62 protein-coding genes and 1 tRNA gene (1 of these 63 cut by a window edge) are annotated in these 54301 nt (G+C 65.7%); 40 read left to right on the forward strand and 23 right to left on the reverse strand.

Translation table 11 applies throughout. The annotated features are described in order from the left end of the window. Both KQ910_RS23380 and KQ910_RS23385 read left to right on the forward strand, forming a co-directional pair. Positions 1-1516 (forward strand): hypothetical protein (locus KQ910_RS23380; RefSeq protein WP_216965878.1); only part of this gene is annotated, 1516 nt, incomplete at its 5' end. Beyond that, complete coding sequence (locus KQ910_RS23385) at positions 1516-2310, forward strand: hypothetical protein (protein WP_216965879.1); 795 nt, start codon at positions 1516-1518, stop codon at positions 2308-2310. The genes KQ910_RS23380 and KQ910_RS23385, both read left to right, overlap by 1 nt. A gap of 248 nt (positions 2311-2558) precedes the next feature. Here KQ910_RS23385 and tyrS read toward each other — a convergent pair whose 3' ends face one another. After that, positions 2559-3812 (reverse strand): tyrosine--tRNA ligase, encoded by a 1254-nt coding sequence (tyrS, locus tag KQ910_RS23390; protein WP_216965880.1) that lies wholly within the window; start codon positions 3810-3812, stop codon positions 2559-2561. A 66-nt stretch (positions 3813-3878) separates the two neighbouring features. Here tyrS and KQ910_RS23395 point away from each other — a divergent pair, with 66 nt between their 5' ends. Further along, positions 3879-4961, forward strand: coding sequence for an anhydro-N-acetylmuramic acid kinase (locus KQ910_RS23395; RefSeq protein ID WP_216965881.1), 1083 nt, complete (start codon positions 3879-3881; stop codon positions 4959-4961). On the opposite strand, the gene KQ910_RS23400 is transcribed toward KQ910_RS23395, so the two are convergent. After that, on the reverse strand, positions 4962-5636 hold the full coding sequence (locus tag KQ910_RS23400) for an alpha/beta hydrolase (protein ID WP_216965882.1): 675 nt from the start codon (positions 5634-5636) through the stop codon (positions 4962-4964). Positions 5637-5876: 240 nt separating this feature from the next. On the opposite strand from KQ910_RS23400, the gene KQ910_RS23405 reads away from it, so the two are divergent. The 17 genes from KQ910_RS23405 to KQ910_RS23485 all read left to right on the forward strand — a co-directional run bounded on the left by KQ910_RS23405 (position 5877) and on the right by KQ910_RS23485 (position 19125). Beyond that, positions 5877-6350, forward strand: coding sequence for an Rrf2 family transcriptional regulator (locus KQ910_RS23405; RefSeq protein ID WP_369408433.1), 474 nt, complete (start codon positions 5877-5879; stop codon positions 6348-6350). Positions 6351-6369: 19 nt separating this feature from the next. Continuing rightward, positions 6370-7500: a cysteine desulfurase family protein gene (locus KQ910_RS23410; protein WP_216965883.1), complete on the forward strand. Its 1131-nt coding sequence runs from the start codon at positions 6370-6372 to the stop codon at positions 7498-7500. Between the two features lie 18 nt (positions 7501-7518). Continuing rightward, the gene (locus KQ910_RS23415; RefSeq protein WP_216965884.1) at positions 7519-8757 is read left to right on the forward strand and encodes an IscS subfamily cysteine desulfurase; all 1239 of its coding nucleotides are present in this window, start codon (positions 7519-7521) and stop codon (positions 8755-8757) included. Positions 8758-8788: 31 nt separating this feature from the next. Next, on the forward strand, positions 8789-9199 hold the full coding sequence (iscU, locus tag KQ910_RS23420; RefSeq protein ID WP_216965886.1) for a Fe-S cluster assembly scaffold IscU: 411 nt from the start codon (positions 8789-8791) through the stop codon (positions 9197-9199). A 19-nt stretch (positions 9200-9218) separates the two neighbouring features. Continuing rightward, positions 9219-9614: a HesB/IscA family protein gene (locus KQ910_RS23425; protein WP_216965888.1), complete on the forward strand. Its 396-nt coding sequence runs from the start codon at positions 9219-9221 to the stop codon at positions 9612-9614. A 9-nt stretch (positions 9615-9623) separates the two neighbouring features. Next, positions 9624-10136, forward strand: a complete 513-nt coding sequence (hscB, locus tag KQ910_RS23430) for a Fe-S protein assembly co-chaperone HscB (protein WP_216965889.1) — start codon at positions 9624-9626, stop codon at positions 10134-10136. After that, a complete protein-coding gene (hscA, locus tag KQ910_RS23435; protein WP_216965891.1) occupies positions 10133-12028 on the forward strand; it encodes a Fe-S protein assembly chaperone HscA in 1896 nt (631 codons plus the stop codon). Before hscB ends, hscA begins: the two co-directional genes overlap by 4 nt. Before the next feature lie 28 nt (positions 12029-12056). Continuing rightward, entirely contained in the window at positions 12057-12383 is a 327-nt protein-coding gene (locus KQ910_RS23440) for a ferredoxin family 2Fe-2S iron-sulfur cluster binding protein (protein WP_408015714.1), read from the forward strand. 9 nt (positions 12384-12392) lie between these two features. Continuing rightward, on the forward strand, positions 12393-12599 hold the full coding sequence (gene iscX / locus KQ910_RS23445) for a Fe-S cluster assembly protein IscX (RefSeq protein WP_216965895.1): 207 nt from the start codon (positions 12393-12395) through the stop codon (positions 12597-12599). Positions 12600-12674: 75 nt separating this feature from the next. Next, positions 12675-13238 (forward strand): hypothetical protein, encoded by a 564-nt coding sequence (locus tag KQ910_RS23450; RefSeq protein ID WP_216965897.1) that lies wholly within the window; start codon positions 12675-12677, stop codon positions 13236-13238. 46 nt (positions 13239-13284) lie between these two features. Further along, positions 13285-13800, forward strand: a complete 516-nt coding sequence (locus KQ910_RS23455) for a hypothetical protein (protein ID WP_216965899.1) — start codon at positions 13285-13287, stop codon at positions 13798-13800. 55 nt (positions 13801-13855) lie between these two features. Further along, positions 13856-14983, forward strand: coding sequence for a tRNA 2-thiouridine(34) synthase MnmA (gene mnmA / locus KQ910_RS23460; RefSeq protein WP_216965901.1), 1128 nt, complete (start codon positions 13856-13858; stop codon positions 14981-14983). A gap of 42 nt (positions 14984-15025) precedes the next feature. Beyond that, positions 15026-16018: a Bug family tripartite tricarboxylate transporter substrate binding protein gene (locus tag KQ910_RS23465; RefSeq protein WP_216965903.1), complete on the forward strand. Its 993-nt coding sequence runs from the start codon at positions 15026-15028 to the stop codon at positions 16016-16018. Between the two features lie 19 nt (positions 16019-16037). Beyond that, complete coding sequence (locus tag KQ910_RS23470) at positions 16038-17321, forward strand: alkaline phosphatase family protein (RefSeq protein WP_216965904.1); 1284 nt, start codon at positions 16038-16040, stop codon at positions 17319-17321. Between the two features lie 59 nt (positions 17322-17380). Then, positions 17381-17457: transfer RNA gene (locus KQ910_RS23475), tRNA-Met, on the forward strand. A gap of 267 nt (positions 17458-17724) precedes the next feature. After that, positions 17725-18021, forward strand: coding sequence for a c-type cytochrome (locus KQ910_RS23480; RefSeq protein ID WP_216965907.1), 297 nt, complete (start codon positions 17725-17727; stop codon positions 18019-18021). Positions 18022-18102: 81 nt separating this feature from the next. Further along, the gene (locus tag KQ910_RS23485) at positions 18103-19125 is read left to right on the forward strand and encodes an NAD(P)/FAD-dependent oxidoreductase (protein WP_216965908.1); all 1023 of its coding nucleotides are present in this window, start codon (positions 18103-18105) and stop codon (positions 19123-19125) included. 118 nt (positions 19126-19243) lie between these two features. On the opposite strand, the gene KQ910_RS23490 is transcribed toward KQ910_RS23485, so the two are convergent. The 6 genes from KQ910_RS23490 to KQ910_RS23515 form a co-directional block, all read right to left on the reverse strand. Next, positions 19244-20317 (reverse strand): ABC transporter ATP-binding protein, encoded by a 1074-nt coding sequence (locus tag KQ910_RS23490; protein WP_229600950.1) that lies wholly within the window; start codon positions 20315-20317, stop codon positions 19244-19246. Continuing rightward, positions 20314-21321 carry an ABC transporter ATP-binding protein gene (locus KQ910_RS23495; protein WP_216965910.1) on the reverse strand — a complete coding sequence of 336 codons (1008 nt, stop codon included), beginning with the start codon at positions 21319-21321 and terminating at the stop codon, positions 20314-20316. The genes KQ910_RS23490 and KQ910_RS23495 overlap by 4 nt, the downstream gene beginning before the upstream one ends. A gap of 133 nt (positions 21322-21454) precedes the next feature. Continuing rightward, on the reverse strand, positions 21455-22918 hold the full coding sequence (locus KQ910_RS23500; protein WP_216965912.1) for an amidohydrolase family protein: 1464 nt from the start codon (positions 22916-22918) through the stop codon (positions 21455-21457). Positions 22919-22948: 30 nt separating this feature from the next. Then, a complete protein-coding gene (locus KQ910_RS23505) occupies positions 22949-24526 on the reverse strand; it encodes an ABC transporter substrate-binding protein (RefSeq protein ID WP_216965914.1) in 1578 nt (525 codons plus the stop codon). A 24-nt stretch (positions 24527-24550) separates the two neighbouring features. Further along, positions 24551-25456: an ABC transporter permease gene (locus KQ910_RS23510; protein WP_216965917.1), complete on the reverse strand. Its 906-nt coding sequence runs from the start codon at positions 25454-25456 to the stop codon at positions 24551-24553. Continuing rightward, positions 25453-26391: an ABC transporter permease gene (locus KQ910_RS23515; RefSeq protein WP_216965918.1), complete on the reverse strand. Its 939-nt coding sequence runs from the start codon at positions 26389-26391 to the stop codon at positions 25453-25455. Before KQ910_RS23515 ends, KQ910_RS23510 begins: the two co-directional genes overlap by 4 nt. Positions 26392-26503: 112 nt before the next feature. Here KQ910_RS23515 and KQ910_RS23520 point away from each other — a divergent pair, with 112 nt between their 5' ends. From KQ910_RS23520 to KQ910_RS23535, 4 genes are read left to right on the forward strand one after another with little or no spacing between them, the layout of a single operon-like run. Then, entirely contained in the window at positions 26504-27460 is a 957-nt protein-coding gene (locus KQ910_RS23520; RefSeq protein ID WP_216965920.1) for a dihydrodipicolinate synthase family protein, read from the forward strand. Between the two features lie 5 nt (positions 27461-27465). Then, a complete protein-coding gene (gene hydA, locus KQ910_RS23525) occupies positions 27466-28935 on the forward strand; it encodes a dihydropyrimidinase (protein ID WP_216965922.1) in 1470 nt (489 codons plus the stop codon). 13 nt (positions 28936-28948) lie between these two features. Further along, positions 28949-29899, forward strand: a complete 951-nt coding sequence (locus KQ910_RS23530) for an N-carbamoyl-D-amino-acid hydrolase (RefSeq protein WP_216965924.1) — start codon at positions 28949-28951, stop codon at positions 29897-29899. An 11-nt stretch (positions 29900-29910) separates the two neighbouring features. Continuing rightward, a complete protein-coding gene (locus KQ910_RS23535) occupies positions 29911-30537 on the forward strand; it encodes a flavin reductase family protein (RefSeq protein WP_216965926.1) in 627 nt (208 codons plus the stop codon). An 81-nt stretch (positions 30538-30618) separates the two neighbouring features. Here the strand turns inward: KQ910_RS23535 and KQ910_RS23540 are convergent, their stop codons facing one another. Beyond that, complete coding sequence (locus KQ910_RS23540) at positions 30619-31281, reverse strand: aspartate/glutamate racemase family protein (protein WP_216965928.1); 663 nt, start codon at positions 31279-31281, stop codon at positions 30619-30621. 84 nt (positions 31282-31365) lie between these two features. Between KQ910_RS23540 and KQ910_RS23545 the strand changes: the two genes are divergently transcribed. From KQ910_RS23545 to KQ910_RS23560, 4 genes are all read left to right on the forward strand, one after another. Further along, positions 31366-32220: a transporter substrate-binding domain-containing protein gene (locus tag KQ910_RS23545; RefSeq protein ID WP_216965930.1), complete on the forward strand. Its 855-nt coding sequence runs from the start codon at positions 31366-31368 to the stop codon at positions 32218-32220. Positions 32221-32315: 95 nt separating this feature from the next. Then, positions 32316-33056, forward strand: a complete 741-nt coding sequence (locus KQ910_RS23550; RefSeq protein WP_369408434.1) for an amino acid ABC transporter ATP-binding protein — start codon at positions 32316-32318, stop codon at positions 33054-33056. A 12-nt stretch (positions 33057-33068) separates the two neighbouring features. Next, a complete protein-coding gene (locus KQ910_RS23555) occupies positions 33069-33749 on the forward strand; it encodes an amino acid ABC transporter permease (RefSeq protein WP_229600951.1) in 681 nt (226 codons plus the stop codon). After that, positions 33746-34411: an amino acid ABC transporter permease gene (locus KQ910_RS23560; RefSeq protein ID WP_216966726.1), complete on the forward strand. Its 666-nt coding sequence runs from the start codon at positions 33746-33748 to the stop codon at positions 34409-34411. Before KQ910_RS23555 ends, KQ910_RS23560 begins: the two co-directional genes overlap by 4 nt. 9 nt (positions 34412-34420) lie before the next feature. On the opposite strand, the gene KQ910_RS23565 is transcribed toward KQ910_RS23560, so the two are convergent. Together KQ910_RS23565 and KQ910_RS23570 are read right to left on the reverse strand one after the other, a co-directional pair. Further along, positions 34421-34810, reverse strand: a complete 390-nt coding sequence (locus tag KQ910_RS23565) for an MliC family protein (RefSeq protein WP_216965932.1) — start codon at positions 34808-34810, stop codon at positions 34421-34423. Positions 34811-34890: 80 nt separating this feature from the next. Further along, positions 34891-35292, reverse strand: a complete 402-nt coding sequence (locus tag KQ910_RS23570) for a helix-turn-helix domain-containing protein (RefSeq protein WP_369408435.1) — start codon at positions 35290-35292, stop codon at positions 34891-34893. 202 nt (positions 35293-35494) lie between these two features. On the opposite strand from KQ910_RS23570, the gene KQ910_RS23575 reads away from it, so the two are divergent. Then, positions 35495-36466 (forward strand): Bug family tripartite tricarboxylate transporter substrate binding protein, encoded by a 972-nt coding sequence (locus KQ910_RS23575; protein WP_216965937.1) that lies wholly within the window; start codon positions 35495-35497, stop codon positions 36464-36466. Positions 36467-36488: 22 nt separating this feature from the next. On the opposite strand, the gene KQ910_RS23580 is transcribed toward KQ910_RS23575, so the two are convergent. Continuing rightward, positions 36489-36830, reverse strand: coding sequence for a hypothetical protein (locus tag KQ910_RS23580; RefSeq protein WP_216965939.1), 342 nt, complete (start codon positions 36828-36830; stop codon positions 36489-36491). Positions 36831-36924: 94 nt separating this feature from the next. Here KQ910_RS23580 and KQ910_RS23585 point away from each other — a divergent pair, with 94 nt between their 5' ends. Next, positions 36925-38373, forward strand: a complete 1449-nt coding sequence (locus KQ910_RS23585; protein WP_216965940.1) for an amino acid permease — start codon at positions 36925-36927, stop codon at positions 38371-38373. Positions 38374-38376: 3 nt separating this feature from the next. Here the strand turns inward: KQ910_RS23585 and mdlC are convergent, their stop codons facing one another. Continuing rightward, positions 38377-39981: a benzoylformate decarboxylase gene (gene mdlC, locus KQ910_RS23590; protein WP_216965942.1), complete on the reverse strand. Its 1605-nt coding sequence runs from the start codon at positions 39979-39981 to the stop codon at positions 38377-38379. Positions 39982-40140: 159 nt separating this feature from the next. Beyond that, positions 40141-40470, reverse strand: a complete 330-nt coding sequence (locus KQ910_RS23595; protein ID WP_216965944.1) for a hypothetical protein — start codon at positions 40468-40470, stop codon at positions 40141-40143. 146 nt (positions 40471-40616) lie between these two features. On the opposite strand from KQ910_RS23595, the gene KQ910_RS23600 reads away from it, so the two are divergent. The 5 genes from KQ910_RS23600 (at position 40617) to KQ910_RS23620 (ending at position 45293) form a co-directional block, all read left to right on the forward strand. Further along, positions 40617-41072: a YqaA family protein gene (locus KQ910_RS23600; protein ID WP_216965946.1), complete on the forward strand. Its 456-nt coding sequence runs from the start codon at positions 40617-40619 to the stop codon at positions 41070-41072. 67 nt (positions 41073-41139) lie between these two features. Next, positions 41140-42138, forward strand: a complete 999-nt coding sequence (locus KQ910_RS23605; protein WP_216965948.1) for an ABC transporter substrate-binding protein — start codon at positions 41140-41142, stop codon at positions 42136-42138. Positions 42139-42149: 11 nt separating this feature from the next. Continuing rightward, on the forward strand, positions 42150-42932 hold the full coding sequence (locus tag KQ910_RS23610) for an ABC transporter ATP-binding protein (RefSeq protein ID WP_216965950.1): 783 nt from the start codon (positions 42150-42152) through the stop codon (positions 42930-42932). Next, on the forward strand, positions 42904-43734 hold the full coding sequence (locus KQ910_RS23615; RefSeq protein ID WP_216965952.1) for an ABC transporter permease: 831 nt from the start codon (positions 42904-42906) through the stop codon (positions 43732-43734). Before KQ910_RS23610 ends, KQ910_RS23615 begins: the two co-directional genes overlap by 29 nt. A gap of 26 nt (positions 43735-43760) precedes the next feature. Next, a complete protein-coding gene (locus KQ910_RS23620; RefSeq protein WP_216965954.1) occupies positions 43761-45293 on the forward strand; it encodes an amidohydrolase family protein in 1533 nt (510 codons plus the stop codon). On the opposite strand, the gene KQ910_RS23625 is transcribed toward KQ910_RS23620, so the two are convergent. From KQ910_RS23625 to bamE, 8 genes are all read right to left on the reverse strand, one after another. Beyond that, positions 45290-45637, reverse strand: coding sequence for a DUF2628 domain-containing protein (locus KQ910_RS23625; protein WP_216965956.1), 348 nt, complete (start codon positions 45635-45637; stop codon positions 45290-45292). The genes KQ910_RS23620 and KQ910_RS23625 overlap by 4 nt on opposite strands. Positions 45638-45720: 83 nt before the next feature. Next, on the reverse strand, positions 45721-46290 hold the full coding sequence (locus KQ910_RS23630) for an NnrU family protein (RefSeq protein ID WP_216965958.1): 570 nt from the start codon (positions 46288-46290) through the stop codon (positions 45721-45723). A 53-nt stretch (positions 46291-46343) separates the two neighbouring features. Next, positions 46344-46637, reverse strand: a complete 294-nt coding sequence (locus tag KQ910_RS23635; RefSeq protein ID WP_216965960.1) for a hypothetical protein — start codon at positions 46635-46637, stop codon at positions 46344-46346. Positions 46638-46716: 79 nt separating this feature from the next. Continuing rightward, entirely contained in the window at positions 46717-47106 is a 390-nt protein-coding gene (locus tag KQ910_RS23640) for a hypothetical protein (RefSeq protein ID WP_216965962.1), read from the reverse strand. A 49-nt stretch (positions 47107-47155) separates the two neighbouring features. Continuing rightward, complete coding sequence (locus tag KQ910_RS23645) at positions 47156-47689, reverse strand: chromate transporter (protein ID WP_216965964.1); 534 nt, start codon at positions 47687-47689, stop codon at positions 47156-47158. Next, on the reverse strand, positions 47686-48258 hold the full coding sequence (locus KQ910_RS23650; RefSeq protein ID WP_216965966.1) for a chromate transporter: 573 nt from the start codon (positions 48256-48258) through the stop codon (positions 47686-47688). The genes KQ910_RS23645 and KQ910_RS23650 overlap by 4 nt, the downstream gene beginning before the upstream one ends. After that, a complete protein-coding gene (locus KQ910_RS23655) occupies positions 48255-49205 on the reverse strand; it encodes a hypothetical protein (protein ID WP_216965967.1) in 951 nt (316 codons plus the stop codon). The genes KQ910_RS23650 and KQ910_RS23655 overlap by 4 nt, the downstream gene beginning before the upstream one ends. Before the next feature lie 30 nt (positions 49206-49235). After that, the gene (bamE, locus tag KQ910_RS23660; RefSeq protein ID WP_216965968.1) at positions 49236-49535 is read right to left on the reverse strand and encodes an outer membrane protein assembly factor BamE domain-containing protein; all 300 of its coding nucleotides are present in this window, start codon (positions 49533-49535) and stop codon (positions 49236-49238) included. A gap of 100 nt (positions 49536-49635) precedes the next feature. Here bamE and KQ910_RS23665 point away from each other — a divergent pair, with 100 nt between their 5' ends. From KQ910_RS23665 to KQ910_RS23680, 4 genes are all read left to right on the forward strand, one after another. Further along, entirely contained in the window at positions 49636-50847 is a 1212-nt protein-coding gene (locus tag KQ910_RS23665) for a pyridoxal phosphate-dependent aminotransferase (protein ID WP_216965969.1), read from the forward strand. 97 nt (positions 50848-50944) lie between these two features. Next, positions 50945-51718, forward strand: coding sequence for an ABC transporter ATP-binding protein (locus tag KQ910_RS23670; RefSeq protein ID WP_369408436.1), 774 nt, complete (start codon positions 50945-50947; stop codon positions 51716-51718). After that, on the forward strand, positions 51715-52512 hold the full coding sequence (locus KQ910_RS23675; protein WP_216965971.1) for an ABC transporter permease: 798 nt from the start codon (positions 51715-51717) through the stop codon (positions 52510-52512). The genes KQ910_RS23670 and KQ910_RS23675 overlap by 4 nt, the downstream gene beginning before the upstream one ends. A gap of 26 nt (positions 52513-52538) precedes the next feature. Next, on the forward strand, positions 52539-52934 hold the full coding sequence (locus KQ910_RS23680) for a hypothetical protein (RefSeq protein ID WP_216965972.1): 396 nt from the start codon (positions 52539-52541) through the stop codon (positions 52932-52934). A 4-nt stretch (positions 52935-52938) separates the two neighbouring features. Here the strand turns inward: KQ910_RS23680 and mepA are convergent, their stop codons facing one another. Further along, a complete protein-coding gene (gene mepA / locus KQ910_RS23685) occupies positions 52939-53805 on the reverse strand; it encodes a penicillin-insensitive murein endopeptidase (protein WP_229600953.1) in 867 nt (288 codons plus the stop codon). Here mepA and KQ910_RS23690 point away from each other — a divergent pair. After that, positions 53804-54301 carry the 5' portion of an enoyl-CoA hydratase/isomerase family protein gene (locus KQ910_RS23690; protein ID WP_216965973.1) on the forward strand. It continues 303 nt past the right edge of the window, so only the first 498 of its 801 coding nucleotides appear in the window; it begins with the start codon at positions 53804-53806; its stop codon lies off the right edge, out of view. The genes mepA and KQ910_RS23690 overlap by 2 nt on opposite strands.

Consider the following 54301-nt stretch of genomic DNA (forward strand, 5'->3'; position numbering starts at 1 on the left):
GAGGGGCCGCGCGGCCACGGGCGCGCTCGACTGGCTGGGCAACAATCCCGCGGCGCCACTGATGGCGATGCCGGCGGAGCTGCGCGACGGGTTGAGCCCGGGGCAAACGGGCCGACTGGAGGCTGCGGCCATGAACGGTGGCCGCGTCGTGACGGACCGCGATCTCTACGACAGGCTCGACGACCAAGCCGTGCACGAGCCGGAACGCTTCACCGGCCTCGATCTCACGCAATACCGGCTGTCGCTCGGCAACAGCGACTACGACCGCCTGACCAAACTCCAGAAGACCCTCTCCGAAGGCAAACCCGATCCCGCCTTCGAGCGCCACCGTCTCGGCCGCTTGTTCCTGGAAGAAGGACTGCGCGCCGCCAACGTCGAACCAAACAGGGAGGAGGCCCGGCCGGCGCGGCAGCAACTCGACAGGCTGCTTGGCGCGTTCGAGGCGGTCGAGGGCAAGCCGCCGACGATGGTGGACATTCGCGGCCTCGTCGGTGACGTGGTCGGCAGCGTGCTGCCGCGAGCGGAAAGCGATCCGAATATCGGCTGGGTCTCAGGCGGCGACCCGGTCGAAGCGCTGCTCCAGGAAGTCGAAGCGAAGGACGCGCTCGATGGGGGAGAGCCCCCCATTGTCCACAGCGACGACGGCCGCGCGGAGATAGACGAAACCTTCGATCCGCAGAACATCATTCTCGCGCAAGCCGGAGGTGGCGGAGGCAGTCGCGTTCCTCCACCGCCCCGTCCCGCTGCGGCGCCAGGCCATCAGCCTGCACCAGGCATCGGGCACAACCGGCCGCCGGTGGCACCTGGACTGCCACAGGCAATCGAGAATTGGCGGCGTTGGTTTCCGTCTTCACCCCAGGCATCGGGCACTCAGCCCTCACCCGATACGGCTGGACCGGCAGCCGCCGTTGAGCGGAAGCAATCGACTCAAGCTTTCGCTGATTGGCTGGGGGAGAGAGCCCAACGGGCCGAAAGGGACCAGTATGCTGGCGCCGACGGCATAGACACGGCAGCTGGCATCAAACTCGATCCGCGTGTCGGTGAACCGGCAGCGGGGCGCGACTACTTGCCCGACGACGAGAACCATCTCAAGGGATTGCGCGGAGAGTATGGGCTGGCCAACGAAATTGCGCGACAGTTCCCGGATCACACGGTGATTGACTTCGGAAGGAAGGCGGGGCAGCGGGGGCCGGATGTGATATCGGTCGACCGTAACGGCGAGGTCACCTTCTGGGATTCCAAGTGGCGGGGTTCGGATACGTCGATCGGTCCGAGCGGTCGGGCGCATCAGACGCTGCCGTCTTTAGTCGGTGCTCTGAAACATACTCAAGAGAGAATTTGTGCGGCGATGAAGAGTGGACGCCTCTCATCTGAAGTTGGCGCCACAGCGTTGGAGTATTTGAACAAGAGGATCGTGACCATCGTCACGGTCGGCACTGGAAGTGCACGCAACGGTGTGGTTGAACGAATCGAAGGCGGTGAGCGCGCTGTCGTCTACCCGACAAGGAGGCCGTGATGCCGAGAGTTTTCGAACCCGAGGAAAGTCGTCAGTTCTTTCTCGACTTCCTTCTGGCAATTGCGACGAAGTTCGAGCCGGAAACGACCGGGCCGTTCAATCGCTCGCACTACATGTCTAGTAAACTAGAATATCTGCTCCGGGCCCATGTGCTCGGCTTGCGCGAGCAGGTGTTACCGCTGGCGCGGGCACTCGCGGGCTGGATGGAGTCACAACCGGCATGGCCAGAAGGCAAGGATACCGAGGAATCCTTTTACGCCTATCAATGGTGGGAGACGCTGGGCCTGTGCAAGTGGCTGATCGATGGCGATTCAGCGCTGGCCGAGTTCGGCCGCGCAAGCGAGGCCGACTGGAGACGATGGGACCAGTTCGACCGCTTCGAACCCAACGGGAAAAAGCTGCTGATGCGGGAGGGGCTCGAACTCGCCCTGCCGCTCAACCTCGCGGCGCGACGCTATGACGTCGGCCTGAAGCTCTGTCAGGAGGCCGGACTCACCTCCAAGGCCTCGTCGGCGCCAGCCATCGTGCGGGCGGAACTGATGCACGGGCAATGGGCCTGTCGCCATCTCGCCCACGGTGGCAAGCTTGACGCGGCCTATGTCGCCAAGGGCGAGGAGATGTTGCGCGAGGCGATAACGGAGCGCTTCATCGAGGATGGCGACTACATCAGGATGGCGTTGTGGCTGAAGGCGATCTACCACGACAGCGGGGTCACGCGGACGCCGGAGGAGACGATCCTCAAGGCCTACGACACGATGACCGGCGTCGAGAAGCCGGCCTTCGCCAGGATCTGACGGCGCGCGGGCTCATCATGACCGGCCTTCGAGAATGATCCTCAAAAGACTCGGTGAGCGCGATGTCTTCCACCCGAAAGGGAGGCAGTGATGCCGAAGATTCTCGAACGTGAAAAACGTCGCGGCAAGCATCGAGATTGAAGGGCTGCCTTCGGCAGCGCCGGCTGCGAACTCATGGCCGGTCGACGGCCTCGGGGATGACAGCCCGCTCGGCCGTCTGGTCAAGCCGCTGGATCGGGTCTCCGGGATCAGACCGCGCGCACCAGCACGTGGCGCTTGCGGCCGGCCGAGAGCTTCAGCGTCCCTTCGGAATCGAGATCGGCTTCGCCCACCGTCGCCGTGTCGCCGGCGATCGGCTTGTCGTTGAGCCGGCCGCCGCCGCCCTTGATGAGCTTGCGCGCCTCGTTCCTGCTGTCGGCCAGACCGGCTTCGTGCATCAGTTCGAACGCCGCGATCCCGGCCTTCAGCTTCGCGAGGGGCACTTCCACGGTCGGCAGCGTGTCGGCCTTGGCGCCTTCCTCGAAGGTACGCCGCGCCGTCTCCGCGGCGCTGTCGGCCGCCTGTTTGCCGTGGGCGAGCGTGGTGACCTCGGTCGCCAGGAGCTTCTTGGCCTCGTTGATCTCCTGGCCCTGCAGCGCTTCCAGGCGCGCGACCTCGGACAAAGGAAGGTCGGTGAACAGCTTCAGGAAGCGGCCGACGTCGGCGTCCTCGGTGTTGCGCCAGTACTGCCAGAAATCGTACGGCGACAGGCGGTCGGGATTGAGCCACACGGCGCCGGCGGCGGTCTTGCCCATCTTGGCGCCGGACGACGTCGTGAGCAGCGGCGAGGTCAAGGCGAACAGCTCGGCGCCCTGCATGCGGCGGCCGAGATCGGCCCCCATGACGATGTTGCCCCACTGGTCCGAACCGCCCATCTGCACGATGCAGTTGTGGCGCTTGTGGAGTTCCACGAAATCGTAGGACTGCAGGATCATGTAGTTGAATTCGAGGAAGGTGAGCGGCTGGTCGCGCTCGAGTCGCAGTCGCACCGAATCCATCGTCAGCATGCGGTTGACCGAGAAATGGCGGCCGACGTCGCGCAGCAGCGGAATGTAGAGGAGGTCGTCCAGCCACTCGGCGTTGTTGGCCATCACCGCATCGGTCGCGCCGGCGCCGAAGGTGAGGTAGTTGGCGAAGCTCTTCTTGATGCTCGCCATATTGTCGTCGATCTGCGCCGGCGTCAGGAGCTGCCGCGTCTCGTCTCGGCCCGAGGGATCGCCCACCTTGGTCGTGCCGCCGCCCATCAGAGCGATCGGCTTGTGGCCGCTCTTCTGCCACCAGCGCAGCAGCATGATCTGCAGCAGGTGACCGACATGCAGCGAGTCGGCGGTGCAGTCGAAGCCGATATAGGCGGTGCGAACGCCGCTCGACAGCAGCTCGTCGAGGCGTGCGGTATCGCTGCACTGATGCACCATGCCGCGCTCGTGCACGATGCGCATGAAATCCGACTTGAAACCCGACATCTTCCGCTCGGTCCGTTGCTTGGCTGACTGTCCCTGAAGGCGCGGGGGGTGTAACACATTCCCCCCATGGCTTCATCTTTCCTGCGGGCCCTCGGCCTGATGAGCGGCACCTCGGTCGACGGTGTCGACGTGGCCCTGATCGAGACCGACGGCGAGCGCGTGGCCTCGTTCGGGCCGACCCTGACCCTGCCGTATCCCGACGAAGCGCGTCGCATCATCCGTGCGGCGTTCGGCGCTACGGCCGAAACCGACGCGACGCGGGCGGCCGAGCGGCTGGTCACCGAGCTGCACATCGATGCCGTGCGTGCCTGGGCGGCGGAAAGCGGAATTGCGCCGGAGACGCTCGACCTCGTGGGCTTCCACGGTCAGACGATCACCCATCAGCCCGACCGCCGCTTCACCTGGCAGATCGGCGACGGCGCGGGGCTCGCGCAGGCGCTGGGCGTGCGGGTCGTGAGCGACCTGCGGTCGGCCGACGTGGCGGCCGGCGGGCAGGGCGCGCCCCTGGTGCCGGTCTATCACGCCGCCCTGGCGGCCAATCTGCCGCGGCCACTCGCGGTCGTGAACGTCGGCGGCGTGGGCAACGTCACCTGGATCGGCGCCGATGGTTCGCTGCTCGCTTTCGACACGGGGCCGGGCAACGGGCCGATCGACGACTGGTGCGCGCGACGCGCCGGTCAGCGCTACGACAAGGATGGGGCGCTTGCGGCTGCCGGCAAGGTCGATCGCGGCCGGGTGCTGCGCTTCGCCGAGCACCGCTTTTTCGCAAAGGTGCCGCCCAAGTCGCTCGACCGCGGCGACTTCAACGATGGTTGGGCCGATGGGCTGAGTGTCGTCGATGGCGCGGCCACGCTGACGCGCGGCACGGCCCGCGCCATTGCACTCGCGTCGAAGCATTTTCCCGTGCCGGTGGTGCAATGGGTGATCTGCGGCGGCGGTGCGCGCAATCCGACGCTGCTGCGTGCGATCGCCGAGGAGACGAATTGCAAAGTGGTGACGGCGGCGGATCTCGGATGGGACGGCGATGCGCTCGAAGCACAGGCCTTCGCGTTCCTCGCGGTGCGTTCCGTGCGAGGCTTGCCTCTGACGTTTCCCGGGACCACCGGTGCGCCTTGTCCGATGACGGGCGGCCGGCTCAGCGAGCCCTAGCTAGGGCTCTTTGTTGCTGGTCGCGCGGCCTGGCGGATTGAGCAGGCTCTTGGCGACGTACTTGTCGACATCGACCGCGAGCTTGTCGAGCGAGTCGTGGAAGAAGTGGTTGGCGCCCTTGATGGTGCGCGACTCGACCGTGATGCCCTTCTGTAGCGACAGGCGAGCGACCAGCTTCTGGATGTCGGCCTGCGGCACGACTTCGTCCCTTTCGGCACCGACGATGAGGCCGGACGAGGGGCAGGGCGCGAGGAAGGCGAAGTCGTAGGAGTTGGCCGGCGGGGCCACCGATACGAAGCAGTCGATCTCCGGGCGACGCATCAGGAGTTGCATGCCGATCCAGGCGCCGAACGAGTAGCCGGCGATCCAGCACGACTTGGCGTCGGCATTCATGCCCTGCAGCCAGTCGAGTGCGGCTGCGGCATCGGACAACTCGCCCATGCCGTTGTCGAAGCGTCCCTGGCTGCGGCCGACGCCGCGCGTGTTGAAGCGCAGCACGGAGAAGCCGCGGTTCACGAAAACATGGAACAGCGAGAAGACGACCTTGTGGTTCATCGTCCCGCCATACTGCGGGTGCGGATGCAGGATCAGCGCGATCGGCGCGCGTTCTTCCTTGCTCTGGTGATAGCGGCCCTCGAGGCGACCTTCGGGGCCGGTGAACATCACGTCAGGCATCGAGACTCCGGTTCTTCACCCTGATCGACACTCCGGTCGTAACCGATCTGGCGGTTGTTTCGTGGGGATTCTCTATACTTGACCAATCCGCTGGGATTAATTAAATCCGAGCGACGCAGTTGGTTTTTGCCCAGAGCCCCTGTCTGGGGCGCTGGCATATCGTAGTAACGCCTTGGTTTTCAAGAACTTTAGGCGTTTCCGTAGCGAAGACCGGCCGAATCTGGCCGTGAGGAGGATGCTGTGAAGCTCAGCACCAAGGGACGTTACGCCGTCATGGCGATGGTCGATCTGGCCCGGCACGCGCAGGCGAAGCCTGTTTCTCTGTCGGATATCGCCACGCGCCAGGAAATCTCCCTGTCATATCTCGAACAGCTTTTCGCCCGCCTGCGCCGCGCGGGACTGGTCAAGAGCGTGCGCGGTCCCGGTGGCGGCTATCGCCTGGCCCGGGGCTCCGCCGAAACCCGCGTCTCGGAGATCATCCTCGCGGTCGACGAGCCGATCAGTGCCACCCGCTGCACCGAAATGGGTGCCACCGGCTGCCGCGCCGACCGCAGCAAGTGCCTGACGCACGACCTGTGGGAGGAGCTCGGCAACCAGATCCACCTGTTCCTGAGTTCCGTCACCCTGCTCGACGTGCTGGAGCGCCGGCTTGCGTCTCGCTTGCTCGAGGCGCCGTCGGCGGCCAATTCCGACGCGATGGCAGCGGCCAGCTAGTTCGCAGAACTACCGACTCATGTCCGCGCCCGCCTATCTGGACCACAACGCCACGAGCCCCCTGAGGCCGGTGGCTTTCGATGCCATGGTCGAGGCCTTGCGCGCGGGCGGAAATCCTTCGTCGGTCCATGACGCGGGCCGGAAGGCGCGGGCGATCGTGGACAAGGCGCGACGCGAGGTTGCCTCGCTCGTGGGAGCGTTGCCGACGGAGACGATCTTCACGTCGGGCGGGACGGAAGCCAACAATCTTGCCCTGTCAGGCGCTGGGCGCCGGCGGGTGCTGGTGTCGGCGATCGAGCATGACAGCGTGCGTCGTGGCGTGCCGCACGCCGAGATACTGCCCGTCGACAGTGACGGTGTTCTGGACCTGGCCGCCCTCGACGCGACGCTCGCGGCCTCGTCCGAGCCGGTATTGGTGTCGGTGATGCTGGCCAACAACGAGACCGGCGTGCTGCAACCAATCGCCGAGGTCGTGCGGCTCGCGCGCGCGGTCGGCGCGCTCGTTCACTGCGACGCCGTCCAGGGGGCCGGCAAGGTCCCAGTCGACCTGCAGGGTCTCGGTGTCGACTACCTCAGTCTTTCCGCCCACAAGCTCGGCGGCCCGACCGGCGTTGGTGCGCTCGTCGTGCGCAACGGTGCGCCGTTCTCTCCGGACCGGCTCGGTGGAGGGCAGGAATCCAACCGTCGCGCCGGCACGGAGAACGTGGCGGGCATCGCGGGCTTCGGTGCGGCGGCCCAGGCCGCGCGTGTTGGTCTCGACGTCACCGGAATGCGCGATCAGCTTGAACTTTCTCTCGTCCAGATCGCGCCCGGGGCAACGGTGTTCGGCGCAAAGGCGCCTCGTATCGGCAATACTACGTGCATTTCGATGCCCGGTGTTCCTGCCGAAACGCAGGTCATGGCGCTTGATCTTGCCGGTGTCTGTATTAGTGCGGGTGCGGCCTGTTCGTCGGGGAAGGTGCAGCGGTCACCCGTTTTGACGGCGATGGGTGTGGCGGCAGAAGAAGCGACCTGGGCGACGCGGATCAGCTTGGGCTGGAATACCGAGCCGGCCGATATCGAACGCTTGATCACCGCATGGCAGAACCTATATATCCGAGTGCGACAGTCGGATATTTCCCACACCCATTCTAGGGCCAGGGCAGCGTAGGAGTTTCAAGGGGTTAGCATGACAGCCATTACCCAAATCCGGCGCAACGATCAGCCGATCTACCTGGATTATCAGGCGACCACGCCGATGGACCCCCGCGTCCTTGAGGCGATGATGCCGTACTTCACCCACAAGTTCGGCAATTCGGGCTCGCGCAGCCATGCTTATGGCTGGGAGGCCGAGGAAGGCACGGAGAAAGCGCGCGGCCAGGTCGCGAAGCTGATCGGCGCGGACGAGAAGGAAGTCATCTTCACGTCGGGCGCCACCGAGTCGAACAACCTCGCCATCCGCGGCGTGGCTGAGTTCTACAAGGACCGGAAGAACCACATCATCACGACGGTGACGGAGCACAAGTGCGTGCTCGATACCTGCCGCCATCTGGAACAGCAGGGCTTCGAGGTCACCTACCTGCCGGTCCGGCAGGACGGCCTGCTCGATCTCGACGTGCTGCGCGCGGCGATCACCGACAAGACGGTGCTGGTCTCTGTCATGGCCGTGAACAACGAGATCGGCGTCATCCAGCCGCTCGCCGAGATCGGCAAGATCTGCCGGGAGAAGAAGGTCTTCTTCCATACCGACGCGGCCCAGGCCGCGGGCAAGATCCCGCTCGATGTCGAGGCGCTGAACGTCGATCTGATGAGCATCTCGGGTCACAAGATCTATGGGCCCAAGGGCATCGGTGCGCTCTACGTCCGCCGCAAGCCGCGCGTGCGCCTCGTGCCGATGATCGTCGGCGGCGGGCAGGAGCGGGGCTTCCGATCCGGCACCCTGCCGACGCCGCTCTGCGTCGGTCTGGGCGAGGCAGCCGAAATCTGCATGAAGGAAATGGACGCCGAGGCCAAGCGGCTCAAGAAGCTGCAGGAGCGGATGCTGAACGGTCTGCGCGCCAAGCTGACGGACATCGTCGTCAATGGCGACCTCGAGCACCGCATCCCGGGCAACCTCAACATCAGCTTCGCTTATGTGGAAGGCGAATCTCTGATGATGGGGATCAAGAACCTGGCGGTTTCCTCCGGTTCGGCCTGCACGTCCGCCTCGCTCGAGCCCAGCTACGTGCTGCGTGCGCTCGGTGTCGAGGAGGAAATGGCCCATACCTCGCTGCGCATCGGCCTCGGTCGCTTCACGACCGAGCACGAGATCGATACCGCGGTCGACGAACTCGTGCGTCACGTCACCAAGCTGCGCGAAATGAGCCCTCTCTGGGAAATGGCCCAGGAAGGAATCGATCTCAAGTCCATCGAGTGGGCCGCCCACTAGGGGTGCCGCTTCAAGGTTCGAGGAGAGTGTCATGGCCTACAGCGAAAAGCTGATCGATCACTACGAGAATCCCCGCAACATCGGCTCGCTCGACAAGACGGCCGAGGATGTCGGTACCGGCCTGGTCGGCGCGCCGGCCTGTGGCGACGTGATGAAGCTGCAGATCAAGGTCGGCCCGGACGGGCTGATCGAGGACGCCAAGTTCAAGACCTTCGGCTGCGGTTCGGCGATCGCCTCCAGTTCGCTCGTGACCGAGTGGGTCAAGGGCAAGACGATCGACGAGGCGGAGACCATCAAGAATACCGACATCGCACGCCATCTGGCGCTGCCGCCGGTGAAGATCCACTGCTCCGTCCTTGCCGAGGATGCGATCAAGGCGGCCATCGCCGACTATCGCGCCAAGGCCACCAAGAAAGACGACAAGGCCGACGCGGCCGAGTAGCCAATCCGGAGCCCAACGCATGACCACGACCACCGAGACCCCGAAGCCGGCAGCGCCCGCCGCGCCGCGCCCGCGCCGTCCCCGTCCGCAGCTCATGATGGTGACGCCGCTTGCCGCGGAGCGCGTGAAGGGGCTGATCGAGGGACGCGGCAAGCCGACCGCGGGGATCCGCATCGGCGTGCGCACCAAGGGCTGCTCGGGCCTCAGCTACACGCTGGAGTTCGCCGACAAGCAGGAGCCGATGGACGAGGTCATCGAGGCCAGCGGTATCAAGCTGCTGGTCGACCCGAAGGCCTCGCTGTTCCTGATCGGCACCGAGATGGACTACGAGGAAGAGAAGCTGAAGTCAGGCTTCGTGTTCAGGAACCCGAACGAGAAGGGCCGCTGCGGCTGCGGCGAATCCTTCCACGTCTGAAGACCCGTCATGGATCATTTCGCGCGGCTGGGAGTGCCGGCGGCGCTAGACGTTGATGTCGCTGCGCTCGACCGGGCCTATTTCGCGCTCCAGCGGCAGTGGCATCCTGACCGCTTCGTCTCCAGGCCGCCTGAGGAGCGGGCGAAGGCCTCGTCCGAAGCCGCTTCCCTGAATGAAGCCTATCGCACGCTGAAGGATCCGCTTCGCCGCGCGTTCTACATGGCGGAGCGGGCGGGAGTGGAGATGCCGGGCGACGGCAAGACCATCGACGACCCGGAACTGCTGATGGAAGCCATGGAGGCGCGCGAGGCGCTGCACGAGGCAAGCGCCCCCGAGGCGGTCGACGCGCTGGCCGCGGAAGCCCGTCAGGGCGTGCAGAAAGCGCTGGCGGGGTTGGCCAGTTTGTTCTTGGCAAACGACAGGGCCGCCATCAGAAAGGCGCTCCTTCGCCTGCGCTACCTCGACAAGTTCGCCGAGGAGGCGCGGGCGCGTCGCATGAACATCGAACGGTCGGGCGCATGACCTTGCTGGAGATCCACGAGCCGGGCGAGACGCCGCTGCCGCATGCCGGCGAGGGCTCGCTGGCGGTCGGCATCGATCTCGGCACGACCAATTCCGTGGTCGCCATCGCCCGCGACGGCAAGCCGGCGGCGCTGCACGACGAGAGCGGCAAGGCGCTGGTGCCGTCGGTCGTGGCCTATCCCGAGGCGGGTGGCGTGCTGGTCGGCGAAGATGCCCGTGCCGTCATGGCTGCCGAGCCGCGCAATGTCGTGGCCTCCATCAAGCGCCTGATGGGCCGGGGTGCGGCCGATCTTCATGCGGTGGCCGGCGTGCTGCCCTACGAGGTCGAGCCAGGCACCGGCGAGACCGACATGGTGAAGTTGCGTATCGGTGGCAAGGCGCGGTCGCCGGTGGAGATTTCGGCCGAGATCCTGAAGGCATTGCGCACCCGCGCCGAGGCGGCGCTGGAAAAGCCCGTCGAACGCGCCGTCATCACCGTGCCCGCCTATTTCGATGACGCGGCGCGCACGGCGACGCGCGATGCGGCGCGCGTGGCCGGTCTCGAAGTCCTGCGGCTGGTGAACGAGCCGACCGCGGCCGCGCTGGCCTACGGTCTCGATAAGGGGTCCGAAGGCCTCTACGCGGTCTACGATCTGGGCGGCGGCACCTTCGACTTCTCGCTGCTGCGCCTGGAGAAGGGCGTGTTCCAGGTCCTTGCGACCGGCGGTGACACCGCGCTGGGCGGCGACGATTTCGACCGCGCCATCGCCGAGCGCATGCTGGCCGAGCGCCAGCGCGACGGGCTTGCCGACCAGGTCGACGAGCCCGCGGTGAAGACCGCGCTGGCGCTCGCCCGCCACATGAAGGAACAGCTTTCCGATCGCGACCACACGTCGGGCCGGCTGGAGATTGCCGGTACGCCGTCGTTCCACGCCCTGACGCGGGACGAGTTCGACGCCATGGTCGAAGCCTCTGTCGGCCGCACGCTCGACATCTCGCGCAACGTCCTGGCCGATGCCGGCATGGCCGCTTCCGATATCGAGGGTGTGGTGCTGGTCGGCGGCTCGACGCGCGTGCCGCTGGTGCGCACGAAGGTCGCCGGCATGATCGGCAAGCCGCCGCTCACCGACATCGATCCCGACGAGGTCGTGGCGCTGGGGGCGGCGCTTCAGGCCGAAGCGCTGACGGGCGGCGGCGACACGCTGCTGCTCGACGTGACGCCTCTGTCGCTCGGCCTCGAGACGATGGGCGGCATCGTCGAGAAGATCGTGCCGCGCAACACGCCGATCCCCGCGCAGCTCGCACAGGAATTCACGACCTACCAGGACGGCCAGAGCGCCATGGCGATCCACGTCGTCCAGGGCGAGCGCGAGATGGTCGCGGATTGCCGAAGCCTGGCACGCTTCGAACTCACCGGAATTCCGCCCATGACGGCGGGCGCGGCCCGCATCCGCGTGACCTTCGCCGTCGATGCCGACGGGCTGCTGACCGTCTCGGCAGAGGAGGGCACCACCGGCGTGGCGCAGCGGGTCGAAGTGAAGCCATCCTATGGGCTGAGCCACGAGGACATGGCCGACATGCTGTACGACAGCATGGACAATGCCGAGGCCGACATGAACCTGCGCCTGCTGACCGAGGCGCGCGTCGAGGCGCGGCGGGGGCTGCTGGCGCTGGACGCGGCGCTCGCGAAAGACGGCGGCCTGCTGTCGAGCGAGGAACGCGCCGGTATCGATGCGGCGCGGGCACGACTGGAGGCGGCGATGGCCGGCGAAAGCCGGGACGAGATCAATGCGGCGGCCGAGGCGCTCGAGGCGCTTTCCAAGCCCTTCGCGGAGCGGCGGATGGACCGCGGCATCCGCGAGGCGCTGTCGGGCCTGTCGGTGGGCGAACTTGAGAGCCGGGTCGGCGAGTAATCGGAGCGAGAGCCAAGAGATGCCGAAGATGACGTTCATTCTGCGGGACGGGACGCGCAAGGAAGTCGATGCGCCGCTCGGTCTCTCCGTGCTGGAGATCGCACACCGCAACCATGTCGACATCGAGGGAGCCTGCGAAGGATCGCTCGCCTGCTCGACCTGCCACGTCGTGGTGGAGACCGGCTGGTTCGACAAGCTCGGCCCGGCCAGTGACGACGAGGAAGACATGCTCGACCTCGCCTTCGGCCTCACGCACACGTCGCGCCTGGGGTGCCAGATCCGCATGACCGAGGCGCTCGACGGGCTGGTGGTGAAGCTGCCGGCCGCCACGCGCAACATGATGGTCGACAAGTAGGAGAGGCCGATGGCCCGCAAGCTGCGCTGGACCGATGTGCAGGACATCGCGATCGAACTCGAGGAGCGCCATCCCGATGTCGACAACGTCAACCTGCGCTTCACCGACCTGCATCGCTGGGTGATGGAGTTGCCGGACTTCGAGGACGATGCCTCCCGCTCCAACGAGAAGATCCTCGAGGCGATCCAGGCCGCCTGGATCGATGAGCGGGACTAGCCGCCGCACTTGCCCGACGCCGCAATTTGGCCGGAAATATGGGCGACAAGCCATGATCCGGGAGGGGTCCCCATCATGATCGCGACGAGAGTTCGTCCACTGCTGCTGCCGCTCTTGCTGGCCGCAGGGCTGGGCGCTTGCGCGTCCAATGCCGTCCAGCCCGGCATCGTGAGTTCGAGTGCGCCGATCGCGGGGACACCCGTCGCGGGGCAACCGCCGGGCGCGCCAGCGCAGGTTGCCTACGCCGTTCCGATGGGCGCCGGCCGTGTCGTTTCCATACGCGAGGTTGGCTTGGCGGGCGCCGGCGGACCCGGCAATGGAAGCGGGGCGCTGATGGGCGGCCTGCTGGGTGCAGGTGTCGGAGCCACAATCGGCGGAATCACCAGCCAGACGGTGGGCGGTGGCCTCGTGGGATTGCTCCTGGGTGCCGTGGGCGGCGCGATTGCCGGTACCATTGCTGACGGCCAGCGCAGTGGTGGCCGCGGCATCGAGGTGACGGTCCAGCGCGACGACGGGCAGAGCGTGACGGTGGCCCAGCGTGACGACGGGGACGTCCAGCTCGGTGACCGCGTACAGATCGTGCAGGATGGTCGGGGTGCGGCGAAGGTCGTTCGCGATGCGGCGCGGAACCCGGACTGAACACTGTCGTTTGGTTGGATCGAGAGTTCGAAAGGTTTCCCTTCAGATGTTCGGCAAGTGGTTCCTCGGCCTGCTGTTCCCCGCGATTCTCGTCACAGGTCTCAGCGCCTGCAACGGCACCAGCGGCGGCGTCCAGCCTGGTGTCGTCAATACGTCCTCGCAGGGCGCGAGCTATCGCGGCGAGAACGGACGCGTCGTTTCCATCCGTGAGGTCCCCGTGCGCGGCAGCCGCGGCTCGGGCATGAGCGACGGGACGCTGATCGGCGGCGGTCTCGGCGCTGCCGGAGGTGCGGTGGCTGGTGGGGCAATCACCAATTCGGTAGGCGGCGCGGTCGTTGGCGGTCTGCTGGGCGCGGTGGCGGGCGGTATTGCCGGCACGGCAATCGACCAGAATTCCACCCGCCGCGGCATCGAGGTGACGGTCCAGCGCGACGACGGCCAGCGCGTGACCGTGGCGCAGTACGACGACGGCGACGTCCAGATGGGCGACCGGGTCTCGATCGTCTACGACCGAAACGGCGTCGCCAAGGTCGTTCGCGACACGGGCTACCGCCGCGACTAGCCGGCCTCGGGCCGCGCTGGCGGCGGCAAGGAGCGAGGCCTATATAGGCCCCGCCATGAGCTTCAATTCCCTCGGACTCGACAGGGCGCCCGGCGACACCCGCGTGGTGGTCGCCATGTCCGGCGGCGTCGATTCGTCGGTGACCGCGGCGCTGCTCAAGGAGCAGGGCTACGATGTCGTGGGCGTCACCTTGCAGCTCTACGATCACGGCATCGCGATCGGGAAGTCGGGCGCCTGCTGCGCGGGGCAGGACATCCAGGATGCGCGCCAGGTGGCCGAGCGCCTCTCGATCCCGCACTACGTGCTGGACTACGAGAGTCGATTTCGTGCCGAGGTGATGGACTCCTTCGCCGATGCCTACGCACGCGGCGAGACGCCGGTGCCCTGCATCGCCTGCAATCGAACGGTGAAGTTCCGCGACCTGCTCAAGACCGCGCGCGAGCTCGGCGCCGAGGCGCTGGCGACCGGCCACTATGTCCGGCGCGTGATGGGCGCCGCGGGACCCGAACTGCATCGTGGCGCCGACCCGGCGCGCGACCAGAGCTATTTCCTGTTCGGCACGACGCGCGAGCAGCTCGACTTCCTGCGCTTCCCGCTGGGCGACCTGCCCAAGAGCGAGACGCGGGCTCTGGCCAGCCGCTTCGATCTCACGGTTGCCGACAAGCCCGACAGCCAGGACATCTGCTTCGTGCCCAACGGCAACTATGCGTCGGTCGTCCAGAAGCTGCGACCGGAGGCGGTGGAGCCCGGTGAGATCGTCGACATGGCGGGCAATGTGGTTGGCCGGCACGAGGGCATCGTGCGCTACACGGTCGGACAGCGCCGCGGACTGGCGCTGGGCGGGCGCGACGGCACCGACAACGATCCCCTCTATGTCGTACGCCTCGAGCCTGAGGCGCGCCGTGTCGTCGTCGGCCCGCGCGCCGCCCTCGGGCGCGACGCGATCGCGCTGTACGACGTGAACTGGCTGGACGGTCTCCACACGGGCAGCCTGCCGGTGCAGGTGCGCGTGAGGTCGAGCCAGGCATTGCGGCCGGCCGAAATCGAACTGACGGGTGAGGGCGCCGTGGTGCGCTTTCCCGAGCCCGAGATCGGCGTCTCCCCGGGCCAGGCCTGCGTGGTCTACGACCGGTCGACGGGCAGCCGTGTGCTGGGCGGCGGATTCATCCGGCGATTGACCTGACTCCGTCATCGCGGAGTAACGCCCCGGCCGGATAAAGCCGGCATGGCAACCGACTGTTCCCAAAGACCCTTCTCGCGTCGTGACTCGCTGGCGGCGCTCCTTCTGGCTTTCTCGACGCCCCTGGCAGCGCGGGCGGACGGCTATCCCGCCAAGCCGGTCCGGCTCGTCATTCCGTATCCACCGGGCGGCGGCACCGACATCACCGGGCGGGCGATGGCGCAGCGCCTTGCCGAGACGCTCGGTCAAACGGTCGTCATCGAGAACAAGCCGGGTGCCACAGGGATGATCGGCGCGGCCAGCGTCGCGAAGAGTTCGGCGGACGGCTACACCGTCCTCTTCGGCGCGGCCAGCGAGATGGCCATCAACGCCAGCCTGTTCAAGAACATGACCTACGATCCGCGCACCGACTTCGAGCCGGTGATGCTGGTCGCGACCTTCCCGCTGGTCTTCGTCGCGCAGGCATCGTCGTCACGGTCGCTTGCGGCGTTGATCGAGGCCGCAAAGGCAAAGCCGGATTCGGTGAGTTACGGATCGATCGGCAGCGGCAGTCCCCAGCACCTCGCAGCCGAGCTTCTCTCCAGCATGGCGCAGGCGAAACTGGTCCACATTCCCTACAAGGGATCGGGCCCGCTGGTGCAGGACGCGGTCGGCGGGCACATCGACATGGCAGTGAGCAGCGTGCCTGCCGCCGTGCCGCTGGTCCGCTCGGGCAAACTGCGCGCGCTCGCTGTGACGTCGTCGCAGAGGTCCGATGCCTTGCCCGACGTGCCGACGATGGCCGAATTGGGCTTCTCCGGCTACGAGTTCAACACATGGGTCGGCGTGGCTGTCCCGAAGGGAACGCCGCGCGACATCGTGGATCGTCTGCGAAGCGGCCTCTTGGCCGCGCTGGCGGCCCCCGACGTGCAGTCAGCGCTTCGCGACCAGGGGGCGATGCCCGTCGGTTCCACGCCGGAGCAGTTCCGCCAGTTCGTGCAGGACGAAGTGGCCAAGAGCGACCGCATCGTTTCGCAGGCAGGCATCAATCCGGAATGACGATTGGCCGGCGACGGACATGGTCTATCATGGCTTGATGAACAATCCGCGCCGCCGCCGGGCGATCCTCATCATCTGCGACGGCCTCGGTGCCGAATGGATCTCCGAAGCCCGCACGCCGACGCTCGCGCGCCTGCTGGCAGACCGTCTTCGCGCCGGCGACCATCGCGCCGTCTTTCCATCGGTGACCCGCGTTTCAGCCGCCTCGATCGCGACTGGCTGCTTCCCGGGGCGCCACGGCCTGGAAGGCAACCAGATGGCACTGGTCGAGGATGGGCGCATCGTCGTCCACAATGTCGGCGCGCCGTCCTTCCGGCAGACCATGCGCCGCGTTACCGGCCGCACCCTGCGCGTGCCGACGATGGCGGAGCGGCTGGCGCCGTCGGGTGGCCAGGTTGCCTACTCGAACGTCTCGCCGGGCGCGGCCTATTTCCTCGATCCTGATCATTTCGGAACGGTCCTGCATCGAGCCGGCTCGTTCGGCCCCGGCGGGGCTCCTTTGAACGGGCCCGCTCATCTCGACGTCAGTCACGACCTCGACGGCGACATCCAGATGACACGGCGCTTTTGCGACGAGGTCGTTCCGGCGGACGGCTTCAGGCTGGCCATTCTCTGGCTCGCCAATCCCGACCTCACGCTGCACCACGATCCGCTGGGTTCGCCGGAGCATCTTCATGCGCTCGAGGTCACGGACGGGCTGGTGGCGAAGGTCATCGAGACGGTGGACGCCCACGAGGATCGCTTCGACACGTTGCTCGTCGTCGGATCCGACCACGGACACGAAACGATCGCCCGCTCCGTGCATGTCGGGCAATGGCTGGCGGCGCAGGGGCTCGAGGCCGAGTTGAAGGAGGGGCGCATAGGCGTCGCCTCGCAGGGCACCTCGGCGCTGATCTATGCCGCGGACGATGCCAGGACGGCGCTGGCCGACCTGTTGCCGACCATGGCGCGGCAGCCCTGGGCCGGTTCGATCCTGACGGGCGATGCGCTGGCGGCCACCGGCCTCACCGGCGAGACGCTGTTCGCCGCCGTCGACACGACGCGGCACGACGAGCGGAACGGCTTCGGCGTTAGGGGCACACGCTGGCTGGTCGAGGATGGCGAAGGCACGCCGGATATCGGCTGCGGTCACCATGGCGGGCTGGGGCCGAGCGAAACCCGGCCGTTCCTGACCTTCATGCACCCGGATTTCGCCCCGGGCGAGGCCGCTCGTCCGACCAGCCTGGTCGATATCGCGCCTACCATCCTGGGTTTTCTCGGGGTGCGCCCGGAAGGCATGGACGGCGCCCCGATTTCGACCTGAAACGGGCACCCGCTTTTCTTGACAGGGAGCGGCCCCGCCGCTTAATAGCGCCCACCCGTGGCTGGGTAGCTCAGCTGGTTAGAGCACGGCACTCATAATGCCGGGGTCGGCGGTTCAAGTCCGCCCCCAGCTACCATTTCCCCGCCAACCTCTTGGAATTACAGGAGGTTGGCGGGGCAATGTTTCCCACAAGAGTGGGATCGTTCCGTGCAAGGAAAATGGGGTCTTCTCGACCAGCCTATCGGGGCTCGGGGAAGCGCCGGTTGTCATCGCACTGCGGCCAGGCGGCCCGTGGCTTGACGCACATCAAGGAAACATCCGGTCGCGCATCCGCACTATCGAACCGGGACGGCGCCTCTGGGCGATCGCCCCGATTCAGCTTTGCGCAATCTGTGAGGAAGCAATGAGAAGAGCCCTTGTGTTCGTGTCGTTGCTGTTGCCGCTCCCCGCGGCCGCGCAGAACCTCGAAACCGGCAGCGCGCTGGCAAAGCGCTGGTGCACGTCCTGCCATGTCGTCGAAGCCAATCAGCGTCTGGCCACCGACAGCGCGCCGAGTTTTCGGGCGATCGCTGCCCGGCCCGACACGACGGCTGCCACCATCGGACGATATCTGTCGCAGGGGCACACGCTCATGCCCGATTTCAGCCTGAGCACCCCCGAACGAGATGCCCTGGTGGCCTACATCCTCAGCCTGCGCTGACCGTCGGCGAACCAAATTTCCGGTCCGATGCGAAGCTGGCCGGGGCTTTCATTTGACCGGCGAGTGGGTCAATTTGGGATCATGGCCAACGGACAGACTCAACAGACCGACGTCATCATCGTAGGGGCGGGGCCGGTGGGCCTGTTTGCCGTGTTCGAGTGCGGCATGGTCCGCCTCAACTGCCACGTCGTCGACGTGCTCGACGATGCCGGAGGGCAATGTACGGCGCTGTATCCCGAGAAGCCGATCTACGACATTCCGGGTTTCCCCCGCATCGAGGCGGCCGAGCTGATCGTCCGTCTCAAGGCACAGGCCGCCGCGTTCCGCCCGGTCTATCACCTGGGCGAGCAGGTCCAGTCCCTCGAGCCGCGAACCGGCGGCTTCTGGCGGCTGACGACGTCCAAGGGCACCGTGCTGCAGGCCAAGGCGGTAATCATTGCCGCCGGCGTCGGCGCCTTCGGTCCCAACCGGCCGCCCTTGCCGGGCATCGAGGCCTACGAGGGCAAGAGCGTCTTCTACTACGTGACCCAGCGCGAGACCTTCCGCGGCAAGCGCATCGTGATCGCGGGCGGCGGCGACACCGCTGTCGACTGGGCGCTCTCCCTCGCCGAGATCGCGGGGCGCGTGTCGGTCATCCATCGCCGCGACCGTTTTCGCGCCGCGCCTGATAGCGAGGCGCGGCTCAAGGCGCTGGCGAAGGAAGGCAGGATCGACCTCGTCGTGCCCTATCAACTCCATGGGCTGGAAGGCGACAACGGCCAGCTCACATCCGTGACGGTGGCCACGCTCGACGGCCAGACGAAGCGCATCGAGGCCGACGTCCTGCTGCCGTTCTTCGGCCTTTCCATGTCGCTGGGACCGATCGCCGACTGGGGGCTGGCGCTCGAACGTAACCAGATCGAGGTCGATCCTGCGACCGCGGCCACGACCAAGGCCGGCATCTTCGGCGTGGGCGACGTCGTCACCTATCCCGGCAAGCTGAAGCTGATCCTCACGGGCTTCGCGGAGGCCGCCATCGCGGCACGCTCGGCCTATGCGCTGATCCATCCCGAGACGCCGCTGCACTTCGAGTATTCGACGACCTCCGGCGTGCCCGACGCCTGATCGCTATCCCACGCGTGTCATCCCGAGCGCAGCGAGGGATCCTTAGCGGCTGCCGATCAAGGATCCCTCGCTGCGCTCGGCATGACACGGTGTGGGTGGCAGCGCCCTGCCATGCCACTTACGCCGCAGCAGAGAGCTTGCGCAGGGCGGCCAGGCGGCGGGCGTAGGGCGGATCGTTCTCCGGCACCAGGGCGGGCGGCACGATGCTCTCGGCGAAGTGACAGGCCACGACCTGGCCTTCGGCTCCGCCATCTTTCAGCGGCCGCAGCAGCGGCTCTTCCATGCGGCAGCGGTCCTGGGCATGGGCGCAGCGCGTGTGGAAGCGGCAGCCCTTGGGCGGGTTGAGCGGGCTCGGCACGTCGCCGGCCAGCCGGATGCGGGCGCGCTGGGCGGTGGGATCGGGCACCGGCACCGCCGACAGCAGCGCCTGCGTGTAGGGATGGCGTGGCCGCGCGAACAGGCTGCGCTTGGGCGCCAGCTCGACGATCTTGCCGAGATACATCACGGCCACGCGATCGGAGATGTGGCGCACGACGGCGAGGTCGTGGGCGATGAAGATGTAGGAGAGGCCGAACTTGCCCTTCAGGTCCTGCATCAGGTTGATGACCTGTGCCTGGATCGAGACGTCGAGCGCCGACACCGGCTCGTCGCAGACGATCAGCCTGGGCTGCGAGGCGAGCGCGCGGGCGATGCCGATGCGCTGGCGCTGGCCGCCGGAGAACTCGTGCGGATAGCGCAGCGCATGCCAGGCCGAGAGGCCGACCTCGCTCAAGAGCTCGTCGATGCGCCGGCGCATGGCCGTGCCCGAGGCCAGCCCGTGCAGCTTGAGCGGCTCGGCTAGCGTCTCGCCGACGGTGAGGCGTGGGTTCAGCGACGCGTAGGGGTCCTGGAAGATGATCTGCATGTCGCGGCGCAGTTCGCGCAAGGCGCCGCGGCCGAGGCCGCGCACGTCGCGACCGGCGAAGCGGATGGTGCCTTCGGTCGCCTCGATCAGGCGAAGGACGAGACGGCCGGTCGTCGACTTGCCGCAGCCGGACTCACCGACGAGCGCGAGCGTCTCGCCCGGCGCTACATCGAAAGTGAGGCCATCGACGGCGCGCACGGTGCCGACCGCGCTCTGGAACACGATGCCGCGCTTCACCGGGAAATGCTTCGTGAGGCCCGATACCGAAAGAAGGGGCTCCATGCTCATGCGGCTGCCTCGGCGAGAGCAATGTCGAGCGGCGCTTTCCAGCAGGCCGAGCGGTGGCCCGGTGCGGTTTCGCGCAAGGTGGGCTGTTCCGCGCGGCAGCGAGCATCGGCCAGCGGACAGCGGGGGCTGAAGCGACAGCCAGGTGGCAGGGCGTAGGGATTGGGCACGACGCCCTCGATGGCGGTGAGGCGCTCGTCGCCGTCGCTGCCGAGACGTGGAATCGAGCCCAGGAGACCGAGCGTGTAGGGGTGCTGCGGATCGCTGAACAAGAGGCCGACCGGCGCTTCCTCGACGATCCGGCCGGCGTACATGACGATCACGCGATGAGCGAGCTCCGCCACCACGCCGAGATCGTGGGTGATCAGCATGATGGCGGCGCCCGTACGCTCGCGCAGGTCGCGCAGGAGATCGAGGATCTGCGCCTGGATAGTGACGTCGAGCGCCGTGGTCGGCTCGTCGGCGATCAGCAGCTTCGGGTCGCAGGCCAGCGCCATGGCGATCATCACGCGCTGCCTCATGCCACCGGAGAGCTGGTGCGGGTATTCATCGAGCCGCGTTTCGGGCGAGGGGATCTTCACCAGCCGCAGCATTTCCAGCGCCCGAGCCCGGGCCGCCGCGGCGGACAGCGGGCGGTGGAGCTGGACGGCTTCGACGATCTGCTCCCCCACGGTCTGCACCGGGTTGAGGCTGGTCATCGGCTCCTGGAAGATCATCGCGATGTCGTCGCCGCGCACAGCGCGCATGTCGCTTTCCGGCAGGTCGAGGAGGTTGCGGCCTTCCAGCCTGATCTCGCCCGCCGTGATCCTGCCCGGCGGGTTGGGCACCAGCCGCATGATGGAGAGCGACGTCACCGACTTGCCGCAGCCCGACTCGCCCACGATCCCCAGCGTCTCGCCCGGCGCCAGCGAAAAGCTGATGCCGTCGACGGCCGCGAACGAACTGCCGCCGGTGCGGAACTCGGTGCGCAGGCCCTCCACTTCGAGGAGGGGAGTATCAGATGCCATCATCGCCAATCATGTTCCTCTCCCCCGCTAGGGGGAGAGGCTAGGTGAGGGGGCGAGACGAGGTGTAACCCCCTCACCCAACCTCTCCCCCTAGCGGGGGAGAGGAGCATCAACTGACCATGCTTCATCGTCGTCACGTCACCGGCCGGGACTGCGGCAGGCGATCGCGCGTGCCGTAGACCGGCGGGGCGAGCTGCTCGGCGGTGCGGCCGGCCCAGTCGCGCTGGCTTACCGTCTCGAGCCGCTTGCGTTGGCCCTCGACCAGACCGGCGGTCGCTGCTTCGACATCGACCGTCAGGACCTTGCCGTCCTTCACGACCTGCGTGCCGTCGACATAGACGTGGCGGATCGCGCGGTCGCCCGCGGAATAGATCAGGCTGCGCACCGGCTCGTGCGCCGGCTGCATGTAGGGATGGCTCATGTCGACCAGCGAGAAGTCGGCCTTGCATCCCGGCGCGAGCCGGCCGATGTCGGGCCGGCGCAGCATCCTGGCGCCGCCGATCGTGGCCGCCTCGAAGGCGTGCCGCGTCGTGCCCATCTTGTAGTTCATCGTGATGGCGCGGGCGAGGTAGCAGACCAGCCGCATCTCATCGAGCATGTTGTGCGGGAAGGTGTCGGTGCCGATGCCGACCGTGATGCCCGCATCCATGTAACGGCCGATCGAGTTCATCACCATGCCGCGCCGCGCGAACACGGTCGGGCAATGCGCCACCGAGGCGCCGGAGTCGCGCAGCCGCTCGAAGTCGTTGGCGTGCGGATAGTGGATCTGCGGATGGTCGTTCAGGAAGATGCCGTGGCCGATGATCAGATCGGGCCCGAGCACGCCGATCGAGTCCAGCCATTCGATGGGCGTCTTGCCGTGGCGATGGACCATCTCGTGGAACTCGACGACGGCCTGGCAGGCATGGGTCTGCATCGGCAGGCCGCGCTTCCTGGCCTCCTGCAGCGCTTCCTTGAAAAAGCCCTCGCGGCAGGTGTCGATCTGCGCCGGGCCGACCATGCCGGAGACGCGGCCGCTCGGGTGCTTGGCGGCCTCGTCGATCGTCTTCATCGAGGCTTCAAAGGCTTTTTCGCCGGCCTTCTCGTCCCAGGCATATTCGACCGTGTGTCCGTTCTTCGTGTACCAGACGCCCTGCCGCATCATCGGGCAGGCGACCGCGCGGATGCCCGTCGAGGCGAGATCGTCGACCCAGCCTTCGCGGGCCATCGACAGGTCGGTGATGGTCGTGACGCCGCTCTTCAGTAGCTCCGACAGTGCGACCTTGGAGGAGGGCCCCGCATCCTCGGGATTGAGGCCGAACACCGTCAGGTATTCGTAGAGAGAGCTCTGGCCGAGCTTGTCGCTGCCATATTCCTCCGTGAGTCCCTTGTTCGCGGGCTCCGAGAAGGGATGGCTGTGCACGTTGACGAGACCGGGGATGGCCATCATCCCCTTGCCGTCGATGGTGGTGTCGACCGAGCCCGTGTAGCCCGGTCCGACATGGGCGATCTCGTTGCCCTTGAACACGAGATCGGCATTTTCGAGATAGACGTGTCGCCCTTCGGCCTCGTCCCATCCGACGAGATGGTCGAGGCCGGCGATCTTGGTCGTCTTCATGGACGTTTCTCTCCGCTTGCTGGCTGCTTGCTATTTGAACGCGATGCCCAGGCCCTTGTAGAGGCCGCATCCGTAGTTGCCGTGCGCCTTGATGGGCTTGAGCTTGGAACCGGCCACGACGAACAGCGGCTCATGGAACAGCGGAATCCACACGAACGCGTCATGCACCTTCTGCTGTACCGCCTGGTAGGAGGCGGTGCGGGTCGCTTCGTCGGTCGCGGTCGAGCCCTTGTCGAGCAGCTCGTCCGTTTCCTTGTCCTTCCAGTTCATACGGTTCGGCGTGGGCGTGTTGGCCGAGCGGAAGTAGAGGTTCAGGGCGTCGCCCGCACTGACATAGGGGAAGCTCATGCCGAAGGCGTCGAACTCCTGCGTGGCGAGCTTGCCCCACGCCACGGTCGAGTCGAAGAGCTGGATCTGCAGATCGACGCCGACTTTGCGCAGGTCGCCCTGTACGGCCTCGGCAATCTCCTTGAAGGTGCCCGAGATGCCGTAGATCAGCGGCGCGAGCTTCTTGCCGTCCTTGTAGCGGAAGCCGTCGGCGCCCTTCTTCCAGCCGGCCTCGTCGAGGAGCTTCTCGGCTTCCTTGACGTTCTCGCCGTAGGCGTTCCTGTCGAGCTTCGCATTGAAGTCGAGGACGTTGGGCATGAGCATCGTCGAGGCCGGTTCGGCGAAGCCGAAGGTGACGGCTTCGGTAATCGCCTTCTGATCGACGGCGAGGTTGAGGGCCCGGCGCACGCGCACGTCGCTGACCAGCTCCTTGTCGACCTTGAAGCCGATGAAGTAGGTCCAGAAGAAGTTCGCGGCCTTGGTCACCGAGAGATTCTTGTTGGCCTGCAGTTCCTTGATCGACCAGTAGGGAACGTACTGGCTGGCATCGGCCTGGCCGGCCTGCAGCGCGGTGACGCGGGTGTTCTCCTCGGGGACCACCTTCCAGGTCACCTTGTCGACCTGGGCCTCGCTGTAGTCGTAGATCGGGGGGCCCCACTTGTAGCCCTTGTGCTTGGTGAGCACGGTCGAATCGCGCGGTGTCCAGCTTTCGAAGCAGTAGGGACCGGTGCCGTCGAAGCCCTTCACGCCGAAGTCGGCGCCGAGCTGCTTGGCCTGGTCCACGTTCAGGACCGTGTGGAAGTACTGCGTCATCTGGTAGAGCAGCTCGGAGAACGGCTTCTTGAGCTTGTACTCGACCGTGACGTCGTCGGGCGCCGAGATCTTGTCGACGTCGCCCATGCGCCACTTCACGAGGCCCTTGGTCTCGGGATCGAGCCAGCGCTCGTAGGTGGCGACCACGTCCTTGGCGGTCATCTTCTTGCCGCTGCAGAAGGTGACGTCGTCTCGCAGCTTGAAGGTGTAGGTGAGGCCGTCGGGCGAAACCGTCCAGCTCGTGGCGAGGCCCGGCTTCAGCGTCTTCATGTCGAAGTCGAGGTTCACCATCGTGTCGCCCATCATGTAGATGACTTCGGCGCCCGACCGCGAGGTCGACTTGTGCGGATCGTAGCGATCGGTGTCGATCTCGCGCACGATGGTCACGTTCTTCTGCGCCATTGCCGGCGCCGCAAGGCCCGTTACGGCCACTGCGGCCAATGCCGCCAACGTCAGGTTCCTGCTCATGCCCACACCTCCTCTTTTCTCACCTTATTGCCGCAACTTCGGATCGAGAGCGTCGCGCAACGCGTCGCCCAGCACGTTGAATGCCAGAACCACGAGGAAGATCGCTGCGCAGGGCAGGGTCGAGACATGCGGCGCGATCGACAGGAACTTGCGGCCGTCGGCGGCCATGCTGCCCAGCTCGGCGGTCGGCGGCTGTGCGCCGAGGCCGAGGAAAGAGAGCGCGGCGCCCAGCAGGATCGCCTGGCCGAGCTGCAGCGTCATGTAGATCAGGATGGTTGGCCAGCAGTTGAGCGCGAGGTAGCGCCAGATCAGCGCGCCGTCGCCAAGGCCGACGGCGCGGCCGGCTTCCATGTATTCCTGCTGCATGATCGACTGTGCCGCGCCGCGCGCGATGCGGGCGATCGAGGGGATCGAGGCGATGCTCAGCGCGACGACCAACGAGAAAAGACCTGTGCCCATCACCGCCGCGATGGCGAGGCCGAACAGGATCGACGGGAAAGAGAGCAGCACGTCGATCAGGCGCATCAGCGGCTGGTCGAGGCGCTTGAAGTAGGCGGCGCTCAATCCGATCAGGGCGCCAAGCCCGCCGCCCACCAGAACGGCGGCAATGCCGATGCCCAGGGTCGCGCGCAGGCCGAACAGAATGCGGCTCACCATGTCGCGGCCCTGGTTGTCCGCACCGAGCAGGAAGTCGGGGCAGCGCGCGCCGCCGATCGGGCAGAGGCGCAGGCGCATGTTTGACGCGTAGGGATCGAACGGCGCGATCCAGGGCGCGAGGATCGCGGAGCCGACGATCACGATCAGGAACAGGGCCGCCACAGCGGCGGGCGGATCGCGCAGGATGCGCCGCCACACGGCGTTCTTGCGCCGGATCGCGGCGATGGCGCGCTGGTCGGCTTCGCTTTGCAGGGGCAGGGCCGCGTCGGTCATCCGCGGGCGATCCTTGGATCGAGATAGGCGTAGAGCACGTCGACCGCGAGATTGATGGCCATGAAGCCGACGGCGAGGATCAGGATGGCGCCCTGCGCCAGCGGGAAGTCGCTCGAGGTAATGGCGCCGACGGCCATGCGGCCGACACCCGGCCAGGCGAACATGGTCTCGGTGACGATGGAGCCGCCCAGCAGAAAGCCGATCTGCAGACCGACGAGCGTCACAACGGGGATCATCGCATTGCGCAAGGCGTGGCGCACCGTGACGCGCCAGTCAGAGGCGCCCTTGGCGCGCGCGGTGCGGACATAGTCGGCACCGAGTGTTTCGAGCAGTGACGTGCGCGTCATGCGTGCCACGGGCCCCACGAAGACCGCGCCCAGAGTGACGGCCGGGAGGATGATGCTGAGGAAGCCGTCGGGCGTCCAGATCGGGCCGTTGCGCCCCTGGAAGGGCAGGAGCCCGGCGCCGCCGACATACTGGATCAGGAGAAGGCCGACCCAGAACACCGGGACCGACACGCCCATCACCGAGAGCGCCATGATGGCGCGATCTATGAGGGTGCCGCGGCGTCGCGCCGCCAGGGTTCCCAACGTGATGCCGAGCGGCACGGCCCAGATCAGGCAGGCCAGCATCAACTCGACGGTGGGCCAGAGGGTGAGGGCGATCTCGTCGACGACGGCGCGGTTCGAGATCATCGACCGGCCGAGATCGAGCTGGAAGACGCGGCCGAGATAGCGGCCGAACTGGACCCAGAGCGGCTGGTTGAGACCGAGATCGTTTCGAATGGCGTCGACTTCGGCTTTCGTCGCGGTCGGACCGGCCACGACGGTTGCCGGATCGGTAGGCACGACCTGCAGCAGGAGGAAGCCGATGAGCAGCACCCCGAGCAGCACGGGGAGCGAAATCATCAATCGGTGGGCGATATGGCGCGCCATTTCTTTCGAAACCTGCCCCCTTCGGGTAAGAACACTGGCCCACGCCGCGACGCTCGACAAGCGCCCGGCCGTGGCATGATCGCTGCAAGAAACGCGCCGAGGAGCGTCGTCCATGTCGACTGGCAAACTGAACGAGCAGGCAAAAGGCGTCTATATCATCGCGGCAACGCCGTTCACCGATGAGGGCGCGGTCGACCTGCAGAGCGTCGATACGCTGACCGATTTTTATTTGGGGTGTGGCGTACATGGCTTCACCCTCCTCGGCATGATGGGTGAGGCCCACAAGCTGACCGCCGACGAATCGCTTTCGGTCGTCAATCGTGTGATCGGCCGGGCGCAGGGCCGACAGGTGATCGTGGGCGTCAGCCATGCGGGCCTCGAGAACGTGCGCCGCCTCTCGCACGAGGCGATGATCGCCGGCGCCTCGGGCGTGATGGTAGCGCCGGCGCCCGGCCTGAAGGGCGACGAGGGCATCTACAATTACTATGCGCAGGTCTTCCAGGCGCTGGGACCCGACATTCCGGTCGTTTACCAGGACTACCCTCAGACCACGGGCGTCTACCTGCCGGTCAACGTGTTCGAGCGGCTTGTCGACGACTTCAAGCAGCTCGTCATGCTGAAGCACGAGGATGCACCGGGCCTCGCCAAGCTCACGAAGGTCCGCGAGGGCGAGAAGAAGGCCGGCCGACGCCGCGTGTCGATCCTGGTCGGCAATGGCGGCCTCTACTATCCGCAGGAGATGCGCCGCGGTGCCGACGGCGCGATGACCGGCTTCGCCTGGCCCGAGATGCTGGTGCAGGTCTACGAGCTCTTCGCCAAGGGCAAGGCAGAGGAGGCGGAAGACCTCTTCGACATCTATCTGCCGCTGGTGAGGCACGAGGTGCAGCCGGCGATCGGTCTTGCGCTGCGCAAGGAAGTGCTGTTCCGGCGCGGCGCCATCAAGAGCCCGAAGCAGCGCGCGCCGGGCTCGTCGCTCACGGCGACGGACAAGACGGAACTCGACGGCATGATCGCGCGGCTCGAACGGCGCCTGGCCGATATGGGCCGCCTCGCCAAGGCGGCGGAGTAGGGAACATGGCTGAGTATGATTTGATCGTTCGCAACGCAAAGATCGTCACAGCCGAGCGCCAGACCGAGGGCGACATCGCCGTCCGGGATGGCCGGGTCATCGAGATCGGCCCCGATCTCAAGGGCAAGGGCACGCGCGAGATCGATGCCGGCGGCAAGTTCGTGCTGCCGGGTGGCGTCGACAGCCACTGCCATATCGAACAGAAGTCGGGCATGGGCGTGATGTGCGCCGACGATTTCTACACCGGCACCGTCTCCGCAGCGTTCGGCGGCACCACCACCGTCATTCCCTTCGCTGCGCAGCATCGCGGCATGTCGTTGCGGCAGGTGGTGAACGAGTATCACGAGGCCGCGACTCCGAAGGCAGTGATCGACTATGCCTTTCACCTGATCGTCACCGACCCGACGCCGCAGGCGCTGGGGCAGGAACTGCCGGCGCTGATCAAGGACGGCTATACCTCATTCAAGATCTATATGACCTACGATGCCATGAAGGTCAGCGACTACCAGATCCTCGACATTCTTTCCGTGGCGCGGCGCGACGGTGCACTGGTGATGGTGCATGCCGAGAACCACGACATCATCCAGTGGCTGGCGCATCACCTCGTCGAGCAGGGTCACGGCGCGCCGAAGTTCCATGCCATCGCCCATGCACGAATCGCCGAGGCCGAGGCGACCAACCGCGCGATCTCGTTGGCCCGCCTGGTCGATGCGCCGCTGCTCCTGGTGCACATGTCCGAGATCGAGGCCATCGAAACGCTGCGTCAGGCGCAGAAGAAGGGTTTGAAGATTTTCGGCGAGACCTGCCCGCAATACATCGCGCTGACCGCCGACGACATGGACAAGCCCGGGGTCGAGGGCGCCATGTGGTGCTGCAGCCCGCCGCCGCGCGATTCGGCGGCGCAGGAAGCCGTTTGGGCCGCGCTGAAGGACGGTACGTTCCAAACCTTCTCGTCGGACCATGCGCCGTATCAGTTCAATGCCGGCGGGAAGATCCCCAAGGGCGACAAGACCACCTTCAAGGAGATGGCCAACGGCGTGCCCGGCATCGAGATCCGGCTGCCGATGCTGTTCTCGGAGGGCGTCCAGAAGGGCCGCATCACCTTGCAGCAGTTCGTGGCGCTTACCTCGGCCAATCATGCCAAGCTCTACGGACTCTATCCCCGCAAGGGCACGATCGCCGTGGGTTCCGACGCCGACTTCGCGATCTGGGATGCCGACAAGGACGTGACGGTCACCTGGAAGGACCTGCACGACAATGTCGGGTATACCCCGTATGAGGGCCGCCAGCTCAAGGGGTGGCCCATCACCGTCGTGAGCCGCGGGCGCGTCGTCGTCGAGGACGGCAAGCTCAATGCCGAACGCGGCTCCGGCCAGTTCCTGCCCTGCGCCTCGCCCGATTCGTCCAAGCCGATCGGGCAGAGTGCGCCCGAGCTGCAGGCCATGTCCCGCTTCGGCCTGAAGCCGCTGTTCTAGAGGAGAGAAGCAAGTGTCCCGCCGTCTGAAAGTCTCGTCTGCCCAGCTGGGTCCGATCAACCTCGCCGACAGTCGCGCGAGCGTGGTCAAGCGCATGATGGAGATGCTGAAGGAAGCCGACAGCCGTGGCTCCAAGTTCATCGTGTTTCCAGAGCTCGCGCTCACGACCTTCTTCCCGCGCTACTGGATGGAAGATCCGAACGAGGTTGAGAAGTATTTCGAGAGCCAGATGCCGAGCCCGGACACGCTGCCGCTGTTCGAACTGGCGCGGGAGAAGGGGATCGGCTTCTACCTGGGTTACGCCGAGCGGACCGAGGAAGAGGGATCGACGCATCACTTCAACACCTCGATCCTGGTCGGACCGGACGGTCGCCTGATCGGCAAGTACCGCAAGGTGCATCTGCCGGGCCATGACGAGCATCGTCCGACGGTGCCCTACCAGCATCTCGAGAAGAAGTACTTCGAGGTCGGCAATCTCGGCTTCAACGTCTGGAAGATGTTCAAGGACGAGGTGATCGTCGGCCAGTGCATCTGCAACGATCGCCGCTGGCCCGAGACCTTCCGCGTCATGGCGCTGAAGGGCGCCGAGATGGTGGTGCTGGGCTACAACACGCCCAGCGACAACGTCTATGCGCCGCACGAGCCGCCCTATCTGCGCGTGTTCCATCACATGCTGTCGCTGCAGGCAGCTGCCTACCAGAACGGCATCTGGGTCGTCGCGACGGCCAAGGCCGGCAAGGAAGACGGGTTCTGGCTGCATGGCGGCTCGGTCATCGTGGCGCCGACCGGCGAGATCGTGGCCAAGGGCACGACCGAGGAAGACGAGGTCATCTCCTACGATTGCGACCTCGGCCTCGGCGAGTATATCCGCAACACCACCTTCAATTTCGCCAAGCACCGTCGCCCGGAGCACTACAAGCTCATCAGCGAGCGCACCGGTGTCAAAGTCGAACCGTCGAACTGAGGAACAGAGAGATGCAATACGCTTCCGACGACCTGACGCCGCACGAGCGCTACAAGGTCCTGACCGCCTTCGTGCTGCCGCGACCGATCGCCTGGGTGACGACCACGGGTCCGACGGGCACGGTCAACGCCGCGCCGTTCAGCTTCTTCAACGTCTTCGCCGAAGACCCGCCGCTTTGCATGTTCGCGATCAACAAGCGGCCGGACGGGCGCATCAAGGACACCTGGAGCAACATCGAGCGCACCGGCGAGTTCGTGGTCAACCTGACCGACGAGCCGCTGGCGCTCAAGATGCACGAATCGAGCGGCGACTTTCCGCCCAACGTCGGCGAACCCGACTATCTCGGCCTGAAGCTCGCGCCTTCGGTCGACATCAAGACGCCGCGACTGGCCGACGCGCCGTGGGCGATGGAATGCAAGACCTGGCAGGTCATCAACGTGAAGGACGATCGCCAGCTCGTGATCGGAGAGGGGCTGCGTTTCCACATCCGCGACGAGCTGTGGGACGACAAGGCCAAGCGCGTCTACATGGACAAGTATCATCCGGTCGGGCGCATGTTCGCCGACCGCTACTGCCGCACCAACGACCGCATGGAATTCCCTACAGCCCCTGTGGTCAAGGCTGCGGCGGCGGAATGATGGGCCGTGCTGGTCATTCCGAGCATTTGCGAGGGATCTTCTGATTTCGGAAGGATCCCTCGCTTACGATCGGGATGACAATTACGACCAGTTCAGCCGGGAACGCCCGATCGCCATCGAGACGGCGGCCTGGCTGGGCTCGACGACGGGCAGGCCGACATGGCGCTGCAGGCGGTCGCGGTAGCGCGCCATGCCGGCGCAGCCCATGACCAGCACGTCGGCACCGTCTTCGTCGCGCAGCTCGGCTGCGACCTCGGCCATGCGGCTGAAGGTGCGAGCCTCGTCGGCGAGTTCGACGACGCCCAGCCCGATCGCGCGGTCGCCGGCCATTCGGTCGTTGAGGCCCATCTGCCCCACATAGCGCAGATGGCGCGGGATCGACTTCCGCAGGATCGAGATGACGCCAAAGCGCTGCCCCAGGGTGAGGGCGGTGAAGATGCCGCACTCCGCGATACCGAGGACCGGCTTGGTCGTCAGTTCGCGCGCCGCATGCAGGCCGGGATCGGAGTAGCAGGCGATGACGAAAGCGGAGCAATCGTTGTCGCGTTTCTTCACCATGGCGCCGATGAGTGGGACGACCTGCTCGACATGGCCCTGGTTTTCGATGCCGGGCGGCCCTTCCTTCAGGGTGACGCATTCGATCGAAGGCCCACCGGCAATTCGCAGCGGTTCCATGGCGACGTCGATGCCGCGCGTGACGGCTTCGGTGGAGTTGGGGTTTATGACGAGGATGCGGTCGGACATGGGCCAAGGATGGCCCCTAAATTGCTATTCAACAATGCCTGATCTAACGTCACTGCCTGGGGATTTCATGGGAAGGAACGCACCTTGACGATTCAACGCCGTATTGCCGCGATCGCGATCGCAGCCCTCATGTGCGCGAGCCCCGCGCTCGCCCAAGACAAGAAGCCGCCGCTGCGTACCGGCGTCGACGGCACCTTCGCGCCGCATGCCATGCCGAAGCTGGGCGGCGGCGTCGAAGGCTTCCAGATCGACGTCTTCACCGAGGCCGCCAAGCGCATGAAGCGCGACATCACCATCGATGCCGTCAGCTTCTCGACGCTGATCCCGGGCATGCAGTCCGGCCGCTACGACTTCATCGCCGCGCCGACGACCGTGACCAAGGAGCGTGCCGAGAACATGCTGTTCACGGCGGGCTACCTGTGGACCGCGTTCCAGTTCGGCATCAAGAAGGGCAGCGCGCCGATCAAGAGCTGGGCCGACCTCAAGGGCAAGGCCGTGGCCGTGAACAAGGGCACGCCCTACGAGACGCTCGCCAAGAAGATGGGCGAGGAGCACGGCTTCACCGTGCAGGTCTATGACACCCAGCCCGACGCGACGCAGGCTGTGCTTTCGGGCCGTGCCTATGCCACGCTCGGCGGCAACACCACGATTGTCTACGCGGCGTCCAAGAACCCGCAGTTCATCGCCGACCTCGAGCTTGCCGAAACGCGTGCCCATTGGGCGGCGCCCGTGCCCAAGGACAATCCCAAGCTTCGCGCCGAGCTGCAGGATGCGCTCGACTGCATGAAGAAGGACGGCACGATGGCCAAGTTCTACGAGAAGTGGTTCAACAAGAAGCCGGCGGCCGACGATCTCGCGGTGGTGGTCACGCCGGGTTACGGCGTGCCGGGCATGCCGGGCTACGATCCGACGCCGCATGAACTGAAGTGCGGCGGCTGAGGCCGTCCTCCTGAAGCTGCAGACCGAGGGGCCTTTCCGGCATCGGCGAAGGCCCCTCGATTGCGTTTTGCTCCGCTTGAAACGACAAGAGCCCCGTGACCAGCCACATCGTCGATGCACGCGCGATCCATAAGCATTTCGGTACCCTTCACGTCCTGAAGGGCGTCGATTTGAAGGTGGACGAGCGCGAACTGGTGTTCGTGATCGGGCCGTCGGGCTCGGGCAAGTCGACCCTGTTGCGCTGCCTCAACCGGCTGGAGGAGCCGTCGTCCGGCTCGATCATGGTCGACGGCATCGACATGCTCGACGCCCGCACCAACATCAACCATGCCCGCCGCCGCATCGGCATGGTGTTCCAGTCCTTCAATCTCTACCCGCACATGACGGCGCTAGGGAACGTCACGCTGGCGCTGCGCAAGGTGGCGGGGAAGAGCCGTGCCGAGGCCGAGGCGCTCGGCCATGCGGCGCTGAAGCGGGTCGGCCTGGCCGATCGCGCCGACCATACACCGGGGCAACTCTCGGGCGGCCAGCAGCAGCGCGTGGCCATCGCCCGCTCGATCGCCCTGGAACCGCGCGTGATGCTGTTCGACGAGCCGACCAGCGCACTCGATCCCGAGCTCGTCGGCTCGGTGCTGGAAGTCATGCGCGACCTGCGCGAGAGCGGCATGACCATGATCGTCGTGAGCCATGAAATGGGCTTCGCGCGCAATGCCGCCGACCGGGTCGTGTTCATGGACGACGGGCTGATCGTGGAGCAGGGACCGCCGGCCGCCATCTTCGAGGCCCCGGCCCACGAACGCACGCGTGCCTTCATCGGCCAGATCCAGCGGCACTGAGGGCCGCACGGCATGAGCGGCTGGGATAAGTTCGTCGAAACCTTCTTCAATGCGAAGGTCATGTGGAAGTACCTGCCTGACATCCTGTCCGGCATGGTGGTGACCATCGAGCTCGCGCTGCTGATCGTCGTGACGGGCCTGGGCGCCGGGCTGGCGCTTGCGCTGCTGCGCAGCCTCGCCATCCGGCCGCTCAACTGGCTGATCATCTTCGTTGTCGACCTGTTCCGCTCATTGCCGCCGCTGGTCATCATCGTCCTGATGTATTTCGGCCTGCCCTATGCGGGGCCGGCGCCTTCGGGTTTCGTCTCGACCTGGCTGTCGCTCGCCTTCGTGCTGATGGCCTTCTCCGAGGAGATCTTCTGGGCGGGCATCACCTCGATCCCGAAGGGGCAGTGGGAAGCGTCGCGCTCGACCGGCCTGTCGTTCGGCCAGACGCTGTTCAACGTCGTGCTGCCACAGGCATTCCGGCTCACCATTCCGCCGCTCACCAACCGCACCATCTCCATCACCAAGGGCACCGCGCTCGGCACCGTCGTGGCCGTCACCGAGATCCTGGGGCAGGCGAGTTCGGCGATGTCGAATTCCTACAATCCCTCGCCGCTCATGATGGGGGCGGCGGCCTACGTCGTCCTGTTCTTGCCGGTGGTCGTCGCCGCGCGCTGGATCGAAGCAAAGTTCGCGTGGAAGCGATGATCGAGGCCTTCTTCAACATCGAGATCATGAAGGCGGCCTGGCCGATCGTGCTGACCGGCCTGTGGAACACGATCCTGCTGTCGCTGATCGTGGTGCCGCTGGGCTTGCTGGGCGGCCTGATCCTGGCGCTGCTCGCCTCCATCAAGCATCCGCTGGTGCGTTGGCCGCTGATGGCCTGGGTCGATTTCTTCCGGGCTTTCCCGCCGCTGGTGCTGCTGGTCCTGCTGTTCGCGGGTCTGCCGTTCGCCGGGCTGGAACTGGGCGGCTTCGCCTGCGTGGCCATCGCCTTCTTTCTCAACACCGGTTCGTACTATGGCGAGATCTTCCGGGCCGGCATCGATTCCGTTCCGGCGGGCCAGGTCGAGGCCGCGCGCTCCACCGGTCTCGGCCGGATGCAGGCCATGCGGTACGTCGTGCTCCCCCAGGCGGTGCGGAACGTGATGCCCGACCTGCTGTCCAACACGCTGGAAGTGGTGAAGCTCACGTCGCTAGGCTCGGTCGTCGCGGTGCCCGAGCTGCTCTACGAGGCGCGGCAGGCCCAGAGCATCACTTACAACCCCACGCCCATCGTGATGGCGGCGGTGATCTACTTCCTGCTGCTGTGGCCGCTCGTGCGATTGCTGAGCCGGCTTGAGAACCGCGCGCTGGCCAGCCGCCGCTGAGGCTCTGGCTCAGCGCTTGATGACGCAGTCGCGGTAAGTGATCGTCTGGCTGGGGCCTTCCTCGATGAAGGCCGTGTCGCCCTTGCTCCAGAAGACGAAAGTGCCACTCGAATCGGCGTAACGTATGCCGGACGCTGAGAGCGTCTGGGGCAGGCTGAACTTGCGGCCGTCGCTGAGTTGCACCACGACGCGTCCGCCGGGGATGGGGCGGCCATCCGGGGCGACGCTCGACTTTCCGTCATAATAGTCCGCCACGACCGTCTTGTTCTGCTGGCACTGATACCGGACGGTGGACATCGGCGCGTCGGGTGGCGGTACCTTGAGCGCGGGACCGTCGCTGCAGGCGACGACAGAGGCGATCGGCAGCAGCACGGCGCCCAGGGTGAGGGAGCGGGTCATGATCGGATCTCCGGCCAGAAGCGGAAAGAGGCGGCAAGGCTTCTTCAACGCCGCCAAAGGCCGGATGTTTCCCTCGCTGCTCAATCCCGGGCGAGTGCGATGATCAGGTCGCGCGTCTTTTCCCGCAGGCTCTTGCTGCGGATCTTGTAGTAGGCGCGGACCAGCTCGAGCGTCTCGCGCTTGGTGTTGAGATCGGAGTCGGCGGGCTTCTCTGGAGCCCGCGGACGTCCGGGCTTTCGCTTTGCCGCCACGGCCGTCGCGCCCATTCCGTCGAAGAAGTGTTCGACCGGAACATCGAGGACTTTTGAAAACTCGAAGAGGCGGCTCGAGCTTATGCGATTGAAGCCGCGCTCATACTTCTGCACCTGCTGAAAGGTCAGGCCTACGGCGTTGCCGAGATCGGTCTGACTCATCCCGAGAAGAGCGCGACGCTGCCGAAGTCGATTGCCGACATGAGTGTCTACTGGATGAGAGCGGGCCACGAATACCTCCATTGCGCGGGCAACATATCGCAGCACCGTCTTACACGCACCTTTCGAGTGGTTATGGTGGCGATCGGTCGTTCAATTCATTGTGCATAATCCGAAGTTCGCTGGTCGGGCGCGCCTGAAAGCTGCGGTTGCCTCTCAGGTGCGGGCTTCATACGGTGGTTGGAGGCGGCAGAGATCGCCCTTGGGAGGAAGAATGATTTTCAGTCTCGTTCGCGCGGTTTGCAGCGGTCTGTTCGCGCTGGCCTTCGCCCAGTCGGCGGCCGCACAGGCCAACTGGCCGGACAAGCCGGTCAAGATCGTCGTCGGCTTCACGGCCGGCAGTTCGACGGACGTCACCGCCCGGATGTTCGCTCAGAAATTCACGGAGGCCTGGGGCCAACCGGTGATCGTCGAGAACGTCGCCGGCAACTCCGGCGCCATCGGTGTCGACCGCGTCGCCAAGGCGCCGCCCGACGGTTACACGCTCATGTGGTCGGGCAATGCAGCCATCACCATCCTGCCGTCGATGCAGGCTCTGCCATTCGATCCGCTGAAGGATCTGACGCCGATTTCGACGTCGCTGGTAATGCCGTCGTTGTTCATGGTGAACAACGACCTGCCGGTGAAGTCGATTGCCGAGCTGATCGCCTACGCCAAGGCCAATCCGGGCAAGCTCTCCTATGGAACACCGGGCGTCGGCACGCCGCAGCATATTGCGGGCGAATTGTTCTGCTTTCTGGCCGGCATCAAGATGGAGCACATTCCCTATCGCGGCGCCAACATGGCCGACCTCATGAGCGGCGTGGTCCAGGTCGGCATCCAGAATGCCGGTGCGGCGATGCCGCTGGTCCGCGACGGCCGCGTGCGCGGCATTGCGGTCACCTCGCTGAAGCGGACGTCGAGCGCGCCGGACCTGCCCACGCTTGCGGAGCAGGGATTCCCCGGCTTCGAGGCTACTTCCTGGTTCGCCCTGCTGGGGCCGGCCGGTTTGCCCGGGGCGATCGTCGAGAAGGTGCGGGGCGACTCGCTGAAGGTGCTGGCCGATCCGGAGCTGAAGAAGAAGTTCAACGCCATGGGCCTGGACCTGGTGGGCAGCACCCCGGAGGAAACCCGCGCCGCGATCGCCGCCGACATCCCGAAGTGGGCGAAGGTGATCAAGGAAGCGAACATAACGACGGGGAAATAGCCGAGTCCTGCCGGCGTCAGCCTCAGTATTCCTCGATGATCTGCCCGTTGGGATGGATCGTGACCCGCTTGGGCACGCCCTGGGGGCGTGTCGGCACGGGATCGCGCGTGACCCGAGCCCGCCAGGATCCGTCATTCTCCTGCTGGAGACGCTGCACGCGGTAGCCCTGATTCTCGAGCCGGTCGCGGTTCAGCGAGTAGGTGTTGGGTTGAGGCGGCGGCGGCGCCATGACGGGGGCAGGCGGCGCGACGGGCGGTGGCGGCAAGGCGCCCGGAGACATGGTGTCGGGCATACGACCGCCGTTGCCGATTGATCCGGGCACCAGCTGGGCGGAGGCCGCGCCGGCAAATGCGACAACCGCCAATCCGCATCCAAGGAACAGGAGGCGTTTTTGCATGTCCTTCATATAGGGTCTCCGCCGCGATCTTGCTAAGAGGGGGCAGGGGAGAACTCGGCATATGAGCTTGAAGGGCGTCGGAGCGCGCAAGCAGCTGTCCGACATCGTGCGGCAGGCGGAGCAGGCAGCGTCACTGCCGAAGGTACTCGGTCCGCTCAGTATCGTTTTCATGGGAATCGGCGCCATCATCGGCGCCGGCATCTTCGTCCTGACGGGGACGGCGGCCGCTCTCTACGCAGGCCCGGCCGTGATCCTGTCCTTCGTGCTGGCGGGCATCGCCTGCGCCTTCGTGGGGCTCTGCTACGCCGAACTGGCGGCCATGATGCCCGTCGCCGGCAGCACCTATACCTACACCTATGCCAGCCTCGGGCAGCTTGCCGCGTGGCTGGTCGGCTGGAACCTGATTCTCGAATACTCGATCGGAGGAGCAGCCGTTGCGGTCGGCTGGTCGGGCTATCTCGACGGTACACTGGCCTTGATCGGGATCAATCTCTCGCCGCGCCTCACGAACTCGACGGGGACGGTCGTCACGCTTGCCGATGGCAGCAGCGCGACGGCGATTGCCAATTTGCCGGCCGTAGCCATCGTGGCGGTCCTTACCCTCCTGCTGGTGGGCGGCACGCGAGAATCGGCCCGCGTCAACAATCTCATGGTCGCCCTGAAACTGTCGGTCATCCTCGCGTTCATCGGCTTCGGGGTGTTCTACGTTTCGGCGGCCAACTGGCAGCCGTTCGTCCCACCCAACGACGGCACGTTCGGCGTCTTCGGCTGGAGCGGCGTCCTGCACGGCGCAACCGTGGTGTTCATCACCTACATCGGCTTCGATTCCGTTTCGAACTGCGCCCAGGAGGCGAGAAATCCCCAGCGGGACATGCCGATCGGCATCATCGGCGCACTCTCCCTGTCGACGATTCTCTACATCCTCGTGGCAGCCGTGCTTGTCGGAAGCGTTCCCTATCGCGATCTGAACGTCGCGGCACCGGTCGGCCTTGCGGTCGAGCGGATGGGAATCGGCTGGCTCGCGCTGCTGATCCAGCTCGGTGCCTTGATCGGCATCACCACCGCCATCCTCGTTCTTCTCTATGGCCAGAGCCGAATCTTCGCTGCGATGGCGAAGGACGGCCTGATGCCACCTCTTTTCGGCGCCATTCATCCGAAACTGAAGACGCCCTGGATGAGCCAGATCCTGATCGGCATCGTCGTCGCCACATTCGCGGCCGCTACCCCCATCGAGACGCTGAGCGAACTCGTTGGCGTCGGGACGCTCTTCTCGTTCGTGTTGGTGTGTGCGGCGGTCGTCCGCCTGCGCAGCCTCGAACCGAAGGCGCCTCGCCCCTTTCGGGTGCCCGGCGCACCGTGGGTGCCGCTTCTCGGCATGCTGTCCTGCTTGGGCCTGATGGTGGGCCTTTCGCCGGTAACCTGGGTGCGCTTCATCGTGTGGATGGCGATCGGCCTCGCGGTCTATTTCGCCTACGGCCGGTCGCGCGCCACCGCTCGCCTGGCAGACTAGGCTTCAGCCCAGCAGCGAGTGCCGCTTGCGCGTGAGGGGCACCACCACGACGCTGACGCCTGGACGCGCGATGGCTTCGGCCACGGCCGCCGTCACTTCCGCGCCGGTCTTCGCCAGCGTCGCCGGTGCCCCATACCCTTTAGCCAGCGCCTCTAGGTCGATGCCCGGAAGGTCGAGCCCCGGCACGTTGGGGGTTTGCTCAAGCTCGGCGAAGGATTTGAGGATCGCGTATTCGTGGTTCTGGAGGACCACGAAGACGACGTGTGCCTTCTGTTGGACGGCGGTGTAGAGCGCCTGCACGGAATACTGGAAGGAGCCATCGCCCATCAGCGCGATGACAGGGCGCCTGCGGCCGCTGCTGCGCTCCGCCAGCGCGAGGCCGACCGCGGCGGGCATGTCCCAGCCCAGGCCACCCGAGGCGAAGGTGTAGAAGCAGTCGGGCTTGTCGATGCGGAACTGGTCCTGCATCTCGGCGACCACCGAAGGCGCTTCCTCGACGAGCACGAAGTCGGCGGGGCAGGCCTTGCGAACCGCGACCATGATGGCGTCGGCGGCCAGCGGCTGGGAATCCATGTCGGGCGTCCTGGGCGGAGCTCTCAGCGGCGCCGGCACAGACGAGGTCCGCTTCTTCACAAGGGGCTGGATGGCGTCGAGAAACAGTTTGGCGTCCGACACGAGGCTGTCGCCGACCGGCGCCTTGGACGACATGTTGGGATCGTCCGTGACCTGCAGGAGGTGAGTGCCCTTCGGCACATAATCACCGCCCACATAGGGGTAGTAGCGGAAGACCGGCGCTCCGATGACGATCACCAGGTCGTGGCCGGTGAACTTCTTGCCGAGCGGTCCGATGGCGGCGGGCAGGGCGCCGGCATGCAGGCGATGGTTCTCGGGAAACGGCGTGCGTTCGGCGAAGGGGGCGGTCCAGACCGGCGCGCCGAGCGTTTCAGCAAAACGGATGCCTTCATCCCAGGCCTGGCTACGGGCCAGGTCGGACCCGTAGACGACGATGGGAGATTTGGCCGCGTTGATACGTTCTGCGAACTCGGCCACGCGAACAGGGTCGGGGCCGACGCGCGTGGCGACGGTGCGGAAGGCATCGACCTCGGGCATCGGCTTGTCCCAGTCGTCGAGCGGCAGGGACAGGAATACAGGGCCGCTCGGCTGCTGCATCGCCGTGGCGTAGGCGCGCATGAAGGCCGCTGGGATGTCCTCGGCTCGCGCGGGTTCGTAGGCCCATTTCACCCACGGTCGCGGCAGGTTGGTCGAATCGATGTTGGTCAGGAGCGGCTCGAGCAGGAGCATCTCGCGGGTCTGCTGGCCGGCGGTGACGATCAACGGCGTCTTGTTCTGGTAGGCCGTGACGATGCAACCGAGCGCATTGCCCATGCCGGCGCCGGTGTGGACGTTGACGATCACCGGCTTGCGGAGGCCTTGCGAAAGGCCGTCGGCGATCCCGACCACGCTGGCCTCCTGAAGGGCCATCACATAATCGAAATCATGGGGAAAGTTCTTGAGGAACGTTTCTTCCGTCGAGCCGGGATTGCCAACAACCGTGGTGACTCCCAGCTTGCGAAGCAGGTCGAAGGTGACGTCCTTGACGGTGCGCATATGGATCATCCCTCTTCGATTGAGTCGACGACCCGCACTCTAGTGGGCTTTGACGCTCGCGACACCCGCAAACGACCCGGCGAAATACGGACATGCGAACGGAGCGCCCCACGAGGGGTAGGGCGCTCCGCCGTTCCGCAAGTGAGTAGGGTGTGGCTCCTACTGCTCGCGGATGTTGCCGTTGGTGTCCAACGTGACGGCCACTTCGACGTTGTTGCGCATGGCCTTGCCGGTCCAATTGCCGGCCGTGTCACGGGTCAGGGACTTGATGCCGTTGTAGCCTTTGGCCTCGATCTGCGACTTGGCGGCGGCTTCGGCGGCGGTCGCATTCGACGAGGTGGCCGGAAGGTTGGTATTCGGATTGCTGGTCTGGCCGGGCATCGAATTCATGTCACGGCCGGCCGGCGTGCTGGGCTGCATGGTCTGTGCCCAGGCGGCGCCGCCGATGGTGGTGCTGGCGATCACGGCGAGGGTGACGAGCTTCTTCATGAGTATCCTCCATTGGGTTCTATCGAGCTGCACAGAATGAACGCCGGCCCGATCTCTGGTGTTGCATCGAAAAGCCGAAAGAGAGAGTTGCTGGAGAGCCTTGATCCGGCCGCGAAGTGGCCCGAACGGGCCGGGGACGACGCTTGATGGAGTGGGTTCTCAGCCCGTTTGCCGTCGGCCACGCCGGCCTCTTTGCGGCCGCTTTTCTCGCTGCCACGATCTTTCCCTTTCAGTCCGAACTGGTGCTGGTAGGCCTGCTGGTGGCGGACCCATCCCACTGGCCGACGCTCCTCCTGGCCGCCAGCGTGGGCAACACGCTGGGCTCGATCGTGAACTGGATCCTCGGGCGCTTCGTCGAGCGGTTCCGCGACCGCCGCTGGTTTCCGGTGAAGCCCCGCGACTACGAAAGGGTCGAGCGCTGGTACGCACGCTGGGGCGTGTGGTCGTTGCTGTTCGCCTGGCTGCCGTTCGGTGGCGATGCGCTGACGGTCGTGGCGGGGGCTCTGCGCACGCCGCTGCTGCTCTTTGTCGTCCTGGTGGCCATCGGCAAGACCGCGCGCTACGCCGTCCTCGTCGCTGCGACGCTGGGTTGGGTCGCCTAGCGGCAGAGATCGTGGCATCGAAATTGCTTATCTCTCCACAGTTCCAAAGGGGCTGGGGGAGGCACTCATGCAGTCATCATCGTTCCGCCGACGTACTGGACTGGCGGCTCTTACGCTGACGCTACTTTCGGCGATGCCGGCCGTCGGCCAGGACAAGGTGCGGTTTCAGACCGACTGGATCCCGTCAGGCGAGCACGCGATGTACTATGGTGCCTGGAGCAAGGGCATCTACGCCAAGCACGGCATCGATATCACCATCACGCGCGGCTACGGCTCGGGCGACACCGTCACCAAAGTGGCCGCGGGGGCGGCCGATTTCGGCGTGGCCGACATTGCCGCGGTCATGACGGCGCGGGCGCGGACCAACGTGCCGATCAAGACGATCGCCGTGCTCTACAACGAATCTCCCCATTCGCTGTTCGTGCTGAAGAGTTCAGGCATCACCGACTTCAAGGGGCTGGAAGGCAAGAAGATCGGCATCACGCCGGGCAACAGCCATCGTTTCTACTTCCCGGAGGTCGCAAAGAAGGCGGGGACCGATCCCAACAAGCTGATCTGGACCAACATGGACGGGGCGGCGATGGCGGCCCAGCTCATCGCCAAGAACATCGACGCAGCGCCGTTCTATTCGATCCATTATTATTACATCAACAAGGCGGCGGTTAAGGCCGGCCAGGAAATCCTGCCGCTCCCGTTCGTGGAGGTGGGCTTCAAGATTTACGCGGCCACCTTGATCACCACTGACAAAATGGCCCAGGACAAGCCCGATCTGGTGAAGCGTTTCCTGGCCGCCAGCAAGGAGGCCTTCGAATGGGCCGCCGCCAATCCCGAGGAGGCCTGCAAGCTGCATGTCGTGCGCTTCCCCGAGGTCGAGCTCGACGACTGCATGGGCAGCGTGAAGGCGGTCATGAAGTTCGTCTTCAACGACCACAGCAAGGAATTCGGCTGGGGCAAGGAAAGCCCGGAGCGCCTCAAGTTCTCCTGGGAAACCATTGCTTCGGCCAATGAGCTGAAGCCGGAGTTCGACTACAAGACCGCCATCGATACGAGCAAGGTGACCAAGTAGCGGGGCGGGACATGATCTCGCTCAACCGGGTCACGCGCATCTTCAACAGCCGTGACGGCGACCAGGTCACGGCGTTGCAGGATGTCTCCCTCGAGATCGGCCGCAACGAGTTCATCACGCTGGTCGGTCCCTCTGGCTGCGGCAAGTCCACCCTGCTGCGCATCGTGGCGGGCCTGATCCTGCCCACGGCGGGACGGGCCTCGATCGGAGGGGCGGCGATCACCGAGCCGCGCTCGGAGACCGGCATCGTTTTCCAGGCGCCGACCCTGCTGCCCTGGGCCAGTGTGCTCGATAACGTGCTGTTCCCGCTGCGGATGATGCACCGCATCGATTCAACCAGCACCGACAAGGCGATGGCGCTGCTGAAGCTGGTGGGACTTTCCGGCTTCGAGAGCAAGTCGCCGCGCGAACTGTCGGGCGGCATGCAGCAGCGTGTCGCGATCTGCCGCGCTCTTGTGCACGATCCCGACATCCTTCTGATGGACGAGCCGTTCGGCGCCCTCGACGCTCTGACGCGCGAGGAAATGACCATGGAGCTGCTGCGCATCTGGAGCGAGCGGCCAAAGACGGTGCTGTTCGTGACCCACTCGATCACCGAGGCGGTGGTGCTGGCGGACCGCGTGGTCGTGATGTCGCCGCGCCCCGGCCGCATCCAGGAAATCATCGAGATAGGCTTGCCGCGGCCGCGCAGTTTCGAGACCGAGGCCACGCCGGAATTCCACGAGGCCAGCCAGCACATCCGTCAACTCATCTTTGGAACACGCCATGTCGGTCCAGGCCGCGCCGCCGCTTGAGGAGCGGCAGAAGCCGCCCCGTCGCCGCAAGAAGAGCGCGGCCCTCTATGAGGTCGTGCTGCCTCTGATCGCCACGGCCGGCCTTTTTCTCCTGTGGGAAGCCGCCTGCCGGGCGTTCAAAATTCCGGGCTACCTGCTGCCGGCACCCAGTGAGATCTGGAAGGACACGCTGGCGATCGGCCCCACCGTCGCGGGCCATACGATGGCGACGTTCAAGACCGTGATGCTGGGGTTCGTCGTGTCGATCCTGATCAGCCTGCCGCTGGCCGTGGTCCTGACCGCGTCGCCCGCGATCGCCGCGGCGGTCTATCCGTTCCTGGTGTGGACGCAATCGATACCGAAGGTGGCGCTGGCGCCGATCCTGGTCGTGCTTCTGGGTACCAACGAGCTGCCGCGCATCGTCATCACCGTGTTGGTGGCGTTCTTTCCGCTGGTGATCTCGGTTGCGACGGGGCTGCTCTCCGTGCCGCCGGAGCTGATCGAACTCAGCCGCGCCTGTCGTGCCTCGAAGCTCAGCGAACTGCTCCGGATCAGGCTGCCCTATGCGATCCCGTTCATCTTCGCCGGCCTCAAGGTCGCGATCTCGCTCGCCGTCGTCGGCGCGGTCGTGGCGGAGTTCGTCAATGCGGATGCTGGTCTCGGATTCCTGATCCAGACCTCGACTGCGTTCTTCAAGGTGCCGGTCGCCTTCGGAGCGCTTATCATCCTGTCGGTGATGGGCGTCGTCCTGTTCCAGCTCGTGGTGGCCGCCGAACGGATATTCTTCCCGTGGTCGAGCAGCAACACGACACCGGGTGCCTGACCAGCCGCGCTAGGGGAGTGAGTAACATGGCAAAGAAGCCGAATACGCCGATGACGGTGATCCGTGGCGGCCGCGTGGTCGACATCAAGGGCCATTCCGCGCCCAAGGCCGATATCCTCGTGAAGGGCGATACGATCGTCGAGATCGGGGCGAAGGTCGCGGCCCCGGATTCCGCCACGGTGATCGATGCCAGCGGCAAGCTGCTGCATCCAGGCCTGATCAACGGGCATACCCACAGCCACGGCAACCTCGCCAAGGGCATGGTCGATCGCGTGACCCTCGAACTGTTGCTGACGGCCAGCCCTTACATGAGCGGCGCCCGCACGCTGGAGGACAAGTACCTGTCGAGCCTGATCGGCGCTGCCGAGATGGTGATGAAGGGCTGCACCGCGGCCTATGACCTGGCGGCCGAGTTTCCGATGCCGACGGCGGAAGGGCTGGCGGCCATCGGTCAGGCCTACGCCGACATGGGTATGCGCGCCATGCTCGCGCCGATGGTGGCCGATACGAGCTTTTTCCAGGCGATCCCCGGCCTGATGGACCAGCTGCCGCCGTCGCTGCAGAAGGAAGTCGAGGCCTATCGATTCTCGCCCTACAAGGCGAGCGTGAAGCAGATGAAGAAGGCGCTGCACGGCTGGAAGCTCGACGGGCAGGGCGTTCATCTCGCCGTCGCGCCGACCATCCCGCACCACTGCAGCAAGGAATTCCTGCTGGCCTGCCTGAGGCTCGCCAGGGACTACGACACCGGCCTGCACAGCCATGTCTCCGAATCGAAGGTTCAGGTGATCGCGGGCTACAAGCTCTACGGCACCTCGCTCACGGCCTACATGGATTCGCTGGGCCTTGTCGGGCCGAAGTTCACTGTCGGCCACGGTGTATGGCTCGACGGCGACGACATGAAGCTGCTGGGCGACAAGGGTGCGTCGGTCTCGCACAATCCGGGTTCCAACATGGTGCTGGGTAACGGCATCGCCGACATGCGCGGCATGCTGGATGCAAAGGTGAATGTCGGCATCGGCACCGACGGAGCGAGCTGCTCGGACAATCAGAACATGTACGAGAACATGCGGCTGGCCTCGATGGTCTCGAAAGTGCAGGGGCCGGATAACCGGAAGTGGATCAGGACCGAGGAGGTGCTGCACGCGGCGACTGCCGGCAGCGCGCGGGCGCTCGGCCTGGGTGAAAAGATCGGGAAGATCGAGGTCGGCTACAAGGCCGATATCGTCTTCCTCGACCTCGGCCACATCAACTGGATCCCATGCAACGATCCGACCAACCAGATCGTCCATACAGAGGACGGCTCGGCCGTCGAATCGGTGATGATCGCCGGACGCATGGTGCTGGAGGACCGCAAACTGCTGAACGTCGACATGGTGCAGTTGGCGCGGCTGGCCGAGAAGGCACGGGAGCGGCTCGACAGGGGCCGCAAGCCCGCCAAGGCGCTCTACGACAAGCTGGAAAAGGTCGTGAACACCTTCTGCCCGGGTCTGGCCAAGCAGCCGCTACATATCGACCGGTTCGGCGGCAGCCACCATCATGGCTACCACCACCATCACTAGTAGCCGAGGCGCCAACCGTTCTTCAGGTAGCCGTAGCGCACCAGGCGCACGGCTACGATGCCGTTCAGCGCGAATCCGCCGACCACCGTCACCAGCATCAGGATCATGCCTTCCATCGAGGCGCTGAACAGATAGACGATGATTGTCAGCCCGAAGATTGCGCCTGCCGCGATCGCCGCCATGGCCAGCACGTCGACCAGGGCCAGCAGATAGAGCCCCTTGGTGAGGACGAACAACGGCCCGGAAAATGCCGCCCAGACATAGGACCACTGGTCGATAACCATGAAATCCTCGTTATCGGCCTTGTCGAAGCGGTACGTCGGAAACAGAGCGTCTACGATCACAGGTTTTGTTCAACAATTATCAGGGTTCGATTACAGCGGGAACCTATCATGAGCGATGCAATTGGGCCAGCGGCCGACGGTGCTCAAGCCGCGGTAACGCCGATCAAAGTATCGTGCAACCAGAACATGGCGACGTAGGCCACTGTACCGATCACGACGACCAGCAGATCGTTTAGCGACCAGCCCGACGCAGGGGCGCCCGGATCGCCTCGCCTTTTCACGGCGATCCGGTCGTAAACCGCCCAGGCCAGCAGTCCGCCGAAGAGAAGCATCGACCCCAGGTCGCCATTCACCAGAAGGTGCGACAGGGCCCAGGCCTTGACGGCGACCAGCATGGGATGCCGGAGCAGCGATTTGATACGGCCCGCGGGCGCATAAGCCGCCGTCAGGGAGACGAAGGCAAACCACAACAGGAAGAGGGAGAAAGGATGAAGGAACGAACGAGGCGGATCCCAGATCTGGATGTATCCACCGCTTCGATAGCGTCCGAAACCGATGACGATCAACGCGAGGCCGACCGCAGCCAGGAGCGAATAGAGGCCCTTGTAGCCACCTTCGCCCAGACGTCCGATGGCGGCGGCTCGCGCACCCCTCATGGTTGTAAAAGTATGAATACCCAGGAAGAGGACGAGACCAAGGATGAGCAGAGTCATGCGCCGCTTATAGCACGCAGATGCTTGCGTCGCGGCAGCAATTACCCCGCCAGCTACTGGACCTGTGTCACGCTGCCGGTGCTGTCGACCGAGACCGCCACTTCCACGTCGTTCCTGGATGCCCTAGCGTGCCAGGATCCATCCGCCTTGCGGGTCAGGTCCCTGATCTTCGTGTAACCGCTCGCCTCGATCTGCGTCCTGACGGACGATTCACTCTGGGCGGTCCCCGGCATGCCGGCGGGCGGGACGGCGGGCGTCGTGGACGTACCGGTCGTCGGCGGCATCTGCGCGGCGGCGATGGAGACGGACGCAACGAGAGCCGCGGCCGCGGTCGGGATGAGTTTCATCGGACACTCCTTGCATTGAAGCTCTGCGAAACAATGCAAACAGGCGCCTGACGTTCCCTGTGGCGAGACGCGTCCTGCCTCACGCGAGGTCTTCAGTGGAGACCGTCAAGCGGTAGTCGGGAGAGCACCCGAGCACTCTCACGAATGTTTGGTCGATCAGCAGGGCGATGTCGGCCGGATCGTTTCCGGAGGTCCCCACGGTGGCGAAGGCGTTGGCGTCCCAGTCGACCAGGTCGAGCGCGACACTTTCCAGCGTATCGACGGCGCCACTCAATTCGAGGCGGGTGAGGGGATCTTCTGCAAACGGATAGGGGGCCAGGTTGATCGTCTCTGCCATCACCTGGATGGAGACATCCATGCCGTCCGCATTCACGGCCTCCAGCGTGCAGCAAAGCAGGCCGCCCTCGTTCTTCTCACCATAGATGTCGGCGAGGGCTTCGCGGATCGCGCCCATCTGTTCTTCAGCCATTCACTTCTCCGATCATTGGCCTCTATCGAGGTGAGGCGCATCTCCTGCGTCAGGCTACCGTGAAGTAGTGCAGCGCCATTCCGACCAGGCCGGACGCGACGATCGGGTAGGCGGGATTGATCTTGGTCCGCCACAGCAGCAGGAATACGACGAGCGAAATCACGCCGAAGAACAGGTCGGTGATCGCTCCTCTCCCCATGATGATCGCGCCGGCGAGTACGAGGCCCACGGCAACGGAGCCCAGGCCGGCCTGAATGGACGGCCGCCACCGCCAGGTCGCCAGATGCGTCCAGAGACGGCCGATGAAGAAGGTGAGCAGGCCCGTCGGCAGGAAGAATGCGATCAACGCCACCAGTGCGCCCGGAATGTGGCCGACGACGACGCCGATCGAAGCGACCATCATCATGTTCGGTCCCGGCGCGAGCTGGCCCAGGCTGTAGAAATGCAGGAGCTCGGGAAAGGTCAGCCAGTGATAGGTATCGACCGTGAGTTCCTTCATTTCCGGGAAAGCGGCCATGCCGCCGCCCACGGTGAGGAGCGAGAGGTAGGCGAAGACGCCTGCGAGATCCCAGAGATTCTTCACGGGACGTCCTTGTCGCGCGGGCGATGCCACCAGATCGCGACGATGCCGGCCACGATCAATGCATAGGGTACCGGCACCTTGAAGAAGGCGACGGCCGCGGCGGTGAGAAGTACGAAGACGTAATCGGCAAGGGTCTTGAGGGTCTTGGCGCCGAGCTGGACCAGCACGACCACGATCAGCCCCACCGCACCGGCCGCGATCCCGTGCAGGAAGGCCTTGGACCAGGGACCGTCGCCGCCTGCGCCGTAGGCGAAGCCCGCGGCGATCATCAGCGAAGCGCCCGGCAGGCACATGCCCAGCGTGGCGACGAGCGCCCCCATCCCGCCGCGCAACCGGTCGCCCACCAGGATCGACATGTTGGTGGCATTGAGGCCGGGCAGGGTCTGGCTGATGGAGAGCAGCTCGACGAAGCTGAGATCGTCCAGCCAGCGCTGGCGCACCACCAGACCGGTCCGCAGGTAGCCGACGACACCGCCGCCCAGGCTGGTCGCGCCCATAACGAGAAATACCCAGAAGAGCTTTCCGAGCGAAGGCGGAGGCGGTGGCGGGGACGTGTCTGCGACGCTCATTCGTGTGCTTGCGGCGGGTTGCCCTTGAGGCGGTAGACGGCGCCGGTCTTGGTCGTGGTGAGCGAGAGCCAGTCGGCGGCGACCTGCTGGAGTTCGAGGAAGAAGCGCTCGCAGTGGTTCAGCGCCTTGTGCTTGATGTCGTCGGGTCCGGTGAACCGAAGCTGGAAGGCGAACTCGCCCACGAACGCGTGATGGTCGCCGCGCGCGCGCCACAGGCCGAGATTGGCCGTCGCAGCCGTGTGGTGGCCGAAGTCGAGCAGGCAGATGTCCTGGAGCAGTTCCTCGACGATGGTCTGGTTCACGAGCGACACGTCGTTCGGCCCGTCGCACTTGATCGTTCCGAGGGTCGGAAAGATCTGCGTCAGTTCAGGGAGGGACATGTTGCCCAGCGACGACATGACGATGCGGGCGGCCTGCGGCGCCTGGCTCAGGCCGAACTCGACATTGTGCGAAAGCAGACGCCGTAGCCCGCCGATCCGCTCCTTCAGCGGCATGACCTCCAGCTTGAACTTGATCTTGTACTTGCCGTCGATGTGCGGCCGCGCGTCAAGGGCCTGCGCCTTCGCCATGTTGTCGCTGCGGTACTTGAAGACGATCTCGGGATCGCCGATGGCGAATCCATCCTCGTAGGCGATGCGCCGCCGCACGATGAAGCTATTGTTGTAGAGATGGTAGCCGCCGGTATCGAGGAACAGGACCTCACGGACTTCCGGTCGCTGCTGGGACTTGGGCGTGTGCTGATAGCCCACGCCCGTCGTTGCCGCGGCCCGCTGGACCAGAGCGGCGAACTCCTTGAAGACATGGGCGGAGGTGAAACGATCCGGCTTCAGGATCAGCTTGCACTGAAGGTATTGGATGTCGTCATAGCGGCGACCATCGGCGTAGGTGCCGGACTCACGTTCGCCAAGCCATTGGGCGATCTGCCCGTCGTCCTGATGTGAATGCATGCTTCCCCCTTTCGATAGCGTAGCGCCGGCCTATCGCGCTGTCATCTGAGCCGAGGCCGGCTGGTCCGCCCGGCCGTAGGTCTCGACCCTGCCGTCGGTGAAGCAGACGTAATAGCGGTCTGACATGGACCACGGCGTTCGGCTCCAGAAGTCCTTGAGAACCGTATAGTAGGCGCAGTCCTTGCCCGGTGAGTGCGTCGATCCGTCGGGCGGTCCCAGGAGCGTGCGGACCTGGTCGCGATCCATTCCGGCCTGGAGGCGTTCGACATTGTCGCCGTGCACGCAGCCCGTGAGCAGGGCAATCGAAAGCAGGCATGCAGAGTACTTCATGGCTTTCTCCTTGCGATTAGTCTGGCTGGGCCTCGCCGCCAACAATTGTCGGGCAGGCGGATGGCTGGCGCAAATCCGAACGATGCGCTACGTCCGATGGATGCAAGACCATAACAGATTTGTCGCGCCGGGCCTCAAGGCGTCGCTGAGCGGCGCCACGGCCGGCCTGCCCGAAACCCCCATTTCCGAAGTGGCGATGACGGTGTTCGGCGATCCCGACGTCGTGCCGCTGTGGTTCGGCGAGAGCGATCTCGTGACCCCGGATTTCGTGCGCAATGCGGCCGCCGCCGGCCTGCAGGGCGGCGACACGTTCTATACGTGGCAGCGCGGCATCCCCGAGCTGCGCGGCGCGCTGTCGGCCTACACGGAGCGCCTCTATCGCATCAAGTGCCCGATCGAGCGCCTCACGGTCACGACCGGCGGCATGCAGGCGATCCTGCTGACCTGCCAGCTGCTGCTGGACCCGGGCGACAACATCGCCATCGTCTCGCCGATCTGGCCCAACATCACCTCGGCCACCAAGCTGGTGGGCGGCGTGCCGAAATACGTCGCGCTCGACCGTACGCCATCGGGCGGATGGAAGCTCGACCTGCAGAAGGTCTTCGACTCGGTCGATGAGCGCACGCGCGCGATCTTCGTGAACTCGCCGGGCAATCCGACCGGCTGGACGATGACCACGGAAGAGCAGGCGGCCCTGTTGGACTTCGCTCGCAAGCGCGGTGTCTGGATCATGGCCGACGAGGTCTATGCCCGCCTGATCTACAGCAAGCGGCCCGACGGCCGGCAGGTGGCGCCTTCGTTCCTCGAACTGGCCGGTCCCGGCGATCCGGTGATCGTGCTCAACAGCTTCTCCAAGCCATGGGCGATGACGGGCTGGCGGCTGGGCTGGCTCACCCATCCGGCGGCGCTGGGCGACCAGTTCGCCAAGCTGGTGCAGATCAACACGTCGGGCGCGCCGGCCTTCCTGCAGAAAGGCGCCGTGGCGGCGCTGGAGCAGGGCGACGGCTTCATCCACAAGATGGTCGAGCGCTGCCGCGCCGGCGGCGAACTGGTATTCCAGCGCCTCTCGGCCCTGCCGAGGGTCAAGATCGCGCGGCCGGATGCCGCCTTCTACGCCTTCTTCTCGGTCGATGGCGTCGAAGATACGCTGGCCTTCTGCAAGACCATGGCCAAGCAGTACAAGGTCGGGCTCGCGCCCGGTGAAGCCTTCGGGCCGGGCGGGCAGGGCAACGTACGCCTGTGCTTCGCGTCGAGCGCGGAGCGTCTCAGCAAGGGCCTCGATCGCGTCGAAGCGGCGATCAAGGCGTTGTAGTTCGATTGCGGGGTGGCAAGAGCTTGTCATCCCGAGGCCAACGGCCGAGGGATCCTTGCTTTGGCGAAGGATCCCTCGCTACGCTCGGGATGACAAAGTGTCCGCAACTCCCTCCATCGCCGTCCAGCACCTGCGCAAGGTGTATGGCGAGATCGTCGCCGTCGACGATCTGAGTTTCTCGGTGCCGCCCGGCACCGTGCTTGGACTGCTGGGCGGAAACGGCGCCGGCAAGACCACGACCATCGCGATGCTGCTGGGCCTGCTCGAACCGACGGGTGGCAGCATCGAGATCCTGGGCATCGACATGCTGCGGCGGCGCTATGCGGCGCTGCCACGCATGAACTTCTCCTCGCCCTATGTCGACCTGCCGCATCGGCTGACGGTGCGCCAGAACCTGCAGTTCTATGGCCAGCTCTACGGTGTGAAGGACCTGAAGCGCCGCATCGTCGAGATCGCCGAGCACATGCAGGTGGCGCCGTTCCTGGATCGGCCGGCGGGCAAGCTGTCGGCCGGCCAGAAGACGCGCGTCGCGCTGGCCAAGGCGCTGATCAACAAGCCCGACGTGCTGCTGCTCGACGAGCCAACGGCCTCGCTCGATCCCGACACCGCCGACTGGGTGCGCGGCTACCTCGAAAGCTACCAGCACGAGACCCACGCCACGATCCTGCTGGCCTCGCACAACATGGGCGAGGTCGAGCGGCTGTGTGACGACGTGATTCTGCTGCAGGCGGGCAGGGTCTTCGAAAGGGGCAGCCCGCGTGAACTGCTGGAACGTTTCGGCCGCGAGGACATGGAGGAAGTGTTTCTCGACATGGCGCGTGGCCGCGGTCGCGGGCTCGACGCGCTCAAGCCCGCAGGAGGGAAGCCATGAGCGGCTCCATCGGCCGCATCCACGCGCTCGTGCTGCGTCACATCTACCTCTGGCGCAGCTCGGTGATGCGCCTGGTCGATTCGATCTACTGGCCGGCCGTGCAGATGGTGATGTGGGGCTTCATGACCCAGTACCTGCTGCCGCAGGCCTCGTTCGTCGCGCAGGCGGCGGGCGTTCTGCTGTCGGGTCTGCTGCTGTGGGAGGTCGTCGTACGCGGCAACCTCTCGCTGTCGATCGCCTTCCTCGAGGAGATCTGGTCGCGCAATCTCGGCCATCTCTTTGTAAGTCCGATCCGCTCCTGGGAGCTGGCGACCGGCATCATCATCGCAGCGCTGCTTCGCACCTTGCTGGGCATGATCCCGGTGTCGCTGCTGGCCTGGGCCTTCTTCGGCTACTCGATCTACACGCTCGGCCTGCCGCTGCTCGCCTTTTTCGTGATCCTCCAGATGTTCTCCTGGTCGATCGGGTTGGCCATGTCGGGGCTGGTGATGCGGGTGGGGCAGAGCGCGGAGAGCTTTGCGTGGGCGGCCGTCTTCGTGCTGATGCCAGTCAGCGGAGTCTATTATCCCGTTTCGGTCCTGCCGCACTGGCTGCAGGTCATCGCCTGGGGATTGCCGCCTGCCTACATCTTCGAGGGAATGCGCGCGATCATGGCGGACAAGACGGTGCATTGGGACATGCTCGCCGTCGCCTTCGGGCTGTCGGTCGTCTACCTGGTCGTCGGATTCCAAGTCTTCCAGTGGTTCTTCCGCTCTTCGCGCCGGGCCGGTTCACTCCTCGGGCAGGGCGAGTAGAATAGCGCCGATTTCGGAGGTGAGTGATGTTCAAGCATTTGATGGTTGCAACCCTGGTATCGCTCGCCGCCGCAGCGTGTTCGGACGTGGACAAGATGGCCAACCAGCCCCTGACGCCGCCGAAGCCGGTGCCCGCCTGGTCCAGTGTCTATACGGTGCCTTACGATTCGATGGTGACCTGCCTCGCGGCGCCGGCCGCCAGCGGCTTCGTCGTGAACATCGAGCCGTCATCGGCGCCGGGCACGACGTCGATCCTCTACGTGCCGCAGAGTGCCCCGCAGGCGGAATCGCGTTACGTCGTGAAGCGGGTGCCGGACGGCACCATCCAGGTCGACTGGATCCGGATCGGAACCGTGGGCGGCCTCGACTGGCTGGACGTGCAGGCGCGCCAGCGTGCCAACCGTTGCGGCGGAATCAGCTAGCTGGCTAGCGGGCGTTGAGCACGGCGGTGCAGGCCGCCGGCAGCTTCGGCTTGTAGGGCTTGGGCGGCGTGGTCGGAGGGACGACCGGCGCCTTGCGGAACCACGAGTCCAGTGCCTCGCCGCAGCCGTCGTCATGCGCATAGTCCGCCTGCGGCTGGCATTGCGGATTGCCGGGTGGGCAATACAGGCGGATGTGGAAGTGCGAGTCGTGCCCGTACCAGGGCACCACCTTGCGCAGCCATGAGCGGTCGCCGCCGACCGTCTGGCAGAGCCGCTGCTTGATCCATTTGTTCACGAACATCCGGTCGAGGTTCGGCATCTGCGCCGCCGTCCGGAGCAGGAACACATGCTGCTCGTTGAAGACCGCATCGTCGATGCCGCTGTCGTCGGCGAGCACCAGGGAGCGCAGGCGCGGATTCTCGCGGTCGGCCGGCGCGCGGCGCGCGCCCGGCTGACGCTCGAACCAGATGTCGGCGTCGAGTCCGATCTGGTGGCTGGCGTGGCCGGAAGGGGCGGGACCGCCGCGGGGCTGGCCAATGTCGCCGATGTAGAGATGGGCCTGGCCCGCCGCCCGCATCTTCTCCGCCAGGGTCTTGATGAAGTCGATGGTGACCGGCTGGCCCCAGTAGCGGTTGCGGCTGACGCGGATGGCCTCGTATCCGGGGCCCTCCAGCGGCAGCGCCTGCGCGCCCTGCAGGCAGCCTGCGGTGTAGAAGCCGATCGATTGCGTCGCACCGGGCGACGGCGTCGTCACGGTGGCCCAGTCGTTGGCTCCAGCCGCACCGGTCAGGGAAAGGAAAACCGCGAGTAGCGGAACCAGAAAACGCACCATCTTGTTGGCACGATAGTCGCTCGCTAAGACTTTGCCCATGGCCGACTACGAGTTCCTCCGGATCGAACGCCACGGCGCCGTCACGTCACTGACACTGAACAGGCCGCAGCGGCGTAACGCGCTGACGCACCGCATGATGCTCGAACTGGAAGACGCCTTCGTGGGCGTCGGGCGGGACGGCAGCTGCCGCGTCCTGGTGTTGCGCGGGGCGGGCGGGCATTTCTGCGCCGGCGGCGATCTCGACGCGATGGCCGACCTGCCGCCGCTGCCGGCCTCGGGGGCAGACCCGCTGGTGCCCGCCTATCGCCAGTTCGGCAACGCTCTGCTGGCGCTCGATGGCCTGCCGCAGGCGACCGTCGCGGTGGTCGAGGGCTCGACGGTCGGCGCCGGCTTTGGCATGGCCTGCTGCTCGGACGCGGTGATCCTGCACCACAGCGCGCGCTTCGGAATCCCCGAGCCCAAGGTCGGTTTCATCCCCTCGCAGATCATCCCGTTCCTGGTGCGCCGGATGGGCGAAGGGCCGGTGCGCGACCTG

Origin of the sequence: Reyranella humidisoli, from assembly GCF_019039055.1 — a bacterium.
GTDB classification, from domain to species: domain Bacteria; phylum Pseudomonadota; class Alphaproteobacteria; order Reyranellales; family Reyranellaceae; genus Reyranella; species Reyranella humidisoli.

What these genes read in the sequence shown, in the direction of transcription:
- KQ910_RS23385 (WP_216965879.1), top strand. Translation starts at nt 1,516, where the DNA reads ATGCCGAGAGTTTTCGAACCCGAGGAAAGTCGTCAGTTCTTTCTCGAC.
- tyrS (WP_216965880.1), bottom strand. Translation starts at nt 3,812, where the DNA reads ATGTCGGGTTTCAAGTCGGATTTCATGCGCATCGTGCACGAGCGCGGC.
- KQ910_RS23395 (WP_216965881.1), top strand. Translation starts at nt 3,879, where the DNA reads ATGGCTTCATCTTTCCTGCGGGCCCTCGGCCTGATGAGCGGCACCTCG.
- KQ910_RS23400 (WP_216965882.1), bottom strand. Translation starts at nt 5,636, where the DNA reads ATGCCTGACGTGATGTTCACCGGCCCCGAAGGTCGCCTCGAGGGCCGC.
- KQ910_RS23410 (WP_216965883.1), top strand. Translation starts at nt 6,370, where the DNA reads ATGTCCGCGCCCGCCTATCTGGACCACAACGCCACGAGCCCCCTGAGG.
- KQ910_RS23415 (WP_216965884.1), top strand. Translation starts at nt 7,519, where the DNA reads ATGACAGCCATTACCCAAATCCGGCGCAACGATCAGCCGATCTACCTG.
- iscU (WP_216965886.1), top strand. Translation starts at nt 8,789, where the DNA reads ATGGCCTACAGCGAAAAGCTGATCGATCACTACGAGAATCCCCGCAAC.
- KQ910_RS23425 (WP_216965888.1), top strand. Translation starts at nt 9,219, where the DNA reads ATGACCACGACCACCGAGACCCCGAAGCCGGCAGCGCCCGCCGCGCCG.
- hscB (WP_216965889.1), top strand. Translation starts at nt 9,624, where the DNA reads ATGGATCATTTCGCGCGGCTGGGAGTGCCGGCGGCGCTAGACGTTGAT.
- hscA (WP_216965891.1), top strand. Translation starts at nt 10,133, where the DNA reads ATGACCTTGCTGGAGATCCACGAGCCGGGCGAGACGCCGCTGCCGCAT.
- KQ910_RS23440 (WP_408015714.1), top strand. Translation starts at nt 12,057, where the DNA reads ATGACGTTCATTCTGCGGGACGGGACGCGCAAGGAAGTCGATGCGCCG.
- iscX (WP_216965895.1), top strand. Translation starts at nt 12,393, where the DNA reads ATGGCCCGCAAGCTGCGCTGGACCGATGTGCAGGACATCGCGATCGAA.
- KQ910_RS23450 (WP_216965897.1), top strand. Translation starts at nt 12,675, where the DNA reads ATGATCGCGACGAGAGTTCGTCCACTGCTGCTGCCGCTCTTGCTGGCC.
- KQ910_RS23455 (WP_216965899.1), top strand. Translation starts at nt 13,285, where the DNA reads ATGTTCGGCAAGTGGTTCCTCGGCCTGCTGTTCCCCGCGATTCTCGTC.
- mnmA (WP_216965901.1), top strand. Translation starts at nt 13,856, where the DNA reads ATGAGCTTCAATTCCCTCGGACTCGACAGGGCGCCCGGCGACACCCGC.
- KQ910_RS23465 (WP_216965903.1), top strand. Translation starts at nt 15,026, where the DNA reads ATGGCAACCGACTGTTCCCAAAGACCCTTCTCGCGTCGTGACTCGCTG.
- KQ910_RS23470 (WP_216965904.1), top strand. Translation starts at nt 16,038, where the DNA reads ATGGTCTATCATGGCTTGATGAACAATCCGCGCCGCCGCCGGGCGATC.
- KQ910_RS23480 (WP_216965907.1), top strand. Translation starts at nt 17,725, where the DNA reads ATGAGAAGAGCCCTTGTGTTCGTGTCGTTGCTGTTGCCGCTCCCCGCG.
- KQ910_RS23485 (WP_216965908.1), top strand. Translation starts at nt 18,103, where the DNA reads ATGGCCAACGGACAGACTCAACAGACCGACGTCATCATCGTAGGGGCG.
- KQ910_RS23490 (WP_229600950.1), bottom strand. Translation starts at nt 20,317, where the DNA reads ATGAGCATGGAGCCCCTTCTTTCGGTATCGGGCCTCACGAAGCATTTC.
- KQ910_RS23495 (WP_216965910.1), bottom strand. Translation starts at nt 21,321, where the DNA reads ATGGCATCTGATACTCCCCTCCTCGAAGTGGAGGGCCTGCGCACCGAG.
- KQ910_RS23500 (WP_216965912.1), bottom strand. Translation starts at nt 22,918, where the DNA reads ATGAAGACGACCAAGATCGCCGGCCTCGACCATCTCGTCGGATGGGAC.
- KQ910_RS23505 (WP_216965914.1), bottom strand. Translation starts at nt 24,526, where the DNA reads ATGAGCAGGAACCTGACGTTGGCGGCATTGGCCGCAGTGGCCGTAACG.
- KQ910_RS23510 (WP_216965917.1), bottom strand. Translation starts at nt 25,456, where the DNA reads ATGACCGACGCGGCCCTGCCCCTGCAAAGCGAAGCCGACCAGCGCGCC.
- KQ910_RS23515 (WP_216965918.1), bottom strand. Translation starts at nt 26,391, where the DNA reads ATGGCGCGCCATATCGCCCACCGATTGATGATTTCGCTCCCCGTGCTG.
- KQ910_RS23520 (WP_216965920.1), top strand. Translation starts at nt 26,504, where the DNA reads ATGTCGACTGGCAAACTGAACGAGCAGGCAAAAGGCGTCTATATCATC.
- hydA (WP_216965922.1), top strand. Translation starts at nt 27,466, where the DNA reads ATGGCTGAGTATGATTTGATCGTTCGCAACGCAAAGATCGTCACAGCC.
- KQ910_RS23535 (WP_216965926.1), top strand. Translation starts at nt 29,911, where the DNA reads ATGCAATACGCTTCCGACGACCTGACGCCGCACGAGCGCTACAAGGTC.
- KQ910_RS23540 (WP_216965928.1), bottom strand. Translation starts at nt 31,281, where the DNA reads ATGTCCGACCGCATCCTCGTCATAAACCCCAACTCCACCGAAGCCGTC.
- KQ910_RS23555 (WP_229600951.1), top strand. Translation starts at nt 33,069, where the DNA reads ATGAGCGGCTGGGATAAGTTCGTCGAAACCTTCTTCAATGCGAAGGTC.
- KQ910_RS23560 (WP_216966726.1), top strand. Translation starts at nt 33,746, where the DNA reads ATGATCGAGGCCTTCTTCAACATCGAGATCATGAAGGCGGCCTGGCCG.
- KQ910_RS23565 (WP_216965932.1), bottom strand. Translation starts at nt 34,810, where the DNA reads ATGACCCGCTCCCTCACCCTGGGCGCCGTGCTGCTGCCGATCGCCTCT.
- KQ910_RS23575 (WP_216965937.1), top strand. Translation starts at nt 35,495, where the DNA reads ATGATTTTCAGTCTCGTTCGCGCGGTTTGCAGCGGTCTGTTCGCGCTG.
- KQ910_RS23585 (WP_216965940.1), top strand. Translation starts at nt 36,925, where the DNA reads ATGAGCTTGAAGGGCGTCGGAGCGCGCAAGCAGCTGTCCGACATCGTG.
- mdlC (WP_216965942.1), bottom strand. Translation starts at nt 39,981, where the DNA reads ATGCGCACCGTCAAGGACGTCACCTTCGACCTGCTTCGCAAGCTGGGA.
- KQ910_RS23595 (WP_216965944.1), bottom strand. Translation starts at nt 40,470, where the DNA reads ATGAAGAAGCTCGTCACCCTCGCCGTGATCGCCAGCACCACCATCGGC.
- KQ910_RS23600 (WP_216965946.1), top strand. Translation starts at nt 40,617, where the DNA reads ATGGAGTGGGTTCTCAGCCCGTTTGCCGTCGGCCACGCCGGCCTCTTT.
- KQ910_RS23605 (WP_216965948.1), top strand. Translation starts at nt 41,140, where the DNA reads ATGCAGTCATCATCGTTCCGCCGACGTACTGGACTGGCGGCTCTTACG.
- KQ910_RS23610 (WP_216965950.1), top strand. Translation starts at nt 42,150, where the DNA reads ATGATCTCGCTCAACCGGGTCACGCGCATCTTCAACAGCCGTGACGGC.
- KQ910_RS23615 (WP_216965952.1), top strand. Translation starts at nt 42,904, where the DNA reads ATGTCGGTCCAGGCCGCGCCGCCGCTTGAGGAGCGGCAGAAGCCGCCC.
- KQ910_RS23620 (WP_216965954.1), top strand. Translation starts at nt 43,761, where the DNA reads ATGGCAAAGAAGCCGAATACGCCGATGACGGTGATCCGTGGCGGCCGC.
- KQ910_RS23630 (WP_216965958.1), bottom strand. Translation starts at nt 46,290, where the DNA reads ATGACTCTGCTCATCCTTGGTCTCGTCCTCTTCCTGGGTATTCATACT.
- KQ910_RS23635 (WP_216965960.1), bottom strand. Translation starts at nt 46,637, where the DNA reads ATGAAACTCATCCCGACCGCGGCCGCGGCTCTCGTTGCGTCCGTCTCC.
- KQ910_RS23640 (WP_216965962.1), bottom strand. Translation starts at nt 47,106, where the DNA reads ATGGCTGAAGAACAGATGGGCGCGATCCGCGAAGCCCTCGCCGACATC.
- KQ910_RS23650 (WP_216965966.1), bottom strand. Translation starts at nt 48,258, where the DNA reads ATGAGCGTCGCAGACACGTCCCCGCCACCGCCTCCGCCTTCGCTCGGA.
- KQ910_RS23655 (WP_216965967.1), bottom strand. Translation starts at nt 49,205, where the DNA reads ATGCATTCACATCAGGACGACGGGCAGATCGCCCAATGGCTTGGCGAA.
- bamE (WP_216965968.1), bottom strand. Translation starts at nt 49,535, where the DNA reads ATGAAGTACTCTGCATGCCTGCTTTCGATTGCCCTGCTCACGGGCTGC.
- KQ910_RS23665 (WP_216965969.1), top strand. Translation starts at nt 49,636, where the DNA reads ATGCAAGACCATAACAGATTTGTCGCGCCGGGCCTCAAGGCGTCGCTG.
- KQ910_RS23675 (WP_216965971.1), top strand. Translation starts at nt 51,715, where the DNA reads ATGAGCGGCTCCATCGGCCGCATCCACGCGCTCGTGCTGCGTCACATC.
- KQ910_RS23680 (WP_216965972.1), top strand. Translation starts at nt 52,539, where the DNA reads ATGTTCAAGCATTTGATGGTTGCAACCCTGGTATCGCTCGCCGCCGCA.
- mepA (WP_229600953.1), bottom strand. Translation starts at nt 53,805, where the DNA reads ATGGGCAAAGTCTTAGCGAGCGACTATCGTGCCAACAAGATGGTGCGT.